This is a genomic window from Jatrophihabitans endophyticus, assembly GCF_900129455.1.
GTDB classification, from domain to species: Bacteria; Actinomycetota; Actinomycetes; order Mycobacteriales; family Jatrophihabitantaceae; genus Jatrophihabitans; species Jatrophihabitans endophyticus.
The window spans coordinates 449848-507201 of sequence record NZ_FQVU01000002.1 but is presented as its reverse complement, the minus strand read 5'-3'; the positions used below and the strand labels follow the sequence as shown (position 1 = coordinate 507201).

The window sequence follows — 57354 nt, the reverse complement described above, 5'->3', positions numbered from 1 at the left end:
ACCATCCGGTACGGCGAAATGCTGCGGCTGCATCTGGACGCGACCACCCGCGACGTTCGCAACGTCGATTGGGTGGAGGAGATGCCGAAGTTCCTCTCCGACGCGCTCGGACACATCGAGGAACGCACCCGTACCGAGTCGGCGATCCTGCTGAGCATCACCGAGACCCGCGACACCGCGGACACCGAACAACGCAAGGAGCAAGCGGCCCGCCTGGTCGAACTGGTGCGGGAATGCCTGCGCCGCCACGCCCAGTTGCAACGAGGCCTCCAGGACGCCCGCGGCCGGTTCCGGGCCGAACAGGACCGGCAGACGTTCACTATCAATCCGGCCGCGGCCGTCGCCCTGGATCTGCACGGCCAACTCCTGGTCCCGACGCTGCGGCTGCCCGTCCAGGCGGCGTCCGCCGCCCTCGACGGCTACTTCCGCGCCTCCGTCGGCTTAGACGTACCCCTCGCGCCTCGCCTCATCGACCTCTACGACGGGCTCACCACGCCACCAGTGGAACGGGACATGCTTGGCGAGGAGATCACCGAACCGGAGCTGGAGGAGATCACCGAACCGGAACGGTTCAACGAGGCGACCTACGCCGCGCTCGACCGGCTGCTCGCTCTCGACCCGGACGCACCGCAGCGGCTGTCCGGACTGCTCGAGCAAGCCCGCGACACCCAGGAAAGGGCCGAGGACGTGGTCGACCTGCCGCTGCTGACCGTGGTGAGGGTCCTCGCCCTAGCCGCGCAGGAGATCGGCGCCGCCCGCAACAACCAGGAACGGCACGTAATGGTCGCCGTCGACGACGGCACTCCGCTCAACGACCCGGACTTCGTCGGGTCGGACCTGCTCGTCGCCCGCGCCGGGCTCCTCCCCGCCGCCCACACCCCCGACACCGACCCCAGCGCCGAACCCCGTGACGACGACGACGTGCAGGAAAGGACCGGCTGAGATGAGCACCGACACCCGCGACGCGGCACGGCTGATCGCCTTCGGGCTGCGCCCCAAGGTGCGCCCCGCCCGCGACGCCGAGTACGCCGCCCTCGTGCGCCGCTACCGCGGCGACGCGACGTTCGCCGACGCCGTCACGTCCGTCGCGTTCGGGATGGACCTCATCGTGCTCGACGTCGACGACAGCCACGGCCTTGTCGCCGCCGCGACGGAGGACTCCCCGTTCGCTGTCCGGATGGGCGACTACGCCCGCCGGACGGCCAGCGAAGGCCGCGCCGCCGAGCGGGTGCTGCACGCCCTGGCCCACCTCGGCGCGGCCGCGATGGCGTACCCGCGCCCAGCCGACCTTGCCAACCCCGCCTACGTCGGCCGGATCACCGTCAACGGCGTCGACGCGTTCGTCCGAGAGGCAGCCCGCCGCCTCGCCGAACTGGCCGCCGCGGACGGCGAGGAGCTCGATCCGCCGACCGACCAGCCCGACCTCGAAGTTGCCTGGCGGGTCTACCAGCGTCGCGCCGCCAGCCCGTCCTCCGGCGACGGGCGCCGCGTCGCCAGCTCGACCACTGGCATGGTCGGCAAGGCGCTCGCGTTCCTGGCCGACCACGGCATGCTCGCTCCGGCCGGCGACGAACGAGGCGGCACCTACCGCACCACGTCCCGGTACCGGGTGCAGGTCCTCGACGCCGGCGCCCGACTGTTCGGGGATCTGGTCCGCCTCGGCGTCCCCGCCATCACCGACGGCACCGGCACGCTCGTCACCCTCGTCTGGACCGACGACGCCGTGGCCGAACTGTGAGCCACCACCTCGAGCCCGTCGACCTGTCCGCCGTACCCTCTTCGACGCCCGTGAGGACAGCGCATGTATGAAATCAACCGTGCCCGGCTCGTCGGCATCGGTCCCCGCGGCGCCCGGTACGCCGACGTCACCCTCGACCTGTCCGGCATCGGCGCGCCGGTCGGGCAGGCGACCCTGCTCGGCCCGATCCTGCGGCGCCCGTCGCCGGTGTCGCTGCTGATGCTCGAGAACGGCGGCGGCAAAACCGTGCTGCTCAAGCTGTTGTTCTCAGTCGTTCTGCCCGGCCGACGCCGCACCGTCGGTGGCGCGTCACTGGACAAGTTCGTGTCCGACACCGACACCGGGCATGTGGCGCTGGAATGGATGAACGTCACCACCGGTGACCTCGTCGTCACCGGCAAGGTGTTCCAGCGCCGGAACAGGGTCCCCGCCGGCACCAACCCGCTCGTCGAAGCCTGGTACTCGTTCCGGCCCACCGACGGGATGCTCACCTTCGACACCCTCCCGGTCGCCGACACCGGCCGACGCCGCCGGCTGGAGGGCTACCGCGACGAGGTGCGCGAGATCGGCCAGGCCGACCCGTCGGTGCAGGTCGCCTGGATCGGCGAGGACCAGGGGCAGTGGGTCACGCACCTGCGCAGCCTCGGCCTCGAACCGGACCTGTTCGACATCCAACGCCGCATGAACGTCGACGAAGGCGACGCCGCCAACGCGTTCGCGTTCAAGTCCTCGGCCGAGTTCATCGAGTGGCTGCTCACGATCGTGTCCGAGCCGGAGGACTCCGTCGCGGTCGCCGACAACTTCGAAAAGTGGTCGGCCACCCTGGCCGAGCGCGACAGCATGCTGCTCGAACGCGACTTCCTCGACGGCGCGATCGCCGGCCTCGACGTGCTCGCCGGCGCACACCAGGAGGACGCCGACACCGCGGCCCGCGCCGCGGCGGCCCGCACGTCCGCCCAGCAGCTCGCTGCCGCGCTCGCTGCCCGGCACGTCCAGGAGACCCGCGCCGAGGAGACCCTGCAGGGCGAGCTCGCCGAAGCGGAGACGTTCCACGCTCCCCGCACCACCGAACGCGATCGCGCCACCCAGGTGATCCGCGAGGTCCGACGGCAGACGCTGCGGCTGCGGCAGCAGCAGACCGAAGCCGAAGCCGGCGAGGTCCGGGACCGGCTGGCCCGGCAACAGCTGGTCGCGGCCGGGTGGACCGTCGTCCCGAAACTGGCCGAGAGCGTCACGGCGCAGGCTCGCGCCGAGGAGGCCGCACAGCTGCTCGAGGCGGCCGACTCCGAGGCGGCGCCGACGCTGCGGCGGCGCGACCAGGCGGCCGCGCGGCTGCTCGCTGGCCTCGACGCCGCCGCCACGACCGCGCAGACCGACGCGACCGACGCCGAGACCCGTGCCGCCACGCGGACGGCTGACGCCGCTGACGCCGACGGCGAACGCAGCAGCGCGCTGGAGACCGCATCGCGGCTGGAGGAACGGGCCAAGCAGATGAAACGCGTGGTCGACGACGCGGCCGCCAAGGTCGCTGCGGCCGTCGCGAGCGGCCTGGCCCGCCCCGGCACCACCCCCCGGTCCGTCCCCGACGAGGCGGCAGCTGCGGGCGAGGTCAACGACGCCGCCCAACTGGAGCTCGCCGACCGCGAGCGAGCCGACGCCGACGCCGCCACCGCGCTGAAGGACGCCACGGACGAGGAACGACGGAAGCGGGACATCGCCCAAGCCGCGGTCGCCCGTCGCCACACCGCAGTCGACGCCGCTCACACAGCCGAGGAACACACGCGGCGCGTCGCGGCGCTGCCGGCGGTGCACCAGGCGGTCGGCGGCGACGAGCCGCTGCTGGTCACCGCGTTCGACGACCGGGTTGACGCGATCACGGCCGCGCTTCAGGACGACATGGACGCGCACACCGACGCGCTCGACGAGCTGCGCGGCCACCAGCGCGACGACCAGCGTGTCCTCGACGCGCTCGGCGACGGTGGGCTCCTTCCGCCCCGCAGCGAGGTCGAGCGGGCCCTGGGCAAGCTGACCGAGGCCGGGATCGCCGCGCACTCCGGGTGGCGGTACCTGTCCGGGGCGGCTGCACCCGGCGAGCGGCCGGAACTTGTCGCCGCCCACCCCGACCTCGCCGACGGGATCGTCGTCACCGACCCCAGCCAGCTGCCCGCCGCGCGCGAAGTGCTGCTTGAGGCACGGCTGCTGCCGGCCGCAGCCGTCACCATCGGCAGCGGCGCGGCGCTGCTGCAGCTCGTCACCGTTGCCGATGACCGGTTCGTCGTCGAGGCCAGCCCCGCCATGTACGACGAGCAGGCCGCCGCGGAGCGCCGCGACCAGATCCTGAGCGTCATGGCCGCCCGCAGCGAGAGCATCACCAGCACCACCCGGCAGGTCCAGGAACTCAGCGCCGCTCGCGCTACGATCGCGGCGTGGCGCGCGGACCACCCGGCCGGGCACCTGGCCGCGCTGCAGGCCACCGCCGCCGAGACCACCGCGGTCGCGGACGCGGCACAGGTCGCGCACGCCGCCGCCGCCCATCGGGTCACCGAAGCCGAGCAGGACCGGCAAACTGCGACCGAGCAGCTGGGCCGGGCCCGTGACGGAGAACGGGCCGCTGCGGACCGGGTCAAGGATCTCGCCATGCTCGCCGACGCCGTCCGGGCCGCCGAGCAGGTCGAAGCCGACCTGCCCGGCCTCCACGACGCCGCCGCCGCGGCCCGCCGCGCGGCCGAGGACGCCGAAACTCGGCGTGACCAGGCATTGGCCGAGGCCGAACAGCTCCGGGCCGACCGTAGCCGCCGCCGGGACGAGGCGGCACGGCTGCGGCACGCGATGGCCGGCGTGGAGACATCCACGCGGGCCGTGGACGTCCAACCGCCCACCGAGACGGTCGCCGAGCTCACCGCCGCCTACGACGCGGCCGCAGCGAACTACCGCGCCGCCGCGCCCGCGGAGGAGCTGAAGATTGCCGCGGACAAGGCCGCCGAGACGGCCCAGTCCCTCCATCGGGAACTGGCGATGCGGCCCGTCGATCATCTGCAGGCCGCGCGAGAATTGCTCGCCGGCCCGGACGGCGCCGCCCCGTCGCTGTGGGCCCGTGCGGCCGAACTCGCGCAGCAGCAGGTGCAGGCGTTGACCCGCCGCGTGGAGGAGGTCGCCGTCCGGGTCGGTGAGGCCCGGACGGCTTACGCCGACTCCGCTCCGGGTGACGGGAGCGGCAGCTGGATCAACCTGGCGCAAGAGTGGCGGCCGACATCGATCGCGCAAGGCGACGAGCTGCTCGCCCGCGCGACCGTCGTCCAACGGGCCGCGCAGGCTGCGCTGGACGAGGTGACCGGCCGCATCGAGACGCTCACGGTCCGGGTCGTCGACGCCGAACGCCGCGCGGCCGCGTTCGGCGGGACGTACCGACCGCTGGCTGCCGTCCTGCAGGCCAGCGGCAACGCGACCAGTACCGAGCCCGGAGACGTGCCGCCGTTCGCCGGGGTGGCCGCCGCTGCCGAGACCGCCGCCGAAACCGCCCGGGACCAGCTGCAGCAGACCACGCTGGCCAAGCAGTTGGCCCGCGACGCCGCCCGCCGCGCCCACGACGAACTCATCGAGTTCACCCGCTCGGAGAAGTACGAGCAGATGCGCAACCCGCTGCGGACGGCGCTGCTGGACTCGCCGGGCGACGTCGTCGCGGCCAACGCCGTCGACTGGTCCGGCCAGATGACGGCGCGGCGCACATCGCTGCAGGGCGAGCTCGAGGACGCGCTGCGGCACCGCGGCATCATCGCCCGGCAGCTGGCCACGCTGGTCGAGCAGGCGCTGAGGACCGTCGGGCAGGCGTCGCGGCTGTCGCGGCTGCCGGACACCCTCGGCGACTGGGCCGGGAAGGACTTCCTGCAGATCCGATACACGCACCCGGACGCGGCCACCATCGCCACCCGCGTCGGGGACCTGCTCGACAAGCTGGCCCGCGAACGGGACCCCGGGCAGGCCGCGCGGTCGTCGCGCCGGGACGGGTTCAACCTGCTGCTGGCCGGCGTGAAAGCCGCCGTCCCGAACGGGTTCCGGGTAACGGTCCTGAAACCGGACCAAGTGCTGCGCGACGAACGCGCCCCGGTCGAGGAGATGAACGACGTCTTCTCCGGCGGGCAGGAACTCACCGCGGCCATCCTGCTGTACTGCACCCTGGCGGCGTTGAAGGCCAACAACCGCGGCCGGCTGCGGTCACCGCACGCCGGCGTGCTGTTCCTGGACAACCCGATCGGGAAGGCGTCGGCCCGCTACCTGCTCGACATGCAGACCATGGTCGCCGCCGCCCTCAACGTCCAGCTGGTGTACACGACCGGCCTATTCGACGACCGGGCGCTGGCCTCGTTCCCGCTGTGGATCAGGATGCGGAACGACGCCGACCTGCGGGCCGGGCTGAAATACATCGAGGTTGCCGACGAGATGCGCCGCCGCCTGCCGGACCCATACGAGCCCGCCGGCGGCGGTGACACCCCCGGTTCCCGGCCCGGCACCGTCACCGCAGCCCGGGTTCACCTGCGCACGCGCGCAGCCAGCGGCAGCGCTCCGGACCGGAAACCGGCAGGCCGGTGACGGCCGCGGTGCCCGAGACCGGGACCCTCACCGGCCGCCAGGCGCGGCTGGCCGCGGCGCTCGAGGAGTGGCCGAACCGCACCGTGCGCCTAGAAGATCTGTGGCGGCTCGCAGCCCAAGCCGACCCGGCCTCGGTCGGCCGCGCAGAGCAGCGGGCGGTGCTAGCCGAGGATCTCCGTACGCTCGCTGCCGCCGGCCTATTGTCGTCCTCCCAGGCCCAGGACCGCACCGCCCGCCCCTGGCTTCCGCGGCAGGTGACGCTCCCGGCGCCGGACGCGACCCCGACCGCGGCCGCGATGGCCCGGGCGAAAGTGTGGCGCCCGGAACTGGCGTGGGCGGCGACCGCCCGCCTGACCGTGTCACAGGTGCATCGCCTGGCGTGCGTGAATGACTGGCTGCGTGACCGCAGCCGCGACACTGACCGGGTGCCGCTGCGGGAACGGTCCTTGGAGATCTTCGGGCACGAGAAGACCCTCGACCGATTGCTCGGCACCGGCCTGTTCGGCCCGGACCGGCTGACCCTCGCCCTGCTGCGCACGTTCCGCGCTCATCCGCCGCTCCCGGCGGTGCACACCGGGCCCGGCGGCGTCCTTCTCGTCGTCGAGAACTCCGATACCTTCACCACCCTGCTCGAGTGCGTGCGCCGCGAGCCGTTCGGCATCGGCTGGGTGGCATGGGGAGCGGGCGGCGCCTTCGAGGCGTCGGTCCGGACAGTTCCGGAACTACACCCCGCGGCGGACGAGGTCCGCTACTTCGGTGACCTCGACTTCGACGGGCTGCGTATCCCGGCCGCAGCCGCCCGGATCTCCGACCTCGAGCAGCTGCCGCCGGTCCGGCCGGCGCTGCGTCTGTACCGGCAACTTCTGAACAGCGGCGCTGAGCAGACCGCCGGACGCAGTGTCGAGGTAGCCGCAGCTGCCGATCTGACCCGCTGGCTCGCTGGGCCCGACGAAGCAGGCACCGATGTCGCAGACCGGGTTGCCGCCCTGTTGGCGTCGGGATGCCGAATGCCGCAGGAGGCGGTCGGGGTGCGTGCTCTGACCGGTGCCGGCTGGGCCGGTTGCTGACCGCTGAGATTCCGGCGACACACTCGGCGCTGATCGTCCATCAGGCAGCTTCGCGGTAGTCGTAGCAGTGGCGGGAGGGGGCGCCTTAAGGGAAGCTGCTGGGCTTAGGTCCGCGTCGCTTCGCATCGGAGACACCACGGGCTGGCGACTACGAGCCTTCGTGGGTTAGGCCGGAGGGGTACTCGCTCAACTTTGCGAGCCCCGCCAGAGTGCCGAGGAGGATGTCGGTGGCACGACCGTCGACCGACCGAACGCGCCCGTGCCGGTGTGATCGAGGCGCCCTTGGGGTGTGGGAGCCGCGCCGTGAGTGGGCTGACAGCTAACCGCGGCTCACGACCTCCAGCACCACGACCTGGGTCGGGCCGCTTCGGCTGAGCTCGGGACCCGCGCGGTCGGTGAATTCGACGATGTCGCCGACAACGAGGGTGTAGACGCGTGCGAGCACGTCTGTCGGTGTCGACCTGCCGACGCGGACGGGGGTCGCACCCGGGTCCGCCCAGGTGTTGTGGGAGAAGTGGCTGCCGTTCCAGTTCGAGATGGCAAATCGGATGGTTGCGTGGTGGTCCGCCGGCTGGATGCGCGACCCGTTGCCATGTCGCAGGTACCGCGACGCGAAGCGCGGCGTGGGGGGCGCCTCCGCGGTGGCGTGCACAGTCAGACTGGCGCCGGACGCAGTGGGCAGGTCTACCGCCGGAATCGCGGCACGGGTATCGGTCACGCCGTCGTCGTAGGAAGCTTCGCCGTAGTAGCTGTTGCTGCTGCGGACGGTGACGGTCGTCTGCTCGTCCGATGCGCACGCCACGCAACCGATTGCGACGGCCGATGCCGCAAAGACCGGTAGCCAACCGCGGGTCGCGAGGTGGCGTCGCATGGCGGCAGCCTAGCTGCGCGGAGTTCCCGGCCACGCCGCACACGGCAAGCGGCTACGTGCGCCCGTCGCGTTCGAAGGTCGGGGCAGCGAGGGTGCGGGTCAGTCGTCGGAGCGGACGGCGAGCACGGGGCAGACCGCGCCGGTCAGCACGCGTTGGGCCGTGCTGCCGAGCACGGCCTTCGCGACGGCGGACCGGCGCTTGATGCCGACGACGATCAGGTCGGCCGAGACCTCGTCGGCGATCTGCAGGATGGCCTCGGCCGGGCGGACGCCCTCCTCGGCGCCGACCGTGCGGACGGTGTGCGCGACCCCGCCGTCGGCGAGCAGCGCCGCGACCGAGTCCATGTGCTGCTCGTCGGCGGCGGTCGGCGTGGTGTAGCCGCTCGCCCCGATGACGTTGACGATGACGACGTCGGTCCCGCGCCAGGTCGCCTCCTGCGCCGCCTGCCTGACGGCCAAGAGACCCGTTGCATCCGGCACGTACCCCACGACGACGCTCATGGGACGAGCCTAGGCCCGCGACGGCGTCGTGGCTGCCCGAGGCACGGCGTGCCGACCCGGGCATGGGGTACTTTCTCGCCGAAACGACATGGATCGGGCCGTCGGCTCGTGCCCGGTCGGCACGAGCGGCCCGGAGGGAGAGCCGTGACGGAGACGGGCGGGTTGCCGAACCCGGCGATGGAACGACGGGCGCGGCGAGGCCGTCCGGTGTCACGGCGCGCATTCGTCGTCACCGTCGCGGTCCTCGGTGCCTGCATCGCGGCGCTCGCCGCGACGGTCGTCGTGCTGGCCGTGGCGGTGTGGAGCGATCCGGACACCGTCTATCGCAGCGTGCAGGGGCAGCGGCTCGCCACCGGCGACCTGCACGGGGCGATCGCGCACGCGGAGTCCGAGGGCGACGGTCGATGCTTCTTCCTCGGCCGGCGCGGTGCGTATCTCGACGCCGACGGCAACCGCAGCGTGACGCTCGAGAACTACCTTTACTGCGGCGCGGGGGCGAGCCGACACGTCTACGACGTCATCGACGACGGCACGGTGCGCACGCCCGACGAGCCGGTCGACGACGACGGCGGCGTGCGGTACCTGCAGGGCGAGACGCACTACCGCCCGTGACCGGCCGCGGCCCGGGTCGCAGGCTCAGCGCGCGCCGGGAGCCGCCTGCCCCGCGAGGGTGGCGACGGCGTAGGCGAGGCCGTGGGTGCTCTGCTCGAGCGCGCGCCGGTCGATCGCGGCCAGCGTGTCGCAGGCCTGGTGGTAGCACGAGGCGTAGAGCTGCCCTGCCCGGCCGCCGTAGACGGCGGCCTGTGCCGGCGTCTTGACGCCGAGCGCGCCGTCGAACAGACCGGCGATCGGGATGCCGGCCGCGAAGAACGGCTCCTGGTCCGAGCCGACGGCGTCCGAGCCGACCCGCTCGATCGGCAGGTCGCGGGCGGCGTAGTAGGCCTCGAACGGGGCTGACACGATGCCCGCGCCCGCCATGACGAAGCGGACGAAGTTGTCCGACGCGATCATCTCGGCGTTGACGTAGACGTCGATGTCGGCCCGCTGCTGCGCGTCGAGCTGCGCCACGTAGTGGTCCGACCCGACGTCGACGAGCTCCTCGGCGCCCCAGAGGACGAAGCGCACCCGGTTGCGCAGCCGGTCCTGGAACGGCGCGAGCGCCACCGCCGTCTCGAGCACCGCCGCCACGGCCGACCCGTTGTCGTTGATGCCCGGCCCCTCGTCGACGCTGTCGAGGTGGCCGCCGAACATGACCACGTGATGCGCCGAGCCGCCGCGCGTCTCGGCGATCACGGTGTGCGTGACGCCGCTGACGTCGTGACCGCGCCAGTCGAGGTCGACGCGGATCGGTCCGCGGGCGAGCGCCGCCCGCAACGCCGTCTCGTCGGTGTGCCGGATGGAGGCGAGCGGGATCGCCGGCGGCGTGCTGTCGAACCAGTGCAGCCGCAGGACGTTCTGCGGCCGCGGCGTGGGATAGGAGAGCAGCACCGCCGTGGCACCGAGGCCCGCCGCGACCGCGAGCTGGGCGGCGTAGCCGCACGACGCGCGCGGCTCGAGCACGACGGCGCCGCTGACGTCCTGCCCGGCGAAGTCGGCGGCCTGGCAGCCGGCCGTCGGGCCGTCGGCGGGGGCCACGAGCGGCGCGTTCGTGACCCGCCGTGCGGGCGACTCGTCCATGAGCAGGGAGGTGAGTCGTACGGTGCGGGCCCCGAGCTGCAGCCGCGTGCGCTCGGCGCTCACGTGGAACTTGGTGTACGGCACGGGCTGCAGCTGCACGCGGTAGCCGGCGGCCCGCAACCGGCGCACGGCGAAGTCCTGCGAGTCGCGGTACCCCCGCGTGCCCGTCGCCCGGTTGCCGTGGTCGCGCTGGGCGATCCGCTGCAACACGGCGAGATCGGCCACCGCAGCGGCCGTGCTCGTCCGCGACGCGACCAGGGCGCCGAAGCGATCGAGCGTCGGGCGACTGGCGGCGTGGGCCGGCGTGCCCGCGGCCAGCGTCAGGACCGACAGGGCCAGCGCGGCGACGCGGCCGGCGGTCCTGCGGTGCGGGTGCAGGGCGAACGTCATGGCGGAGCCCGTTTCGGATCGGAGGGGACGCGGGATGTCGGCGGCGACGGTCGGGGGCCCGCCGGCCCGAGCGGTGTCGGCCCGGCGGGTCCTGTCGGCCCGTAGGTTCGCTGCGGACCTTGGACCGTGCTCAGTGGACGTACGTCATGACGCTCACCTCCTCTCGCGTCCGGTGGGTGAGACGAGCACCGCGGCGGGGCCGCGCAGGGTCGCGTTCGCGGCCCAGGCGGGCGACTCGACGAGCGTGGCCGCCGGGAAACGACGCCCGAACCCGTCGAGCGCGGCCCGCAGCACCCGCAGGCCGAGGGCAGCCCCGACGCAGGCGTGCGCGCCGCGCCCGAAACCGAGGTGGTGGTTCGGCTCCCGGTCCAGGACGAGGCGGTCGGGCTCGGGGAACGCGGCCGGGTCGTGGTTCGCCGCGGCGAGCAGCAGGGTGACCACCTCGCCGGTGCGGATGGGGACGCCGGCGAGCTCGGTGTCCCGCACGCAGACCCGCGCGTCGCCCTGCACCGGGCTGACGTAGCGGACCAGCTCGGCCGCCGCGCGTTCCGACAACGGCACGGCCGACGGGAGCCGGTGCTCGGCGAGCAGGACCGTCGCAGCGCCGGCGAGCAACCGGCCGACGGACTCGAAGCCGGCGTGGGCGAACGCCCGCACCGTGTTCGCGACGACGACGGGGTCGGTGTCCCACTCGTCGAGTCCGGCCGCGAACGCGGCCACCAGGCCGGGGCGGTCAGGGTGGTCGAGCCACGTCGTGGCGAGGGCGGCGAGCTCCTCGCGTGCGGCGACGCCGGCGGCGAGGCGCTCGGGGGCGAGCCCGGCGTCCATCGAGTCGACGATCGCCGTCGACACCGGGACGAACCACGCGGCGTCCGGCGGCGTGACGCCGAGAACGTCCGCGATCACTTGCAGCGCCAGCGGTTGCGCGACGTCGCGGACGAAGTCGACGGTCGTGCCGGCGACGGCGCGGTCGAGGACGTCGTCGACCGCGGCCGCGATCGCCGTGTCGGCCGTGCGCAGGTCGTAGCGGCGCAGGGCGGCGAGGACCTGATGCCGGATCTCGGTGTGCTCGGGCGGGTCCAGGGTCTGGATGCTGAGCATCGACGGGGGAAGGGGCAGCCCCGCGCGGCGCCGGTCCGAGCCGAACGTCGTGACGTCCTGCAGCACGTCACGGCACACCGCGTAACTCGTGACGACCCAGCTGCTCGTGCCCTCGTCCCACGCGACCGGCGCGCTCGCCCGCCAGGACCGGTACCGGTCGTGCGGGTCGAGCAGGGCGTCGGGATCCAGCAGGCTCCGCAGTGGCGGGTCGAGCCGGGCCGAGGCCGCGGTCACTATCATGAGTCGAGGGAAGAACGCCAGGTTTGCCCGGTCAAGGGGCAGTTTCGGGTTCTTGGGCAGATATGTACGAACTTCGGGCTCTATCGTGATGCGGACTCGGTGCCCTCAGTCGTCGAGGGCCACGCCGTCGGCGTCGAGGTAGCGGACGCCGTCCTCGCCGAGGCGGCGGCGCATGGTCGTGACCGCGTCGGGGTTGGCGTCGACGAGGGCGAACCGGCGCCCCAGCTGCCGGGCGACCGCGCCGGTCGTCCCGCTGCCGGCGAAGAAGTCGAGCACGCGAGCGCCGGGTGCGGACGAGGCGGAGACGATCCGACGCAGGATGCCCTCGGGCTTCTGGTTCGGGTAGCCCGTCTTCTCCCGGCCGTTGGTCGGCACGATGGTGTGCCACCAGACGTCGGTGGGCAGCTTGCCGCGCGCCGCCTTCTCCGGCCCGACCAGGCCGGGTGCGAGGTAGGGGATCCGCTCGATCGCGTCCTGGTCGAAGTAGTGGCCCTTCGGCGTCTTGACGTAGACGAGGATGTTGTCGTGCTTGGCCGGCCAGCGGTCCCGGCCGCGGCCGCCGAAGTCGTAGGCCCACACGATCTCGTTGAGGAAGCAGTCGCGCCCGAAGATCGCGTCGAGCAGCACCTTGCAGTAGTGCACCTCGCGGTAGTCGACGTGCAGGTAGAGCGTGCCGTCCGGGCGCAGCAGCCGGTGCGCGTGCTCCAGCCGCGCGGCGAGGAAGTCCAGGTAGTCGTCGTGGACGTCGACGTAGCCGAGCCGGCCGAGCTCGACGGTGGTGTAGCGCCGGCCCTGGAATCCCGTCCGGTCGCCGGCGTCGTCGCGGACCGTGCGCAGCGTCCGGCGCTGCTGCACGGCGCCGGTGTTGAACGGCGGATCGATGTACACGAGCTGGACGGAGGCGTCGGGCAGCCGGGGGAGCACCACGGCGTTGTCCCCGGCGACGACGTAGTCGACGGCCGCCGCGAGGTCGATCACCGCGCGATTGTCCTGCGCCGTGGGCCCGTGGACGGCGGGGCGCGCCGTACCCGCGGGTAACCCGGTCCGCTCCGCGCCCACCCTTGACGGCCGGGGAACTAAACCGCTTTAGTGGTCGGATGGCGGGACGGGGCGAGCACGGCGGGGCCGCGCGGCGGGTCACGATCGCCGACGTCGCGCGCGAGGCCGGGGTATCGCCCGGCGCCGTCTCGTTCGCGCTGAACAACCGCCCGGGCGTGGCCGACGCGACCCGTCGCCGGGTGCTCGACGCCGCCGCGGAGCTGGGGTGGCGCCCGAACCACCGCGCCCGCGCGCTCTCGCACCAGTCCTCGTTCACGCTGGGCCTGGTCGTCGCGCGGCCGACCACGACCGTCGGCGCCGACCCGTTCTTCCCGGCGTTCGTCGCCGGGGTCACCGCCGCGCTGCAGCCGAGCGAGCAGTCGCTCACCTTCACCGTCGTGCCCGACCACGACGCCGAGATCGAGACGTACCGGCGTTTCGCCGCCGAGAAGCGCGTCGACGGCGTCTTCCTGACCGACCTGCGGGTCCACGATCCCCGCCCCGCGCTGATGGCCGAGCTGGGCCTGCCGGCCGTGACGCTCGGCCGGCCCGACCGCACGTCGAGCGCCGGCAGGGTCGGTGCGGTGTCGGTGGACGACAGCGCCGGGATGCGCGAGGTCGTGCGGACCCTCGTCGACGCCGGTCACCACCGGATCGCGCACGTCACCGGGCCGGCCGAGTTCCTGCACGTCCGCTCGCGTCGCGAGGCCTGGGAGGCCACACTCACCGCGGCGGGGCTCGCCGCCGACCTGCTCGTCCACACCGACTTCAGCGCGGGCGAGGGCGCGGGAGCGACCGACCGCCTGCTCTCGCGGCGCGTCCCGCCGACCGCGATCACCTACGCCAACGACGTGATGGCCATGGCCGGGCTCGCCGTCGCGCAACGCCGGGGACTCGCCGTCCCCACCGACCTGTCGATCACCGGGTTCGACGACGTCGAGCTCGCGCACTACGCGAACCCGCCGCTCACGACCGTCCGCACCGACGTCGCCGGGTGGGGCACCGCTGCCGCACATGCCCTGCTCGCCGCGGTCGCCGACGCCACGGCCCGCGACGTCGACCTGCCGCCGGCGCGGATGATCGCCCGCGCCTCCGTCGCCCCACCGACACCCGCACGTCCTAGGAAGGGAACGTCGTGATGCACCGCCGCACCGCAAAGTCCCTGTCGAGGGTGCGCACGGCCGCCGCGCTGGCCGTCGCGCTGCTCGCACTCGCCGCCTGCAGCATCGTCGACCCGGTGAACGCCGATCGGGCGCGCACGTCGCGCGGACCGATCGAGGTCTGGTACTCGAACAACGAGCAGGAGGTCGCCTGGGCCAAGCAGGTGGTCGCGTCCTGGAACCGCACGCATCCCGGGCAGCACGTCACCGGGCAGCAGGTGCCCACCGGCAAGTCGTCCGAGGCGGTCATCCAGGCCGGCATCATCGCCGGCACCGAGCCGTGCCTGATCTACAACACCTCGCCGGCGTCGGTTCCCGAGTTCCAGGCGATCGGCGGGCTGGTCCCGCTCGACCAGTTCCCGGGCGCCCGGCAGTACATCGAGAGCCGCAGCGGCGCGCAGGCGCAGCAGTACCGCAGCCCGGACGGCCGCTACTACCAGCTGCCGTGGAAGTCGAACCCTGTCATGATCTTCTACAACAAGAAGATCTTCGCCAAGGCCGGTCTCGACCCCGACCACCCGGACCTCGCGAGCTACTCGGGCTTTCTCGCAACAGCGCGCAAAATCGTGTCGTCACGGGCGGCCCGCTACGCGATCTACCCCAACGCGTCCAACGACTTCTTCCAGCCCTGGTACGACTTCTATCCCATGTACGCCGCCCAGAGCGGCGGCACCCAGCTGCTGAAGGACGACAAGGCGACCTTCGACGACGCCGCCGGGCGCGGGGTGGCCGAGTTCTGGCGCGCGCTGTACTCCCAACGGCTCGCCGGTGACGAGACGTACAGCGGTGACCCGTTCGCCGATGGCGTCTCCGCCATGGCGACGGTCGGGCCGTGGGCCATCGGGTCGTACAAGGGCAAGGTCGACTGGGGCGTCGTCCGCGTACCCACCCGCAGTGGCACACCGAGCGCCCACACCTTCAGCGACGCGAAGAACGTGGCGATGTACGCCTCCTGCAAGAACCGGGCCACGGCCTGGGACTTCCTGAAGTACTCGACCAGCTCGCAGCAGGACGGCACCTTCCTCGACGTCACCGGCCAGATCCCGCTGCGTCCGGACGTGACCACCCGCTACGCGGCCTACTTCGCGAAGAACCCGGCGTACCGCTCGTTCGCCGCCCTGGGGCCAGGGGTGATCGAGGTGCCCAACGTCCCGAACTCGGTGCAGATCTGGCAGCGGTTCCGCGACGGGTGGTCGCGCAGCGTCATCTTCGGGAAGGTGGCGGTACCCCGCTCGCTCACCGACACCGCCCACGACATCGACGGGCTGGTGGTGAAGAAGTGACCGCCCAGCTCACCACGCGTCGCCGTGCCCCGCGCCGGAACGCCGGTCGCAACCCGGTCGGCTACCTGTTCGTCGCGCCGTACGCCCTGTTCCTGCTGGCCCTGTTCGCCTATCCGGTGGGCCTCGCGGTGTACATGGCCTTCCACCGCTACAAGTTCACCGCGCCCGGCGTGGACGTGCCGCACCCCTTCGTCGGTCTGCAGAACTTCCGCGACGCCCTCGGCGACGACGCGGTGCAGCAGGCGTTCGTGAACATCGCGATCTTCCTGGTGATCAACGTCCCGCTCACGGTGGTGCTGTCCCTGGTACTCGCGACCGCGCTGAACGCCAAGCTGCGCGGCCGGACGTTCCTGCGGGTCGCGTACTACGCGCCCTACCTGACGGCCAGCGTCGCCATCGCCGGCATCTGGCTGTTCCTGTTCAACAGCAGCGGCCTCGTCAACAACGTGCTCGGCTCGGCCGCGCCCAGGCCGTCCTGGCTGGTCAACGGCACGTGGGCGATGCCGTCGGTCGCGGGGTTCGTGACGTGGAAGCAGCTCGGCTTCTACGTGCTGCTCTATCTCGCCGCACTGCAGAACGTGCCCAAGGAGCTGTACGAGGCGGCGTCGATGGACGGCGCGTCCGCGGTCAAGCAGTTCCTCGTCGTCACCGTGCCGGGCGTCCGGCACACGACCGGGCTGGTCACGCTGCTGGCGATCGTCACCGGCGCGAACCTGTTCACCGAGCCCTACCTGCTCACCGGCGGCGGTGGGCCCGACGGCGCGTCCGCGTCACCGGTGCTGCTGATGTACCAGCTCGGCATCGAGCAGAACCGCCCGGACGTCGCCGCCGCGATCGGCGTCGTCCTCGTGCTCGGCGTGCTCGCGATCGCCGGGGTGCAACGACTGCTGGACCGGGGCTGAGGAGGAACCGATGACACTCACCGTCGAGGACGTCGCCGACAACGCCGACGCCGCACCGAACCGCCCCACGGCCGAGCACCACGAGCCCGCGCACCGTCCGCAGTGGTGGCGCTACCTGCTGCTCGGCGCCGGCGCGCTCGTGTTCGTCTTCCCCTTCTACTACATGCTCGTCGGGTCGTTCGCCGATCACACCGACGGCTCCCTCAAGGGACTGATCCCGGGGGCGCAGGGCTTCACGTTCGCCAACTACACCGACATCAACCGGGCCATCGCCCTGGGCCGGTCGCTGCTCAACTCGCTGATCTTCACCGCCGGGGTGCTCGTCTGCACGCTGGTGTTCGGCACGATGGCGGGCTACGCCCTCGCCCGGCTGCGCTTCCGCGGCCGGGGAGTGCTCTTCGCGCTGCTGCTGCTGGTGCAGGCGATCCCGTTCCAGCTGCTCATCATCCCCATGTACGTGCTCGTCGCCCGCGACTACGGGCTCTCGGACAGCTACCTCGGCATGATCGCCCCCTACGCCATCAACTCGGTCGCGGTCTTCGTGTTCCGTCAGTACTTCCTGCAGCTGCCCGAGGAGCTGTTCGAGGCCGCCCGCATCGATGGCGCGACCGAGTGGCGGATCCTGTGGAGCATCGCGATCCCGATGGTGCGTCCCGCCCTGCTCACCGGCGCGCTGCTGACCTTCATCGGGCCGTGGAACGAGTTCCTGTGGCCCTTCCTCGTCACCAAGAAGCAGACGATGCAGCCGCTCGCGGTGTCGCTGTCGAACTACATCACCGCCACGTCGGCCGCCGCGGACAACCCGTTCGGCACCATCCTCGCCGGCGCGTGCGTCCTCGCCGTGCCCGTGCTCGTCCTGTTCGTCGTGTTCCAACGCTGGTTCGTCAACACCGGCATCGGTTCCGGAGTGAAAGGCTGATCGTGACCGCCCACCGCACCACTGCCACCACCCTCGACGCCCTGCGGCTCACCCGCCTCGGGACCGTGATGACCCCGGCCCCGGACGAGCCGGCCGAGGTCGAGGGCGTCCTCAACCCGGCGAGCGGTCGCGACGCCGACGGCCGGTTGTGGTTGCTGCCGCGGCTCGTGGCCGCCGGCAACGTGTCCCGCGTCGGCCTCGCCGAGGTGCAGGTCGCCGACGGCAGGCCGACCGGCGTGCGCCGCGCGGGCGTCGTGCTCGCCCCGGACGCGGGGTGGGAACGCGCCCACGACCACGGCGGCGTCGAGGATCCCCGCACGACGTGGATCCCCGCGCTCGGCGTCCACGTGATGACCTACGTGGCCTACGGCCCGCTCGGTCCCAAGCCCGCCCTCGCGTCCTCGCGCGACCTGCGGACGTGGACGCGGCACGGCCCGCTGCACTTCGGCTACCAGGCCGACCTCGACACCGACCTCAACCTGTTCCCGAACAAGGACTGCGTCTTCTTCCCCGAGCCGGTCACCGGCCCGGACGGGCGTCCGTCGTTCGCGATGCTGCACCGGCCGATGTGGGACCTGTCGTGGATCCGGCCGGGAGAGGGGACCTACCTGCCGGCCGGTGTGGGCGACGACCGTCCCGGCATCTGGATCTCCTACGCCGCCGTCGAGGACGTCGGCACCGACCCGGGCGCGCTGACCCGGCTGTCGCACCACCTGCTCGTGGCGATGCCCGAGTACGACTACGAGGCGTTGAAGATCGGCGCCGGCCCACCGCCGCTGCTGGTGGACGACGGCTGGCTGGTCATCCACCACGGCGTCACCGGCGAGCTCGTCGAGGGCTGGGACCAGCAGCAGCGCGTCCGCTACTGCGCCGGCGCGATGCTGCTCGACCGCGACGACCCCACCCGGGTGCTGGCGCGGACGGCCGAGCCGCTGCTCGAGCCCGAGACCGGACAGGAGACGTCGGGCACGGTGCCCAACGTCGTCTTCCCCACCGCGATCGAGGAGATCGACGGCACGCACTACGTCTTCTACGGCATGGCCGACTCCGCGATCGGCGTCGCGCGCCTCGAGTTCGGGACCGCGTCGTGAGGGCGCTGCTCGCGGTCGCGACCTCGGTGCTGTCGCTCGCGGTGGCCGTGCCGGCGACCGCGGCCCCGTCGGCGTCGTCGGCCCCGTCGGCGTCGCAGCAGCCGCTGACCAACCTCGCCCACCTGGACTTCCTCACCCAGACCGTGACGCCGCCGGCGCAGGCCGGCCACAGCACCTACGCGCCGGCCCGGCCGCTGCGCGAGCTCTGGGTGTACGCCGAGCACCGTGACGACGGCAGCTACGAGCGCGTCGGCGGCGGGCCGCACCACGCCGAGACGGACACCTACGACCAGGGCGCGTACGACTCCGACGACATCGCCCGGGCGGCGGTCGTGTACCTGCGGCACTGGCGCCAGTTCGGCGACGCGCACAGCCGCGAGTACGCCTTCGACCTGCTGCGCGGACTGACCTACCTGCAGACCGCCACGGGCCCGAACGCCGGCAACGTCGTGCTGTGGATGCAGCCCGACGGCACGCTCAACGCGAGTGCCCTGCCCCGCGAGGAGCCCGACCCGTCGGACTCGGCGAACTCCTACTGGCTCGCCCGCACGATCTGGGCCCTCGGCGAGGGCTATCGGGCCTTCGTGCACCAGGACCCGGCTTTCGCGCGCTTCCTGCGGGCGCGGCTCGGGCTCGCGCTCGACGCCCTCGAGCGGGATTCGCTGTCGCGCTACGGGACCTATCACCGGGTCGACGGCGTCCGCACGCCTGCGTGGTTGATCGCCGACGGCGCCGACGCCTCCGGCGAGGCCGTGCTCGGCCTGGCCGCCTACGTGCGGGCCGGCGGACGTGACGGCGTGCGCGCGCTGCGGCGGCTGAGCGACGGCATCGCTCAGCTCGGCACCGCACCCTCGCAGCGCTGGCCGTACGGCGCGATCCTGCCCTCGGCGCTGTCGCGGTCGAGCTGGCACGCCTGGGGTGGTCTCGCCCCCGCCGGCCTCGCCCGCGCGTCGGCCGCGCTCGACCGACGGGCCCTGGCCCGCGTCGCGGTGGCCGACGCCGCGGCGTTCTCGCCCGCGCTGCTGACCCGCTACGGCGCGGTCAACGGGCTGCTCCCGGCACCGGTCGACCGCAGCACCATCGCCTACGGCGTCGACTCCCGCGTGCAGTCGTCGCTGGCCGCCGCGACGGTGTCCGGCTCGCGCGGCCTGCGGCAGCTCGCCGGCGTCTGGGCCGGCTGGTACTTCGGGCAGAACGCCGCCGCCTCGCCGACGTACGACCCGGGCACCGGCGTGACGTACGACGGCATCGCCGCCGACGGCACCGTGAACCGCAACTCCGGCGCCGAGTCCACGATCCACGGCCTGCTGTCGATGCTCGCGCTCGACGCCGCACCGGACGTCGCCCGGCTGGCCCGGGCCTCGGGAGCGGCGGCCACGCGCGACGGCACCACCGTGGTCGAGGCGGAGGATGCTGCCGTCACCGGCGCCGCGGCCCCGACCGACGCACCGGCGGGCACGGCCGAGTCGTCCTGGAGCGGCCAGCTGCTCGCGGTCTCCGGCGCCGCGACGGCGCGGTGGACGTTGCCGGCGGGGAGTGGACCCCGCTTCGTGGAGGCGGTCGTGGACCGCACCCCGGGCCCGGGCGCGCGGGCGACCGTGACCGCCGGCGGGACGCGGGTGGGCCGCTTCGCGACCGGCGGCGGGTCGCCGCAGGGCGACTCGCCCGCCCCCGGTCGGCTGGTCCCGCTGCCGGTCGGCACCGTCGGTGCCGGCGCGGCCACGCTCACGGCCCGGTTCACCGGTGGCGCCGGCCGCGTGGACGCGCTCCTGGTGACCCCGGTGGTCAGCGAGCTCCGCACCGGGACGGTCCGCGTGGAGCGGTGCAACGCGGTGCGGCCGTGCCACGTGGCCACGGGGACGGGCCGGGTGAGCGTGTACGACGCGTCCGGTCGGACGGTGCGGACGACAGCCGGCACGACCGTCCGCATCCCCGCGCGGGGCTTCGCCGTCGTCGTCGGCCGGTGACGACGACGACGGACCCGCCGCGGGACCGTCGGCTCAGACGAAGCGCTGCTTCGGCGTCGAGCGCGCCACGACATCCGGGTCGGACGTCACGACGTCGCCGAGCACCTCGTCGATGCGGGACAGCGCCTCGGCCGGCAGCGTCACGCCGGCGGCCTTGACGTTCTCGCCGACCTGCTCCGGGCGCGACGCGCCGACGAGCGCGGTCGCGACGTTGTCGTTCTGCAGCACCCAGGCGACGGCGAGCGCTGCCATCGACAGGCCGAGGTCGGCCGCGATGGGCTTGAGCTCCTGCACCCGGGTCAGGACGTCGTCGTTCATCCAGCGCTTGATCATGTCGGCGCCGCCGGACTGGTCGGTCGCGCGGGAGCCCTCGGGCGGCTGTGCGCCCGGCTCGTACTTGCCGGTCAGCACGCCCTGCGCGATCGGCGACCACACCACCTGCCCGATGCCCAGCTCGCGAGAGGTCGGGACGACCTCGTCCTCGATGACGCGCCAGAGCATCGAGTACTGCGGCTGGTTGGACACCAGCGGGACGCCGAGGTCGCGGGCGAGGATCGCCGCGGCGCGGATCTGCGCCGCCGACCACTCGCTGACGCCGATGTAAAGCGCCTTGCCGGCGCGCACGACGTCGGCGAACGCCTGCATCGTCTCCTCGAGCGGGGTGAACCGGTCGTAGCGGTGCGCCTGGTACAGGTCGACGTAGTCCATCTGCAGCCGCCGCAGCGACGCGTCGATCCCCTCGCGGATGTGCTTGCGCGACAGGCCGGTGTCGTTCTTGCCCTTCGGGTCCGGCCCGACCGGGAAGAACACCTTGGTGAAGATCTCCAGCGACTCGCGCCGCTCGCCCTTCAGGGCCTCGCCGAGAACCGTCTCGGCCTTGCCGTTCGCGTAGGCGTCGGCGGTGTCGAACGTGGTGATGCCGCTGTCGAGCGCGGCGCGGACGCACTGCGTCGCGACGTCGTTCTCGATCTGGGAGCCGTGGGTGAGCCAGTTGCCGTAGGTGATCTCGGAGATCTGCAGACCGGAGTTGCCGAGGTGACGGAAGTCCATGTCGTCATCGTGCCCCGGTCCCGGGAAGCCGAAGCACGAGCCGGTGGTTCACCCCTACACACGCACGCAACCCATCGGACGGAGCCCGGCGATGACCTCCCCGCACCTCGGACCACTCGGAACCTGGGGCCACGAGTCGCTGTTCGACCCACAGCTCGCCCGCGACCTGGAGAGCTACGGCTACAGCGCGATCTGGCTGGGCGGCTCGCCGGCGGCCGACCTGGCCGCGGTCGAGCCGCTGCTCGCGGCCACCGAGAACCTCGTCGTCGCCACCGGCATTGTCAACATCTGGTCGGCGGACGCGAGGGCGGTGGCGGCGTCGCACCGGCGTATCACCGCGGCGTTCCCCGGGCGGTTCCTGCTCGGGATCGGCGTCGGCCATCCGGAGGCGACGTCGGACTACCGACGGCCGTACGGCTCACTGGTCGACTACCTCGACGTGCTCGACGACGAGGGCGTGCCCGCGGAGGAGCGCGTGCTGGCCGCGCTCGGGCCCAAGGTGCTGCGCCTCGCGCGTGATCGCAGTGCCGGCGCGCACCCCTATCTCGTGCCACCGGAGCACACCCGGCAGGCACGCGAGATCCTCGGCGCGGACCGGGTGCTCGCACCCGAGCAGAAGGTCGTGCTCGACACCGACGCGACGGCGGCCCGCGAGCTGGGCCGGGGCGCGGTCGACGACCCGTACCTGCACCTGTCCAACTACGTGAGCAACCTGAAGCGGCTCGGTTGGGCCGACGCCGACATCGCCGATCGCGGCAGCGACGCGCTGATCGACGCGCTCGTCGGCCACGGTGACGCGGCCGCGGTGGCGCAGCGGCTGCAGGGGCACCGCGCGGCGGGGGCGGACCAGGTGCTCGTGCAACTGCTCACGCCCGAGGGTGCCGACCGGCGTGCCGGTTACGCCGCGATCGCCGACGCGTTCGGCCGCTGAACCGGCGGCGGGGCCCGGCACCGCATGACATCGACCGTCGGCGTCGAATCCTGCGTGGACCAAAGGCTCGTCGCCGAAACGATCTCACCGGCGCGATCCGGGCCTTTCGCCCTGGTTGGCGTCCGGTAAACCTGCGAGCCTGGACGGATTGTCCTGCTGTCATCGGCCCGTGAGGAAACGACCACCATGCGTCCGCGCACCCTGGCATCGGAGCCCGTCGCGGGCCCGCTCGCCTCGGCTGCGTCGCTCGCGACGGTGGTCGACCACCTGCCGGCCATCGTGGCGCTGTTCGACATGGACCTGCGCAACCGATTCACCAACTGGGCGCACGTCCCGTGGTTCGGCCTGCAGCCCCGTGATCTCGTCGGCTGCTCGCCGGCCGACATCGTCGGCGCCGCGACCTTCGCCGAGTCCCGCCCCTACTACGACGCCGTGCGCGAGGGCGAGCCGCAGACCTTCGAACGGATCATGACGCTGCCCACCGGGCTGCGCCGGCACGCGATCGTGCACTACGAGCCGTACCGCATCGACGGGGAGATCCGTGGCGTCGTCACCATGGCCACCGACGTCACCGGCCGGGCGCGGGCGGAGTTCGCCCGGCAGGAGCTCGCTGCGCGGGCCACCGCGATCGGCGAGCGCGAGCGCGACGCGATGGCCAAGCAGCGCAACGCCACGGAGCGGCTCAACCAGATGGCGAGCGAGCTGGCCCGGGTGGCGCGGCGTCACCCCGAGCACGCGGACGCCGTCGAGGACGCCGCGCGCACCATGGCGACGGCTGCGCAGCGGTTGCGCACGCTCGCCCAGCACCGGCCGGGGCCGGGCCGGCCGCCAGGCCCCGAGCGGGTCGTGCGCGAGCAGGTGGAGGCCGGCGCCGCCGCCCTCGGGTTCCTGCCGACGCTGCTGGTGATGGGGCGGCTCGACGCGCTCGACGAGGCGCTCGCCGATCTCGTCGGCGAGGTACTCGAGACCACCCTGGACAACATCGGCCGCCACGCCGACGCGACCCGCGTCGACGTCACCGTCGGGGTCGAGCACGGCGACGTCGTGGTGGTCGTGGCCGACGACGGCGGCGGTGTCGTGCGCCCGCAGGCGGGCAGCAGCCTCGACCGGCTGCGCACGATCGCCACCGGTCGCGGCGGCCGCTGCTCCTGGGTGATCAACTCCGACGACGGCACCACCGTCGAGTGGCGGGTGCCGCTGCACCCGGACCTTCCCCAGGCCGGCCCCGCGAACGCCGCCGTGGTCACCCCGGTGGACGACACCCAGCGACCCCCCGAGGGGTACCGCGCCGCGGCATCGCCGTCCCTGGACGAACGCGAGATGCGCGCGCTGCTGGAGCACCTGCCGATCGGCCTCGCGGTGTGGGACCGCGACCTGCGCAACCAGTACGCGAACCGCATCGCCGCGCGGTGGTTCGGGCTGCCCGAGCCGGAGCAGATGCTGGGGCAGCTCTACGGCGACATCGCCACGCCCGAGGCGCAGGCCCGTGCCCTCCCGCTCGCCCGCAGCGCGCTCGCCGGGTCGCACGTGGTCATGGAACGCCCGTTCGACACCGCGCCGGGTCAGCCCCGTCACATCCGCTCCGAGTTCGTGCCGCGGGTCGTCGGCGGGTCGGTCGTCGGCATCTACGTGCAGGTCACCGACATCGGCGAGCGGGTGCGTGCCGAGTCCGCCGTCCGCGAGGAGACCGCACGGGCCCTCGCCCTGCGTGAGCGTCACGCCGCCGAGGAGGAGGTGCACCACCTGGCGATCCAGGAGGTGTTCGCCGCCGCGTTGCGGGTCGACGCGCTGCGCCCCATGCATCCCGGCGCCGCCCGCGAGCTCGACGAGGCACTCGCCCCGCTCGACAGTGCCGTGGCCGACCTGCGCGAGTCGGTCGTCACGAGCGAGGCCGTCGCGTCGGGTGAGGCCCTGGGCCGCTGAGCAACTCGACAGCCCGGGTCGGGACGATCTCCGTTACCGTCGCTCGACGCATCGGCACCAATCGGGAGACACGCACGTGGCATGTCACGGCGAGGCGGACGACCTCGTGACCGGCTCGGTCGATCTCGGCGACGTCGTCGCCGACAGCAGCATCGGACTGCTCGGCCTCGACGCCGCCGGGACGATCTCGGTGCTCAACCGGCACCTCGCCGAGCTGGTCGCTCGCCCGGCCGCGGAACTCGTCGGTCGATCGCCGCACGACGTGTTCCACGGTGCCGACCACGGGCCGAGCGGGTGTCCGTTCCGGCAGGCGAGGGAGCTCGCCGCCCCGATCGAGGTCGAGGGTGACAGCTTCGCGACCGCCGGGGGCGAGCTGGTGCCCGTCACCTGGATCGCGGCACCACTGCGTGGCGGCGCCGGGACGTCGATCGTGGTCCGGGACGACTCGGCGCAGCGGGTTCGGGGCGTCGTCGACGCCGCCGTCCGCGAGCAGGGGCGCGCCGACCTCGCCGAGGCGCGGCAGTCGGTGTCGGACCTCGAGTGGCTCGCCGAGCTGACGCAGAGCATGTCCTCGTCCCTGGACGAGGCCGAGGTGCTGCTGCGGCTCGCCCGGATCCTCGCCGGCCGGCTGGCCGAGGTCGTGATCGTCGACCTGCACACCGGCGGCGGCGCGATGCGACGGGTCGGCGGGGCGGTGGCGCCGGGCGTGGAGCTCGACCTCGACGCGATCCTCGGCCAGGACCACATCGGCCGCGTCGTGCCGGCCGCCTCGGCGTCGTCGGGCACGATGCTGCAGGGCGCCGTCGTGCGCCTCGACGGTGCCGAGCTCGACGACCCCGCCGTGCTGGGCGACAGCTCCCGTGCCCTCATGTGCGCCCTCGGCGCGTCATCGGTGCTCGTCGTCCCGCTGGTGACCCGGGAGCGGGCGGTCGGTGCCTTCGCGCTCGTCCGCCGGACAGGGGTCACGCCGTTCGACGGCGCCGACGCCACGCTGGTCGAGGACATCGCCCGCCGGGCCGCGCTCGCCGTCGACAACGCCCGGCTCTACCGCGAGCAGCGCGATGTCGCGCTGCAGCTGCAGCACGCGCTGCTGCCGTCGGCGTCGGCGGATCTCGTGGTGGACACCGCGGTGCGCTATCTGCCCTCCCGGGCGAGGTACCGAGTCGGTGGGGACTGGTACGACCGCTTCGCGTGCCCCAGCACACCCGGTCGCACGGTGTTGGTCGTCGGCGACGTCGCCGGTCACGACCTGCCGGCTGCCGCGACGATGGCGGCGGTCCGCAACCTGCTCCGCGGGATCGCGGTGGCCACGGACAAGTCGTGCGCGGGCGTGATCGAGGCCCTGGACGGCAATCTCGCCGCACTCTCGGTCGTCGGCACAGCGAGCGTCGTCCTCATGACCGTCGACGCCGAGCCCGAGGGTGACTGGACGCTCACGTGGACCAACGCCGGCCACCCGCCGCCGCTGCTGCTGCTGCCCGACGGCGGCGTCGAGCTCCTCGACGAGGTGCACGGCCCGATCCTCGGCACCCGCTCGTCCCCCCGGCGCGGCGAGTCGACGCGCCGCGTGCCGGGCGGCAGCGCGGTCGTCCTCTACACCGACGGTCTGATCGAGACCCGCGGCGAGAGCATCGATGTCGGCCTCACCCGGTTGCGGCAGAGCGCGACGGCCGTCTCGGGCCTGCGCGACCGTCCCGAGGAGCTGCTGGACGAGCTGCTGCGACGCAATCATCCGACGGACGAAGACGACACCGCCGTGCTGGTCTGTTCCCTGCCCGTCTCTCGTTAGCGTGGGCGGCAGCCGGGGCACCTCCTCGGCGAGGGCACGACGGGCCCGGCCACGGACGGCCGAAAGACCGCGGCCCTCCTGCTGCTCCCTGACCGATCCTGCGGGGGACGGATCAGTGTCGGCATGGGGGACCTGTTGTGGCGGGAGCCGCGCGACAGGCCCCCACCTCTCAGGACGCGCGGGTGCGCGTCACCGTCCGGGCGACGGACACCGACGCCACGAAGGCGGGCGACGGCTGCGCGACCAGCCGGATGCGCACCGAGTAGCCCGGCCGGAAGCCCGTCACCGTCACCGCGCCGCCGCCGCGGGTACGCGCGACGGTGCGGAACGTGTGCCAGCCGCCGCGGGCTCCGGTCCGCCGGTACTGCAGGCGGACCGGCTGACCGGTCACGCCGTCGGCGCCACGCGCGCGGGTGAGGCGGCCGGTGACGGCGAGCGCGGCGCCGGGGCGGACCCGGCGCGGGGCGGCGGTGATCGCCAGGGCCGTCGCGACGGGCGTCGTGGCGGTCACCGGCCGGGTCGCCGACGACGTGGTCCCGCGGCCGAGGGAGTTCGTCGCGGTGACGGTGAACGAGTACGACGTCGACGGCGTGAGACCGGTGAGCACACAGGACGTGGCGGCGGTGCGGCACCCGCCACCCGGCGAGCCGACCACCCGGTAGGACGTGACGGTCGACCCGCCGCCGTCCGCCGGGGCCGTCCACCGCACGGTGGCGGTGGTGCCGGCGACGGTCGCGCTCGCGCGACCCGGGACGCCCGGCACCGTCGCGGCAGGAGTCACCGAGGTGCTGGCGGCCGACTTCGGCCCGGTGCCGGCGGCGTTCACCGCGGCCACCCGGAAGGTGTAGCTGCGTGCCTTCGCCAGGCCGGCGACGTCCGCCGTCGTCGTGTCGCCGACGCGGACGGCGGGCTGCGCGGTCGAGCCCACGTACGGGGTGACGACGTAGCCGCCGACGGCGGCGCCGCCGTCGGCCGCCGGCCGCGTCCAGGTGACCGTGGCCGTGGTGCCGACCAGGGTCGCGGTGCCGATCGCCGGGGCGGACGGCGCGACCGCGGGCACGGTGACGGCGTTGCTGGCGGCCGAGTCCGCGCCGGTGCCGACGGCGTTCACCGCGGCGACGGTGAAGGTGTAGCTGCGTCCCCGGGCCAGTCCCGGGATCGTCGCGGTGGTGACGCCCCGTGCCGTCACCGGCGTGAGGGCGACGCCGGCGAGCCACGGCGTGACGACGTAGCGTCCGATCGCGGCGCCCCCGGTGCTCGACGGCGCGCTCCAGGTGACGGTCACGCTCGGTGCCGACGTCGACGTCAGGGTGGCGCGCGCGACCCGCGGCGCGCCCGGGACGGTCGGCGCCGGTCCCTCGGCCCCGAGCACGGTCAGCGTCGGCACGCTCGACACCGCCGCGGCGAGGGTCGCGGCGGTGTAGCGGGTGGCATGGCCGGCGACGTCGGTGACGGTGAGGCCGGTGATCCGCCAGTCGCCGCCCGGCGTGCGGGCGTCGAGCGTGAACCGGGCGGCGAACGTCCCGGTGGCCGGATCGCCGTCGACGAGGTCGTCGGTCGAGAAGGAGGCGTCGACGGTGGCGTCGCCGCTGGGGCTGGCGAGCGTCACCGTGCCGTCGGCAAGGCCGGCGGGCACCGCGTCCGGGTCGGTGAGGGCGACCAGCAGTGTGCCGTCGGCGGCGTCGGTGCGGGCGTCGAGCGAGGGCTGCGCGAACGCGAGGCCGGTGACGATCGGCGCCGCGGTGTCCGCCGCGGCGCTGCTGACCGTGAACGAGGCGTGCGCGCCCAGATCCGCGGTCGCCACGGTGGTCGTGTTGCCGGCGAGGTCGGTCAGGACCACGCTCGCGACCGTCCAGGTGCCGGTGGTGAGCTCGGCGTAGACCGGAACGGTGAGCGTGCCGCTGCGCGACGTGCCCGACCGCGCCTGCGCGCCGTCGTAGGAGACGGGCGCGGTCTGGGCGTCGTCCAGGGTGCCGTTGGGACGGCGCAGCGTGACGGTGGCGGCGGCGAGCCCGGAGCCCTGGTCGGTGAAGCCGACTCGTGCGTACACGTATCCCGAGCGCTGGTAGGCGGTCGAGACCGTGGCCGGCCCGACGGTGAACGACGTCAGTGCCGGGGCGACGGTGTCGTCGTCGGTGCGGACGGTCACCGCCAGGGCGGGCACGGCGGTGTCGTCGTAGTCGCGGGCGTTGAACTGACCGTCGACGAGGCTGACCCCGCTGAGCTGCCAGCGACCGGGCGCGCTGCGCGCCGGGAAGGTGACCGCGACGTCCCACGTGCCGTCGGTGCCGGTGCCCGCTGCCGGCGGCCCGGACAGGTAGCCGTCCGCGGTCGCGTCGCCGTCGGGCGAGGTGAAGGTGACCGAGCCGCCGGTGACCCCGGACAGGTCGTCGCTCGCTCGCAGGTGCACGGTGGCGTCGACGGGGCCCGCCGTGGTGTCGAGCGTCGCGACGTCGGGATCGAGACTCGCGCCGAGCAGCACCGGCGCCGCGGTGTCGACGGTCCGGGTCACGGTGACGCCGGTGCCGAGCGCCCCGACCGTGAGCTGGTTGCCGGCGTCGTCGGTGGCGCTCAGCCCGGTCGCGGGCCAGGAGCCGGCGGCGTCGAAGGTCGAGAAGGACGCGACACCGGTCCAGGTACCCGCGCGGGCGGTCCCGGCGCTGCGTTCGAGCGTGACGTCGGACGTCGTGCCGTCCGGCGCGGTGAGGGTGACGGTCGCGTCGACCACGCCGGACAGGTCGTCGGTGAGGCGGGCGGTGACCGTCGCCTGCGCGTCGCCGGCGGTGACGTCGACGGTGGCGGGGGCGATGCCGACGGCCCCGACCAGCGCGGGGGCGGTGGTGTCGGTCGCAGCGGCCGCGGCGACCGGCGACGCGGTGGTGACCACGAGCGCGGCGACCGCCGCGAGGACGGTGCCGGCGATGGCTGGACGGATCATGCTGGGCTGCTCCCGGGTCGGCGCGATGCGACCCCCGCCACCCCAGCTAACGTGAATCTTACATGCGCCGTCCGGGTGCGGGAAGGGGCTCAGCCCAGTCCCGCGTCGTGGACCACGATGGCCACCTGCACCCGGTTCGCGGCGGCCAGCTTGGCCAGCAGTCGCGAGACGTGGGCCTTGACGGTGGCCTCGCTCATGTACAGCGAGGCCGCGATCTCGGCGTTCGACGCCCCGCGGCCCACCGCGACCGCGACCTCGTGCTCGCGCCCGGTGAGCGTCGCCAGCCGGGCGCGGGCGGCGGAGCGCCGGTCGTCGGCTGCGGACCCGCCGCCGCCCGTGCCGTCGGTGGGACTGTCGGGGGTTGCGTCGCCGCTCGGGTCGTCGCTCGTGTCGCCGCTCGTGTCGCCGGTGACGTGCCCGATGAGGGTGCGGGTGACCGCGGGCGAGAGCATCGCCTCGCCGGCGTGCACGAGCCGCACCGCGCCGACGATCTCCTCCGGCGCGGTGTCCTTCAGCAGGAAACCGCCGGCCCCGGCCCGCAGCGCCCGCAGCACGGAGTCGTCGGCGTGGAAGGTGGTGAGCACGATGACCTGCGGCGGGTCGGGCGCCGCCCGCACCGTCCGGGTGGCCGTGATGCCGTCGACGCCGGGCATCCGGATGTCCATGAGCACGACGTCGGGGTGGTGCTCCGCGACCGCCCCGACCGCGGCGGCGCCGTCGCCGGCCTCCCCGACCACCTCGAGATCCGCGGCCGAGGACAGGATCATGCGCAGCCCGGCGCGGACCAGCGGGTCGTCGTCGACCAGCAGCACGCGTACGCGGGATCGTTCCGTCCCGTCGGTCAGCGCCATGTCAGCCTCGCGTCCACGACGAACTCGCCGGCCCCGGTCGGGCCGTGCTCGAGCGTGCCGCCGGTGAGGTTGACGCGCTCGCGCAACCCGAGCAGGCCGGTGCCCGAACCGGGCAGCGAGGTCTCGGGGGCGAGCGGCAAGCGGTTGCGTACCTGGACCCGCAACCCGGCGCCCGGAGCGCCGGCCACGCGCACGGTGGTGGCGGTGCCGGTCGCGTGCTTCGCCACGTTGGTCAAGGCCTCCTGCACGATGCGGTACGCGTCGCGGCCCAGGGTGCCAGGTGGTTCGGCGGCCGCGGCGACGTCCATGACGAACTCGATCCGAGCGCCCGCGCGACGCGTGTCGGCGACCAGGCGCGCGATGTCGTGCAGGGTCGGCTGCGGGGCCGCGGCCGCGGGTGCGCCCGGGGCGGTGTCGACGGTGCCGTCGGGGCTCTCGCGCAGCACGCCGATCACGCCGCGCAGCTCCTCCAGCGCCTGGTGCGCCGTCTCCCGGAGCAACCCGGCCGTCTGTGCGACCTGCTCGGGCGGCAGGTCCGGGCGCAGCTGCAGGCCCCCGGCGTGCAGCGCGAGCATCGAGATGCGGTGGGCGAGCACGTCGTGCATCTCGCGCGCGATCCGGGTGCGTTCGGCCGTACGGGCCTGCTCGGCGAGCATCCGCTGCTCGGCCTCGGCGCGTTCGGCCCGCTCCCGCAGCGTCCACACCAGCTGCCGGCGGGCCCGCACGAACATCCCCCACGCCGTCACGACGGCCACGAAGCCGACGCTGAACAGCATCATGACCCAGAAGGACGTCGTGGACGGCCGTACGAGCGTGAAGACCGCCGACGCCCCGAGATTCACCACGACGAGCAGCAGCGCCACCGTCGTGCGCCGGTGCACGGCGACGCCGAAGAGCCCGACGACGCTCGCGGGCGCCGAGGTCACCGACACCGTCGACAGCAGCGCCGTCAGCACGCCCACGCCGACGGGCCAACGCCGCCGGCCCCACAGCGCGACGCAGGCGACCCCGCCCAGCAGCAGGTCCACCGTGCCGAGGACCGGCGAGAGCGAGTGCACCGCGTCGTCCTCGTTGGCCGCGAAGGCGAGCAGGCCGGTGCCCGCGGCGAGCAGGAAGAGCAGAGTGTCCACGACCCGGTCGCGCCACGTCCGCCGGGTCCGGGTCGCGCGCGACGGGTCCTCCGGCGGCAGCAGGGTCGCCGGCACCAGGTGCGGGTACGCCAGCCCCGAACGCAGCCGACCGGTGTCGCTCACCCCGCCAGCCTAGGGACCCGGCGCGGCCACGACGCCCTACGAAAGTCGACGGCCGGCCGCGACGAAAGGTGCAGCCCGCCGCAGCAGAGGCAGCCGTCCGGCCGATGTGACGCCGGGGCCCGGCACGGCAGCGTTGCCGGCATGATCACAGCGGAACACCTCACCAGGTCCTACGGCGCGACCCCGGTCGTCTCGGACGTCTCCTTTGCGTGCGCACCCGGGACGATCACCGGCTTCCTCGGCCCCAACGGCGCCGGGAAGTCCACGACGTTGCGGATGATCACCGGACTCACCCGCCCGGACCGGGGCAGTGCGACGGTCGCCGGCACGTCGTTCGCCCGATTGCCCAACCCAGCGCGGGTCGTCGGCACCCTGCTCGACCCGACCGCGATGCACTCCGGTCGGTCGGGACGCGCGACGCTCGCGATCACCGCGCGCACCGCGGGCGTCCCCCTGGCCCGGGTCGGCGAGGCGCTCGAGCTCGTCGGCCTCGCCGGCCCGGCGGCCGAGAAGCGGGTCGGCCAGTACTCCCTCGGCATGCGGCAGCGCCTCGGCATCGCGCAGGCGCTGCTCGCCGAGCCGCAGGCGCTCATCCTCGACGAGCCGGCCAACGGGCTCGACCCGGAAGGCATCGCGTGGATGCGCCGGCTGCTGCGCGACTTCGCCGACCGCGGCGGCACCGTGCTGCTGTCGAGCCACCTCCTGCACGAGGTGCAGGCCACCGTCGACCATCTCGTCGTGATCGCCGGGGGGCGCGTCGCCGCCGCCGGCGCGATGCAGGACCTGCTCGCGACCTCCGGCGTCGTCGTCCGCGCCGTGGACGCGGGCGCGACCGCGACCCTGGAACGGGCGCTCGTCGGCACCGGCGCGCAGGTCACGCGCGCCGACGACGGCGCGCTGACCGTCGACACCGCCACGGGGATCGACGCCCCGACCGTCGGCCGGCTCGCGCTGCAGCACGGCATCGCCCTCGGCGAGCTGCGCAGCAGCGACGCCACCGGGCTGGAGGAGCTCTTCTTCAGCCTCACCACCGCCACCACCGCGTCCGAGGAGGCCGCATGACCGCCACGTCCGCCCCCACCGACTCCCGACCGGCCGCGGCGCCGATGCCGCCGGCGAGCGCGCCCATCCCGTTCGCCCGCCTGCTGCGCGTCGAGTGGGGCAAGGCCACCGACACCCGCTCCGCGCGCTGGCTGCTCGGGATCACCGCGCTGGCCACCGCCCTGCTCATGCTCGTCCCGCTCATCGACCGGCAGGGCAACGACCAGACCTTCGCCGCCTACCTGCAGTTCGCCGCGTTCGGGATCGGCACGCTGCTGCCGGTGGTGTCCATCCTGACGCTGACCACGGAGTGGACGCAGCGCACGGTGCTCACGACGTTCGTGCAGGTGCCGCGGCGGTCGCGGGTCATCTCGGCCAAGGTGGTGGTGTCGGTGCTGATCGCGTTCGCCGCGATCGCCTACGGCGTGGTCGTCACCACCGTCGCGCTGTCGATCGCCGCGGCCACCGGACGCGACGTCGGCCTCGGGCTGGGCGCCGCGGACCTCGTCGGGTACGCGCTGTTCGTGCTGGTCAACATCGGCATGGGCGTCGCGTTCGGGGCCCTGCTGCACAACACGGCGGCGGCGGTCGTCCTCTTCTACGTCCTGCCGACGGCCTTCGGCATCCTCGGCGACGCGGTCGCGCCCGTCGGGCGCTGGCTCGACACCAACACCACCTTCAACTGGCTCGTCGAGGGCGATTTCGGGGGCCACGTCCCCAACATCCTGGTCTCGGTGCTCGTGTGGCTCGTGGTGCCGCTCGCCCTGGGCCTGGTGCGCACAGCCCGGCGTGAGATCACGTAACCGGCCAGTCGACGACCGCGGCGTAGGCGCGCCGGCGCTCCCACCCGGTGAGCGCGGTGAGCGCCCGCGCCGCGGTCCGCGTCCCGACGCCGTCGGCGAGCAGCGCCTCGACGGCCGCCCGGACGGTGGGATCGAGCGCGTCGGCCGCGGGCACCGGGTGCAGGCAGCAGTGGACGCGCTCGGCCCCGGCCAGGTCGGGGATCGAATCGGGCGCGGCCGGCCGGGGCCGGCCGAAGTCCTGCGCCACGGTGGCCTCGCCGCTGCCGCGGACATCGCGTGCCCGGTGCAACAACTCGGGCAGCTCGGCGCGTCCTACGGACACGACGAGGCGGTGCGAGGCCGGCGTCGTACGCAATGCGGCGACGGCGGCCGGGCCGTCCCCGGCCAGGGTGAGGAGGGCCGATGAGGGACAGGCGGCGGCCACGGCGTGCCGCGGCGGCAGACCGACCGTGTCGACCTCGACGCCGGCCGGCCGTTCCCGCAGCGACGTGCCGGGCAGGTCGGCGGTGGCGACCACGACCGTCCGGCCCCCGGCGGCGCCACGCGCCGGACCCACCAGACGTCGCGCCCCGGCGTCCTCGACGATGAGCTGGTCGGCGCGGGCGAGCTCCGCGGCGAGCGCCGGTCCGGGGTGCGTGGCGAGCGGGTCGGCCGCGCAGAGCACGAGGAGGGGCTGCGCGGCCGGCCGTTCGGCGACGTCGACGGTGACGAGCGTGTCGGGGTCGCGCAGGCGTGCGACGAGCTCGGCCGGCAGGTCGGCCGCCGCGGCGGTCGCGTCGGTGGCGAACGTGCCCGGCAGGCGCAGGGGGCCGCGCCGGATCACGATCGGACCGGCCGGATCCCATGCGGGGTTGGCGACGGCGTCGAGGTCGAAGCGATGGCCGCCGGCGGTGAGGCGGATGCGGACCGCTCCGGCCAGCGGCGCGACGGGCTCGGCCTCGGCGGCCACGGCCACGATGCAGGTGCCGCGCTCGGTCAGCTCGGCGCCCGGACTGAGCTCGAGGGTCTTGCCGTGGGTCGCCCGGACGGCCGGGTGGCCGCGTCCGGTGAACCGCATGCCCGCAGCGTAGGGGTTGGCCCCGTGCCGGCGCGGCTCACGACCCCTGACGACCGCGCTCGCCCGGGGCCAACGCCTAGGGTGAGCCGGTGCGGCAGGTCATCGGCAAGGCGACCCGCGACCTCGACGCCGCCGCCTTCGCCGCGCTGCGCGAGCCGTACCGGGAACTCGTCGTCGATCTCGGCACCGGCGACGGCAAGCACGTGCTGGCCGTCGCGCGCTCGCGGCCCGACGCGCTCGTCGTCGGCCTCGACGCCGGCCCCGACGCCATGCGTCGCACCGCCCACCGGGCCGCCGCCCGGCCGGCCAAGGGCGGCGTGCCCAACGCGGTGTTCGTGTGGGCGGCGGTGGAGCAGCTGCCGGGCGAGCTCCACGCCGTCGACGAGGTGCACTGCCTCATGCCGTGGGGCAGCCTGCTGCGGGCGCTCGTCACGCCCGAGCCGGTCGTCCTGCGCGGCGTCGCGGCCAGCTGTCGCCCCGGCGCGCCGTTCCTCGTCACCCTCAACCTGCACGCCTGGCGGCCGCCGGTGGCCGACGTGGGCGGCACCCCCGAGCCGACCCCGGCGAGTGTCGACGACGTGCTCGCCCCGGGCTACGCCGCCGCGGGCTGGATGCTGTCGGCCGCCGACTACCTGGACGACGCGCAGCTCACCGGCCTGGGGACGTCCTGGACGAAACGGCTCGGCTCGACCCGCGAGGAGCTCGCCGTCCTCGGGCTGCGCGGCACCATCGGTCAGGACGGGAACTGACGGCAGTACTCGTAGAGCGCCATGGCCGTGGCGGTGGCGACGTTGTAGCTGTAGGGCAGACCCCACACCGGGATCTCGATCGTGTCGTCGAGCAGGGCGAGCTCGGCCTCGCTCAACCCCGCGCGCTCGTTGCCGATCACCAGCGCCGTCCGCCGCGTGAAGGCGTAGTGGTGCAGGTCGGCCGAGTTCGTCGTCTGCTCCAGGCCGACGAGACGGTAGCCGTCGGCGCGCAGGGTCTTCAGCACCGGCGGCAGGGAGTTGCGGACCTCGAGGCCGACCGAGTCCGCGCCGTCGCGGGCGATCGTGCGGTCGAGCCGCGCGTGCCCGCACACGATCATGCGCTCGACGCCGCAGCAGCCCGCCGTCCGCGCGATCGTCGACAGGTTGACGTTGCTGCGCATCGGCGCGCAGGCCACGACGAGCTCGCGGGGGGCCGCCAGCGGCGTCGGCGGTCGGTGCCGCACCTGTTCGAACACCCGGACACGGTAGCGAGCGCGGGACACGTCACGGAGCGCGACGGATCGGCGCGGTGTCAGGGCGCTGCTGTCGGACAGCAGCGCCCTGACGGTTGCCCCGCGGGACGGGCTCAGCGGCCGGGGATCGGGTCGTGCTGGTCGAACTGCATGTTCTCGGCGACCTTGCGCGCGATGGCGGCGATTCGCTCGCTGGTCACCTTGTCGGTCAGCCGTTGCACGCTCGGGCCGGCGTAGGCGATCGTGCCGTCCCCGCGGTCGAAGGCGACGATGGTGACGTGGTTGCCGCGGAACTGCCGCCCCTCGTGTCCGTCGACGGTGACCTTCGTGTAGTCGCCCCGCCCGCCGCCGGTGGCCTGCATGCGCGTGGGCAGGGACCCCTTCAGGGTCCAGATCACGACGTCGACGTCCGACCCGTCGACCGAGACGGTCCAGTCCCGCTGCTCGAAACCGGGATTGTTGAAGGTCTGCTCGCCCTGCTGCCGGGCCGGGCCGGGGAGCCAGCCCGCGTCGATCGAGGAGTAGTCGCGCGCGCTGGTCACGATCGACCTGGTCGGGCCCCCGGACCCGGACAGCGACGCCGCGGAGCTGCTCGCCGGGCGGTGGTCCGCCGACGTGGAGGCGCCTGCCGAGGCGGAGGACGCGGCCGGGGCGGAGGACGCGGCGGGGGCGGAGGTCGCGGCGGGGGCGCCGCCGACCGCGACGGACGGGTCGTGCTGCGGGTCCGCGGGCCCGCTGATCGCGGCGACACCGACGGCGAGGGCGGTCACGGCCGCGGCGGCGGCGAGGGCAGTGACTGCGCGGGTCGTGGCGACCCGGCGACGGCGGGCGATGCGCTGGTGGACGTCGTCCAGCACCGAGGCCGCGTCAGGTGCCCTGTCGGCCTCGTGGGCGAAGGCGTCGTCGAGCGAACGGTCGTCGATCATGAGTGCTCCTTGATGGATGAGGTGACGGCGAAATCGGGGTGAGGGTCTGCGCGGAGAGTGGCGAGCGCGCGGGACGCGTAGCCGCGGACCGTGACCGGCGAGCAGCCGAGGACCTCGGCGATCTCGTTGTCGGTCAGCCGCTCGAAGTAGCGCAGGACGAGCACGCTGCGCTGACGGCGAGGCAGGCCGCGCAGCCGCTGCAGTGCGTCGTCCCGCTCGGCGATCGCGCCCGCGTGATCGCCGGTGGGCGGCCCCTCGGGGAGTTCGTCGAACGGGAGGACGACGTGACGGACCGCCCAGCTGCGACGCCAGGAGAGGAACGCCCGGGTCACCATCGTCCGCACGTAGGCACGTTGGTTGTCGGCTGCACTCACCAACGACCACCGGCGGAACGCCTTGACCATTACGTCCTGCACCAGGTCCCGGGCCAGGTCGGGATCGCCGGTGAGCACGGTGGCGTAGCGCAGCAGACCATCCAGCTCGCGCCGGGCGAAGGTGTCGAACTCGGTCATGACCACGTCTCTAAGACGCACCCCCGGCCCGATGTGTGGTCACGTCCGGCCACCGATTTTCCTCGCGCGGGACGACGCCCGGCTCGCGGCGGACGGCTCGGTGCGGCCGGCGGCGCTACCGTCCAGGGGTGACCGAACCCGGCCTGGCGCTGAAGTCCGCGGCCGGCCGCGGGGTGCTCGCCGCGACCATCCTCGGCAGCGGGATGGCCATGCTCGACGGCACCGTCGTCAACGTCGCGCTGCCGCGGATCGGTGGTGACCTCGACGCGGGGCTGACCGCGCTGCAGTGGACGGTCAACGCGTACACGCTGACGCTCGCCGGGTTCCTGCTGCTCGGCGGGTCCCTCGGCGACCATCTCGGCCGACGGCGGATCTACGTGGTCGGGGTCGTGTGGTTCACCGTCGCCTCGATCGGCTGCGCGGTGGCGCCGACCGCCGGCCTGCTGATCGCCATGCGACTGCTGCAGGGCGTCGGCGCGGCGCTGCTGACCCCCGGGTCGCTCGCCATCATCGAGTCGGTGTTCCGGCGCGACGACCGCGCCGCGGCGGTGGGCTCGTGGTCCGGGCTCGGTGGCGTCGCGACCGCGGTGGGGCCGGTCGTGGGCGGCGTGCTCGTCGGGGTCGCGCCGTGGGGCTGGCGGCTCGTCTTCCTGCTCAACGTGCCGCTCGCCGCGGCCGTCGTCTGGCTGGCGGTGCGCTACGTCCCCGAGCTCCGCGACGACGACGCCGAACCGCACTACGACGTCCCCGGCGTGGTGCTCGCCGCGGCCGGCCTCGCGCTCACCGTCCTCGCGCTGACCGACGGACCCACCCGGGGCTGGCCGGTCGGGATCATCGTCCTGCTGATCGTCGGTGTGGTCCTGCTCGCCGCGTTCGTGGTGGTCGAGGCGCGCAGCCGGCACCCGATGATGCCGTTGTCGCTGTTCGCGGACCGGCAGTTCGTCGCGGCCAATGCCGTCACCTTCGTCATGTACGCCGCGCTGGGCGGCTCGCTGTTCCTGATCCCGGTGCAGCTGCAACGGGTGTCGGGCTTCACGCCGGTGGCGGCGGGGAGCGCCCTGCTGCCGATGACGTTCGTGATGCTGCTGCTGTCGAGCCGGGCCGGCCGGCTGGCGGCGCGCATCGGCGCCCGCGGGCCGATGACGGTCGGCCCGATCGTGGCCGGGCTCGGCCTGGTCCTGCTCGTCCGCGTGGGGGAGCACGCCTCCTACGCGACCGACGTGCTGCCGGCGGTCGTGGTGTTCGCGCTCGGCCTCTCGGCGACGGTCGCGCCGCTGACCGCGACGGCGCTCGCGGCCGCCCCACCGCGACAGGTCGGGGTCGCCTCGGCGGTCAACAACGACATCGCCCGCGTCGCCGGTCTGCTCGCCGTGGCCGTGCTGCCGGGCCTCGCCGGCATCACCCCGGCCGCGTACGACCGGCCGGCCGAGCTGTCGGCCGGTTTCCACCACGCCGTCGTCGTGGCGGGGGTGCTGTGCGCCGTCGGTGGAGTGCTGTCCTTCGTCCTGCTGGCCCGGGCCGGTGTGCCCGGGCCGCCACCGGCCGGGACGCCGGCCGGGACGGAGCCCAGCCGGGACGCCGCCCGCTGCCCGCTCGACGCCCCACACCATCACTGACGCCGCCGCCCTCCGCGCCAGGGCACCGGTCGCTACGTCCTCTGGACGAGCACGCCGACGACCCCGAAGGTCGCCAAGGGCGACGTGGGCGCGCTGACCGTTCGCTGATCCGCCCGCGCGTTCCCGTACAGCTAGCGGCGACGCGCCCGGCGCGCATCGCGCCGGGCCCGCGACCGTTCCCGGGCCGCGGCCTCGGCCACCGCGGCGTCCGCCAGCGTCGGAGCCGTGCCGCCGTGCGCGCCGGGGAGCCACCAGTGGTCGTCGGCGTCGCGCGGCACGTCGGGGTACCCGGCCATGGCGTCGTCCAGCAGGCCCTGCATGCGGCGCCGGAGCTCGGCGTCCACCGCCGCCCGGTCGGCGTCGCGGGCCGGGTGCAACGGCGCGCCGACGAAGACGCGGATGGTCTTGCCACGGCGCAGGCTGCGCCGGCCGTCCACGGTGAAGGTCCGCTGCGGGGCCCACAGCACGACCGGCACCAGCGGGACCTGCTCCCACGTCGCGAGCGTGGCGGCGCCGAGCTTGAAGGACTTGAGGGTGAACGACCGGCTGATCGTCGCCTCGGGGAAGACCCCGACGAGCTCACCGGCGGCGAGTCGGCGCGCGGCCACCCGGTACGCCGCGGCGCCGCTGTCCCGGTCGACGGGGATGTGGCGCATCCGGCGCATGAGCGGGCCGGAGACCGGGTTCTCGAAGGTCGACTGCTTGGCCATGAAGCGCACGAGCCGTGCCCGGCCGGACGCGACCAGGCCGACGAAGGTGAAGTCCAGGTAGCTGAGGTGGTTGCACGCCAGCACCGCCGGGCCGGCCGCGGGCAGGTGCTCGACGCCGCGCAGCTCGAAACGCAGGCCGAGCAGTCCGAACACGCCCCGGAAGATGCCGATGACCACCCGATAGGTGCGGTCCCGTCCGCGAAGGCGCGCCCGTACCGAGGTGATCACGACCCCAGCCTGCCCTGCCGGCGGCTCCGGCAAGCCTGCGGGAGGCCCGCCGCGCCGGTGGCCGTGCTCGCCGCGACCGGGCGATCGGCTCAGGCGGGCTGGGACAGCGACAGCGCGAAGTCGCCGGCTGGGTCGGTCCACCAGTGGGTGAGGCGCAGCCCGGCGACGGCGAGCTCGGCCTCGACCCGCTCGCGGCGGAACTTCGACGAGATCTCGGTGCGGATCTCCTCGTCGCGGGCGAGGTGCACGTCGAGGTCGAGCGCGTCGATGCGGACGCTCTGCTCCCATCGGGAGCGCAGCCGCATCTCGATGCGTTCCTCGTCGGCGTCCCACCGGGCGACGTGGTCGAACGCGTCGGGGTCGAAGCGTCCCCCCAGGTCGCGGTTGATCACCGAGAGGACGTTCTTGTCGAACTGGGCGGTCACTCCCTCGGCGTCGTCGTACGCGGCGACGAGGCGATCGGTGTCCTTCACCAGGTCGGTGCCGAGCAGCAGCGCGTCGCCGTCGACGAGGGTGTGTCGCACGTCAGCGAGGAACCTCTCGCGTTGCGCCGGATCGAGATTGCCCACGGTCGAGCCCAGGAACGCGACGAGTCGGGCGGGATGCCGTGGCAGCAGCCCGAGGTGCTGCTCGAAGTCGCCGACGATCGGCTCGATCTCGAGCTGCGGGTACTCCTCGGCGACCGCGGCGCTCGCGTCCTTGAGGACGGCCGGATCGACGTCGAAGGGCACGAAGTGGGTGAGGGTGCCGGCACCCTGCAGGGCCCGCAGCAGGAGGCGCGTCTTCTCCGACGTGCCGCTGCCGAGCTCGACGAGCGCCTGCGCGCCGGTGGCCGCCGCGATGTCGCTGGCGTGCGCTTCGAGCGCGGCCCGTTCGGCGCGGAAGGGGTAGTACTCGGGCAGCCGGGTGATGCGGTCGAACAGATCGCTGCCGTGCGCGTCGTAGAAGTACTTCGGCGGCAGCGTCTTCGGATCCGCGGTCAGCCCGGCGCGGACGTCGCGCGCCAACTGCGCGTTCAGCGCTCCCGGATCGAGATGGATCGCCGTGTCGTTGACCGGCACGTCAGGCCTCCAGGTCGGTCACGGTGACGCCGGATCGCGTCACCTCGATCAGGTGGTGGTCGGGGACGTCGACCCAGCCGGGATCGTCGTCCCAGGGCTCGCTCGCGACGGCGACTCCGGCGTCGGTCTCGAGGTAGCTCAGCTCGTCGCCCCACGTCACCCCGACGATCTTCTCGCCGTCGGTCATGAGCACGTTGAGGAACGACCCGGAATCTTTTTGCGCGATATCGCGTAAAATCGAGACGAGGGCGGGCGGTCCCTGCGCGAACACGTGCGCCGCCAGGACGGCCGAGTCGCACACCGACTCGGCGTCGAGCGTCGCGGGGAGGGCGGCGCGGGACACCTTGCCGTTGTGCGACAACAGCCAGCGCCCGTCGGTGAACGGGGCGGCGGCGGTCTCGTCGATCGGCATGCCCACCGTGGCCGAGCGCACCGCCGCGAGCACGGCGTGCGATGCGAGCACCGGCGCGACCGAGGCGAAGGACGCGTCGTTCCACAGCGGCCGTGCCGAGCGCCAGCGCCGCACCGTGCCGTCGGCGTCGTAGAAGCCGACGCCCCAGCCGTCGGCGTTGAGCAGGCCACGCTTCTGCCGCCGCGGCGCGTAGGCCTGGGTCTGCAGCCCCGCAGGCGGGTCCAGCACGAGCGACGCGAGATCCCGCGGCGTCCCGAGCCACGCCAGGTGACGACACACGGTTCAGGCGTCCCAGGCGAGGCGGAAGCCGGTGAAGATCTGGCGGCGGATCGGGAGGTCCCAGTTGCGGAAGGACGGGCGGATCGTGTTGCCGCCGACGGCCCACGAGCCGCCGCGCAGCACGCGGAAGTCCCCACCGAAGAACGGCGCGCTGTACTGGCGGTAGAGCATCGGCGTGAACCCCGGCCAGGCCTCGAAGCCGGAGGACGTCCACTCCCACACGTCGCCGATCAGCTGCTCGACGCCGTAGGCGGACGCGCCGTCGGGGTACGCGCCGACGGGCGCCGGCCGCAGCGACCCGCCGCCGAGATTGGCCAGCGCCGGCGTCGGGTCGGCCGCACCCCACGGCCAGCGGCGTCGCCGCCCCAGCTCGGGATCCCAGACGCAGGCCTTCTCCCACTCCTGCTCGCTGGGCAGTCGGGCGCCGGCCCACGCCGCGTACGCCTCGGCCTCGAAGAAGCAGACGTGCTGCACGGGCTCGTCGGGGACGAGAGCCTCGACGCTGCCGAACCGGCGACGCGAGCCGTCGCCCAGCCAGAACTGGGGAGCGGTCAGGCCGGCCTCCTGCCGGTGCGCCCAGCCCCGCGCGGACCACCAGCGCGGCTCGTCGTACCCGCCGGCGTCGACGAAGCGCTGGTACTCGGCGTTGGTGACCGGAACCCTGGCGATGCGGAACGCCGCGAGGTCGACGACGTGCGCGGGCCGCTCGTTGTCGAGCGACCACGGCTCCTCGGTGCCGTCGACACCCAGGACGAACTCGCCGGCGGGCACCAGCACCGAGCCGTCCGGCACCGTCCGTCCTGTCGGCAGTGGGGCGCCCGCGCCCAGGATCGGTGTGCCGTCGCGCAGCTGATGGGTGGCGAGCATCGTCTCGTTGTGCATCTGCTCGTGCTGCTCGACCATGACGTAGGGGAAGAGGTCCTCGCCCGACGGGTCGGGCAGCCGGTCGAGGCCGTCGAGGATCCGGTTGCGGACGTCGGCGAGGTAGGTGCGGGCCTCGGCCGGCGACAGCAGCGGCAGCGTCGCCCGTGTCGCACGCGGGTTCTCGAACGCGTCGTACAGGCGCTCGACCTGGCACGAGAGCAGGCCCTGGGCAGCGGACTCACCGCCACGCAGGAGCCAGAGGTCCTCCTGCTGTCCGATGTGGGCGAGGTCCCAGACGAGCGGGCTCATCAGCGGGCTGTGCTGGGTCGTCAGCTCGTGGTCGTCGAACTCGGTCAGGGTCAGGGTGCGGGCCCGCGCGGTCTGCAGACCGTTCGCGGCGATGTCACGCATGGGCTTCCTCCTCCAGCAGGCGCAGCGGGCCGACCCGGTCGGCGCGCTCGCGCAGCTCGTCGCTCGGCGTCCGCCCCGCGGCCACGAGGTCGGCGAGCGCGGTCAGTTCGGGGCGCAGTTCGTCCGGGCAGTGCACGAGTGCCACGTCGACGCAGCCGCGCACCGCGGCCGCGATCGCGGGATCGCGCAGGCCGTCGCGGGCGGCGGCCTCCCACGCCCCGACGACGGGCCGGGTCAGTTCGGCCGCGGCCGCCGCCGCGTCGGGGTCGTCGAGCAGGACGGCGGTCAGCGTGGCGAGTGCCGGCCACCACCGGTCGGGCAGCGCGTCCAGGCAGCGGATCTCGACGTACCCCCGCGGCCGGACGGGCGGGAACAGCGTCGTCAGGTGGTAGTCGAGATCGGCGAGGGTGGGTCGCCGTTCGATCGGTGCCCGGCCCTGCAGCCAGTCCCGGAACGGCACCCGCTGCCGTACCGGGTGCACGTCGTCGCCGCCGTCGGCGGGGCGCACCAGCATGACCGGTGCGTCGAGCGCGTACGACGCCCACGCCTGCGCCGGCTCGCTGCCGGGGGTGATCGGGTCGCTGCGGCCGTGGTCGATGCCGTGCCAGATCTGTTGGCGCATCGAGTGCCAGCCCGAGGACTCGCCGGCGAGGTAGGGCGACCCCGCCGAGGCGGCCACGAGGACCGGACCCAGCGCGGCGACGAGGGACAGCCGCTGCGCCCATTCGGCCTCCGGGCCGGCGTCGAGGTTGACCTGCAGGGCGGCCGTGCCGGTCATCATCGCCCGGCCGGGGTCGGCGCAGTCGACGGCCGCGAAGTGCTGCTCCATGGCGACGTAGCGGCCGCTGGGATTGACCCGCCGGACGGGACGGGCGGGGTCGGTGCCCAGCGGCGCGGCACCGAAGCCGGCGCGGGCCAGCCCGTCGCGCAGCACCTGCCGGTCGGCGCGCAGGGCGGCGACCGACGAGGCCACGTCGTCGGTGGGGGGCGTCGACAGCTCGATCTGCCCGCCGGGCTCCAGCGTCACCCGGCTGCCCGAGGGCATCGCCGGCAACGACCCGGCGACCGCGACGACCTCGTCCCACTCCGGCCGACGCCCCGGTCGGCGCAGGTCGATCAGATGGCATTCGAGCTCGAGCCCGACGCGGCCGCCCGCGGACGGGGTCAGCGCCGCGGCGACGATGTGGTCGCGGGCGGCCGCGAGCGCGTCGGCGGGGTCGATGAGTGGGTCGTCGCGCAGGGTCGACGACGCGGTGTGAGCGGTCATCCGCCCCCTCCAGGTCCGGACCGGTCGCTGCTGCAGCGACCGCGGGTCGGTGCGGGGGCGGCCGCAGTTTCGACCGTCCTCGTGCCTTGCTCCTCCAGTGTTGCTCACGCCTCTGACAACGCCAAACACCGGGCCGCCACGGGGCCCTCGCTACCCTGCCGCCATGACCGCAGCCCGGCCGGGGACGGCCGCCGCCATCGCCGCCGCCGTGCGCGCGGGCACCTATTCGGCGCGGGAGGCGGTCGAGCTCGCGCTGCGCCGGATCGAGGAGGTCGACGGCGGGATCGAGGCCTACCGCGAGGTGCGGGTGTTCGCCGCGCTGCGCGAGGCCGACCTCGTGGACGCGCGACCCGACCGCGACCGGCTCGCGCTGGCCGGCGTCCCGGTCGCGGTGAAGGACAACGTGCCGGTGACGGGCGAGGCGTTGCGCAACGGCTCGGCGGCGACGGACGACACGCCCCGCACGAGCGACCACGAGGTCGTGCGCCGGCTGCGCGCCGCCGGGGCCGTGGTCGTCGGGCTGACGAACACCCCCGAGCTGTGCGTCTTCGGCACCACCGACTCGGCTGCCGCCGTCACGCGCAATCCGTGGAACCGGCGGGTGAGCCCGGGCGGGTCGTCCGGGGGCGCCGCCGCCGCGGTGGCCGCCGCCACGGTGCCGGTCGCGCACGGCAACGACGGCATGGGCTCCATCCGCATCCCGGCGGCGTGCTGCGGCCTGGTGGGGCTGAAGCCGGGGAGCGGTGTCGTCCCGGCCGACCTCGGCAACGGGTCGTGGTTCGGCATGGCCGAGAACGGCCCGCTCGCGACGACGGTGCAGGACGCCGCCCTGACCTTCGCCGTGATGGCCGACCGTCCGGTCGCCCCGCTCGCCGACCCCGCGCCGCTCCGGGTGGCGGTCTCGGTGCGCGCTCCCGTCGTCGGCACCCCGGTGCATCCGGACTGGGTGGCCGCGGCCCGCACGACCGGCGACGCGCTGGCCGCGGCGGGCCACCGGGTCCGCACCGCCGAGGTGCCCTACCCGGCGAGGCTGGTGCTCTCGCAGGCCGTCCGGTGGACGGCGGGGACGGAGCTGGACGCCCGGCTCGTGGCCGACCGGTCACGCCTGCAGGTGCGGACCGCGCGCCACGCCGCGCTCGGCCGCGCGGCGTTGCGTCTCGGCCTGCCGCGGGAGCAGGGCCGGACGTCCTGGCGCAGCCGGGCCGAGCGGTTCTTCACCGACCACGACGTGCTGGTGACGCCCGCGCTCGCCCAGTCCCCGCCGCGGGCCCGCGCGTGGAGCGAACGGGGCTGGCTGGCCAACGTCTGGTCGAACGCGCGCTACGCCCCGTTCGCCGCGCCGTGGAACCTGGCGGGGTGGCCGGCGTTGACGCTGCCCACCGGCGAACCCGGCCCCACCGGCACGCCGCTGGCCGTGCAGCTCGTGTGCCCGCCGGGCGGGGAGGACACGCTGCTGGCCCTGGCCGCCCAGCTCGAGCGCGCCCGGCCCTGGCGGCGGACGGTCGACGACCTCGGCTGACCCCGCGGGGGCGCGTCAGGACTGCGTCGGGGAATCGGTGTGGCCGGCCCGTGCGGCGATGACCCCGGCCTGGAACCGGCTCGTCGCCCCGACCTGCGCCATGTAGTCGGCGATGTGCCGCCGGCAGGTCCGCACCGAGATCGCCAGCCGGCGCGAGATCGCCTCGTCCTTCTCGCCCTCGGCCATCAACCGCAGGATCGCCGCCCGGGTCTGGTCGAGCTCGGTGTCGTCGTGCTGGCGGTTGATGACGTCCTCGAGCGGCGACGCCTCGGACCACAGCTGCTCGAAGGTGGCGACGACCCATGCGATCACGTTGCGCTCGCGCACGACCGCGAGCCCGTGCCGGCCGGGGTCGTCGGTGGGGATGGGCAGCAGCGCGACCGACCGGTCGACGACGAGGCTGCGACCGGGGACCGACGGCGCGAACCGGATGGTGGCGCCGTTCTGCGCCAGCTCGTTCAGGTAGGAGCGCGTGGCCCGGTCGCGCAGCGCCGTGTGCTGGTACAGCGCCCGGGTCTTGATGCCGCGGCGCGCCGAGTACACGTTCGCGACGCGGGTCCGGCCGTCCATGCGCGTGGCGGGCAGCCGCCCGGGGGCGACGGAGAGCAGCTCGTGCTCGCAGCGGTCCGCGTAGTGCATGAGGATGTTCGCGATCGCGCTCTGGTCGCTGATCACGTCGACGACGCCCTCGTGCACCGCGCTGGTGAAGGCCGAGTTCCATTGCGGGACGAGGCGCCGGATCGTGTCGCGACGCTGCTCGACCGCCGCCCGGCGCGCGCCGAGCTCGAGGTCCTCGGCGCCGAGCACGGTGGCCTCGGCCAGCATGGGGCTGACCCCGGTGAGACGGTCGCCGTCGCCGTGGCGGAGCAGGCCGAGCTCGACGAGACGCGCGACCGACTTGTCGATGTCGTCCGAGGTGACCGCCAACGATGCGGCGATGTCGGGGACCCCGCGACCCGGCTCCTCGAGCACCGCGCGGTACAGGGCGACGTCGGATTCGGTCAGTTCACCGAATTCGCCCATATGTACCGTCCGTCATTAGGTGCCAGGCAGCTACCTGCCACTGCCAGGGTTTGAAAGCCCGCTCGTCTGCCTGAATCCTATTGTCAAGAACTCGTTTGGTGGCAGGGATCAACTCAAAGTCACCAGCCGGGAAAATTGGATCTAACGTGACAAATAGGGACCTCATGCGCAGCGTCATCGCCAAGTTCGCCGCCGTCGCGGCGCTGGCCGTCGGCCTCGTCGCCGGCGGCGCGGGTGTCGCCACGGCCGCACCCGCCGACGCGAGCGCGACCACGTCGGTCAGCACGTCGGTCACCACCACGGTCGGCACACCGGCCACCACGGCGCACGTCTCCGTCGGGGTCCGCCGCCCCGGCGACTGGTGGTGGTGACGGCACCGCGCCATCGCACGTCGAGGCCGTAGTCCTGGCGGCCCTCGACAGCATCGACACCGATCCCGCCCTCCACAGCAGTGGTCACGCCCCGTCGGGCGCGGCCAGGAGGGCGGGATCGGTGTCTGTCCGCCCGCGGGGCCGGGTCGGCCGTCCGGTGATCTGGGAGGATCGCGCGGTGACTGCACCCGATGCCGCGCCCGCCGTCCCCGGCGGCCTCACGCACGTCCACAGCGGCAAGGTCCGTGACCTCTACCGGACCGAGGACGGCCGGCTGATCATGCTCGCGAGCGACCGCATATCGGCCTTCGACTTCGTCCTCGGCACCACGATCCCCGACAAGGGTCGCATCCTGACCGCGATGTCGGTGTGGTGGTTCGAGCAGCTCGCCGACGTCGTCGCGAACCACGTGCTCAGTCTCGACGACGCCGCTATCCCCGCGTCCTGGCGCGGGCGGGCGCTCGTGTGCCGGCAGCTGGAGATGCTGCCGGTCGAGGCGGTCGCGCGCGGCTACCTGACCGGGTCGGGGCTCCTCGACTACCGCGAGACCGGCGCCGTGTGCGGCGTGGCGCTGCCGGCCGGGCTCGTCGACGGCGACCGACTGCCCCGGCCGATCTTCACCCCGGCGACCAAGGCCGCGCTGGGCGAGCACGACGAGAACGTGTCGTTCGCCGCTGTCGCGGGTGTGGTCGGCGAGCCGACGGCAGCGGCGCTGCGCGAGGTGACGCTGCGCATCTACGACGTCGCGGCGGGCATCGCCCGCGAGCGCGGCATCGTCCTCGCCGACACCAAGTTCGAGTTCGGCCGCGTGCCCGGCAGCGACGATCTCGTCCTGGGCGACGAGGTGCTCACGCCGGACTCCTCGCGGTTCTGGCCCGCCGACGACTGGACGCCGGGCCGTCCGCAGCCCAGCTTCGACAAGCAGTACGTCCGCAACTGGCTGCTCGGTCCCGAGTCGGGTTGGGACCGCGCCTCCGGTGACGCCCCGCCGCCCCTCCCCGACGAGGTCGTGGCCGCGACGCGCGAGCGCTACGTCGAGGCGTACGAGCGCTTGACGGGCCTGCGCTTCGCCGACTGGCCCTAGCCATCCCTGCCGGCGCGGCGTCGAGTGGGCTTGCCCATGCGAGCGCAGTGCCGAGTGGGCTTGGCCCCACGCCGACGCGTTGGCGACGATCAGCTGACCGCGCCCGCATGGGGCCAGGCGCGGATCGTGGGTCGTCGGCCCGGACCGCAGAGCTACGGTGCGCGTCCGGCGGGTGTGGTCGCGCGAGGTCGTGTACAAAGTCCCGGTGTCCGAGCGTAGCGGGACCGGCGGACGGGCCGGGGTCACGAGGACGGTGTCGTTCGGATTCGGGGTGGGCCTGTTGCTCGCCGGCACCGTGGTGCTGGTCGTGGGCGGCTGGGGTGTGGCCGACGATCTCGTCTCCCCGTCGCCGGGCCGTGGGTCGGCGCAGGCCCTGATCGTGTTGACGTGGCTCGCGATCGCAGCGTTGCTCGGCTGTGTCGTGCTCGCACATCGGGGTGTGGCAGGTTCGCGCCGCTGGCTGGCACCGACCGTCCTGCTGGTGGTCTGCACGACCTTGACCGCCCTGCTGGCCCTGGGGGCGGCGGTCGTGGGTGCCCTCGGACTGCGGTCACAGCACGACCTGGGATTCCCGGGCGCGCAGACACTCCTGGTCGCGGTCGGTGGCCTGGCCACCGGCATCGGTGCCCTGCTGCTGTTCGCGGGGTTCCCGCCCCGCCTGGGTCGTCCCCGCCCGTTCGCCGTCGTCGGCGGAGCCGTCGGCGTCGCGCTCGTGGCGGCGACCAGCGTTCCGTTGTCGTCGAGCGCGAGCGGGTGGACGGTCGACGCGACGACCGCTGCCTCCACCACCGCGCCGGCGGCGCCGTCGGCGGTGGCCAGGCAGGCGTGGGCCTTCACCGTGCACGGGCAGGTCCAGGAGGTCGTGGCGGCCGGCACCGGCGTGGCCGTGCTGACCGCACGCGGCGTCACCGCCGTCGACGGGAGGACGGGCAAGGAACGCTGGCACTACGAACGGTCGGGCGCGCAGGCCGTCCGGCTCGCCGCCACGCCCGACCGCACCGTCGTGCTCGTCGGCTTCGACCTCGGCGGCGGCGTCCAGCGGCTGTTCGGGCTCGATGCCGTGTCCGGACGGGTGCGGTTCGCGTTGCGGACGAAGGGCAACGACGGCCTGCTCGGCCCGTCGAGGCTGCAGGTCACCGACACGACGCTGCTCGGTTCGAACGGTGCCCAGGGCTCCGACGACGAGGGATACGAGGCCCGTTCGTTGCGCACCGGGAGGCGCAGCTGGACCTATCGCGCACCGTCGGGCTGCGTGCTGCACCAGGGGCTGAACAGTGCGCGGGCGCTGCCGGCGGGCCTTGTGGTCTTCCTGCTCTGCGGGGCCGGCGAAGGCCCGGCGAACGCCACCGTGCAGTTGCTCGACGGGGCGACCGGCCACGTGCGGTGGCACCACACGACCCGGTTGCCGAGCCGCTTGGACCTCGTCACCACCGTCTCGAGCGGGGGTGACCTGGTCTACGCGGCCTACGTCGAGGGCGCGCACTCCCGCAGCGTCCTGCTCGACACGGCGACGGGAGCCGTCGTCCGGGGCTTCGCAGTCGATTCGACGACCGCCCCGATCGTCGCGCACGACGCGACCACCGGGGCCGGGCGCGGATTGCGCGACATCCGTACGAGACGGGTTCTGCTTCCCCCCGGGCCACCGGCGAACTGTGCCTCCGCCGAGCTCGGCGCGGTGCTGGCCCGTTCGGTCGTCTGCGCGGAGCGCGCGCCCACCGCCGGCGCCGACGAGAAGGGCATCGTGCAGGTGCGCACCGCCGACTACGGCAGCGCCCGCTTCCAGCACACGATCACCGTCCGCCTCGGTGGCCCGTTCCCGAAGCGGACCTCCGTGACCGAGCCGGCACGGCTGGTCGCGGCGCCGGGCGCGGTGGTGCTGGCCGACACCGCATCGGTGGGCGCGAACGGGACGTCGGTCGTCGTCGGGCTGCGCTGAGGGCTCGGCGCGCGTCGGGACTCAGTCGACGTACGACCAGCGGACGTCGACGCCGGACGTGCCGAGCTTGTCGTTGATCGCGTCGACCAGCTCGGTCAGCCCGGCCTCGTCGGTGACGGGCGGGTACGGCGATCCGTCGCCGCGCCCGAGCTCGCCCAGCAGCCAGTCGGCGGCCTGCTGATGACTGTCGGTCGTGGCGGCGACGGATTCGGCATCCTCGAGGTCGATGACGACCTGGATCGTTCGGTGCGGGGACGGTGTGGTCATGCCGCCATCCGACCACGGCGCAGGGGCAGGTGTCCTGCGCTGATATGGTTGACGAGTCAACCTAAGGGAGCACGGCATGAAGTTGCTGGTCATCATCGCGAGCACACGTCCCGGCCGGATCGGCAAGCCGATCGGCGACTGGTTCGCCGATCGCGCGTCGCAGCACGGCGGCTTCGAGGTCGAGGTCGCCGACCTGGCCGAGATCGCGCTGCCGCTGCACGACGAGCCGGCCCACCCGATGACCGGCAAGTACGAGCATCAGCACACGAAGGACTGGAGTGCGCGGGTCGACGCCGCCGACGCGGTGGTGATGGTGACGCCGGAGTACAACTACGCGTTCAACGCGGCGCTGAAGAACGCGATCGACTACCTCAACCGCGAGTGGCGCTACAAGCCCGTGGGCTTCGTCAGCTACGGCGGCGTCTCCGGCGGCATGCGGGCGGTGCAGATGCTCAAGCAGGTCGTCACCGCGGTGCGCATGGTGCCCGTCGGCGACACCGTGCTGATCCCGATGGCGCGCACGATGCTCGGCGACGGGGGATTCGAGCCCACCGACGTCGTCGCGCAGTCCGCCGATGTGATGCTCGACGAACTGGTCAAGCTCGCGGAACCGCTGGCCGGCGTCCGCGCCGCGAGCTGACCCGACCCGCTTTTGGCGGCAGAGCGCACTATGGTGCGCTCAGCCGCCAAAAGCGTGATCGGTGGGTGGCCTAGGGTGTCACCGAGCAGTCGTCGGAACAGGAGTCGCCGTGGCCCGCGTGGTCGTTGATGTCGTGCTGAAGCCCGAGATCCTGGACCCGCAGGGTCAGGCCATCCTCGGCGCGCTCGGCCGCCTCGGCGTGACGGGCGTGACCGGCGTCCGTCAGGGCAAGCACTTCGAGCTCGAGGTCGAGGACGCGCTCGACGGCGACGCGCTCGCGCGGATCGCCGACACGCTGCTCGCGAACCCCGTCATCGAGAACTACTCGATCCGGCGGGTCTGAGACACCGCCCCTCCGCTCAGGCGAGGAACCCGAGTTCGGCAGGCACGGTGTCGAGCACGGCGTGGGGGTCGCTCGCCAGGACCCGGTGGACGAGCTCGCCGTACACGGCCCGGAAGTCGACCGAGGACTTGAGATTGCCGTCGTCGAGGTCGGTCAGCGACGGCTGTTCGCCGTAGAACCCGCCGCGCACCGGGGCGCCCGCGACGAACACGGGCCCGGCCGTTCCGTGGTCGGTGCCGTCGCCGCCGTTCGCGACGACCCGGCGCCCGAACTCGGAGTAGACGGCCACGACCACCCGACGGCCGCGCTCGTCGGCAGCCATGTCGGTCACGAACCCGGCGACCGCCTCGTCGAGGGTGCTCAGCAACTTCTCCTGCGTCCCCTTCTCGTCCGCGTGCGTGTCGAAGCCACCGAGGCTCACGAGATACACCCGGGTGGGGACGCCGGCCCTGACGCACCGCCCGACGAAGGTGAGCTGGTCGGCCAGGGCGTTCGAGGACTGGCCGCTGTGCCCGGCCTTCCTGCTCGCGCCGCCGCCCTGCCCCGACCCCTGACGCGGCGCGGACGGCCCGAGCGCGGTCGCGAACGTCGTCGCGACCGTCCGCTCGTTGCGGTACGAGGTTCGGACGGCGGCCCGCGCCGGCTTCTCGCCCGACGCCGGTACCGCGAGCTGGGTGACCGCAGGCGCGAAGGCGGCCCGTAGCCGGGCCTGATCGGCGTCGAGCGCCGCAGCGGTGCACCGGGCCCCGACCGCCGCCGGGGCGAGCACCGAGCCGACGTTGACCGCTCGGACGGGGTCGTCACCCGTCGCGTCCAGCCATCGTCCGATCCATCCGGTGGGGACGGGGGTCGTCGGCGACGCGGTCTGCCAGATGTCCATCGAGCGGAAGTGGCTGAAGTCGGGCCGGGGGTACCCGACGCCGCGGACGATCGCGAGACGGCGCTCGGCCCAGAGGCCGGCCATACCCTTCAGCGCCGGGTTGAGGCCGAGGCCGTCGCCGAGACGGTGCACGGCCGACTCCGCGTACGCGAGGTCGGGACGGCCGTCCTGATAGGCCTTGTCGCCGTAGGGCACCACGGTGTTCAGGCCGTCGTTGCCGCCGTACAGGGTCACCAGGACGAGGACGTTCGCGTCCCCGGCCAGCGGCGTCTCGGCCGCCCGCAGCTGCAACGTCCGATGATCGAGGGCGGCCGCTCCGGCAGCGAGGCCGGCGGCACCGGTGACGCCGGAGGCGAGCAGGAAGCGGCGGCGGGTCACGGTGTCCATCGATGTTCTCCCAGGCGTCGGAACGGCTCTCAGTGGACGAGGTACTCGGGGCTGTTGAGCGCGACCGCGGCGAGCTGGCGGACGTCCCCCGCCGTTCCCCGCAACACCGCCAACGTCCGGTCGGACCACGTGGCGATCCCCAGGCGATAGGCGATGGCCTCCACCCGCGCGGTCGGGGAACCGGTCAGGTCGTCGAGATCGGCGTGCTGCACGAGGCGTCCGGCCGCCCGGAACCGCAGGTCGGCCGCCGCGGTCGACAGCCACACCGCTCCGCTCGGCCATCCGCCGACGCTCGGTGGGAAGAACGGCAACTGGCCGAGGGCGTCGAGGGTCGCGGTGGTCTGCCGCAGCTCCGCGTCGGAGTCGGCGGTGACCCCGAGTGCCCGCATCGCACCGATCAGCCACTCGACCGGCCCCACCACGAAGGTGTCGCGCGCGTCGTCGAACGCGTGATCGGTGAACATCGCGACGAGGAGCTCCGCCAGGTCGCGGCGGGGACCGTACGCCGCGAGCAGCCGGTCCTGCGTGGCGTCGTCCGCTGCGCGATCGGAGACGAGACGTCCGAACAAGCGCGCCACGACGTAACGGGCGCAACCCGGACGGGCGAGGACGGCGTCGCAGAAGCCCTTCGCGTCGAAGTCGCCGGTGTGGCCGAACACCGTCTTGGCGCCGGTGTCGTGCAACGCCGGCCGCAGCGAGACCGTGCCGTCGTGCGGGTCGACCTTGTACCCGGTCAGCGCGCGCGCACCGTCGCGCACGTCGTGTTCGGTGTAACCGTCCGCGTGACCGAGCGTGAAGACCTCCATGAACTCACGCGACAGGTTCTCGTTGGGGCCCGTGACGGTGTTGCGGACGTTGTCGAGCCAGCGTTGCGTGGCCGCGTCCAGCAACATCGTGTACGCGAGCGTGTCGAACCGCGAGGTCGCGAGCCCGCGCTGCCGCTCGTTGTGCTGCAGCATCAGCGAGGCGATCTTGACCTTCTTCAGCGACGTCGCGAAGTGCGAGTGCCAGACGAAGGTCGCCTTCTCGCCGAACGGTTGCTCGACCGCGAGCATGCGCCGCAGCCACCATCCGGTGAGCTGAACGGATTCGTCGTGGCGGGCGGCGTTGCGCTGCTTCTTCTGCGCCGCCGACATGCCCCCTCCCGGTCGCGGCGACGCCACCGCCGGGAAGCGCGGCGGCGGTGTTCGGCGGGCTCCGGCGTCGGCCGTCGGGTCCGCCGCCACGATGCGCCGTACGTAGGCGGCACCGCCCTCCCGGAGCACGGCGTCCACGGTGCGACCGGATGCACCGAACCCGGTCCGCCGGACCAGTCGTGCCGCTGCGGCCCACTCGCTGTCCATGCCGGGATCGAACCCGCGTCGTGTTCGAGGGAGGTCAGGCCACCGTTCGGATCCGCTCCAGGACCGGTGGCACGGGTGGCCCGGTAACCTGTCGGAGTGTCAGCTCGCATCGGCGTGGTCACCTTCCCCGGCAGTCTGGACGATCGGGACGCCGCACGCGCGGTCCGCGCGGCCGGCGGCGAGGCCGTCGCCCTGTGGCACGCCGACCCGTGGCTGCACGACGTCGACGCGGTGATCCTGCCCGGCGGCTTCTCCTACGGCGACTACCTGCGCTGCGGCGCCATCGCCCGCTTCTCGCCGGTCATGGCCTCGGTCATCGACGGCGCGCACAACGGGATGCCCGTCCTCGGCATCTGCAACGGCTTCCAGGTCCTGTGCGAGGCGCACCTGCTGCCCGGCGCGCTGGTCCGCAACGACCACCAGCGCTTCGTCTGCCGCGACCAGACGCTGCGGGTCGAGAACACCCGCACCCGCTGGACGTCGGACTACCGCGAGGGCCAGGAGATCGTCGTCCCCATCAAGAACGCCGAGGGCGGTTACGTGGCCGACGCGGCGACGTTGGACGCCCTCGAGGCCGAGGGGCGCGTGGTCGCGCGCTACGTGGACGGCAACCCGAACGGCAGCCAGCGCCACATCGCCGGCATCAGCAACGAGGCCGGCAACGTCGTCGGGCTGATGCCGCACCCCGAGCACGCCATCGACGCCCTGACCGGGCCGGGCACCGACGGGCTCGGCTTCTTCCGCTCCCTGCTCGGGGTGCCGGCATGAGCCCGCGCGTGGACCTCGACACCGTCGAGGTCGCGGGGGAGACGCCCGATCGGGCCCAGCCGTTCAAGGAACTCGGCATGGCCGCCGACGAGTACGCGCGGGTGCGCGAGATCCTCGGCCGGCGCCCCACGAGCTCCGAGCTCGCGATCTACTCGGTGATGTGGAGCGAGCACTGCTCCTACAAGTCCTCGATCGTGCATCTGCGCCAGTTCCGCGACAAGGCGCCCGCGACCGACGCCCTGCTCGTCGGCATGGGCGAGAACGCCGGCGTCGTCGACGTCGGCGACGGCTGGGCGGTCACGTTCAAGATCGAGTCGCACAACCACCCGTCCTTCGTGGAGCCGTACCAGGGCGCGGCGACGGGCGTCGGCGGCATCGTCCGCGACATCCTGACGATGGGCGCGCGGCCCGTCGCCGTGATGGACAGCCTGCGCTTCGGCCCGCTGCAGGCCGCCGACACCGGCCGCGTGCTGCCCGGCGTCGTCGCCGGCGTGGGTGGGTACGGCAACTGCCTCGGGCTGCCCAACATCGGCGGCGAGATCGTCTTCGACGAGAGCTACATCGGCAACCCGCTCGTGAACGCGCTGTGCGCGGGGGTCATGCGGGCCGACGGCATCAAGCTGGCCAAGGCCGACGGGCCGGGCAACCACGTGGTGCTCTTCGGCGCGCGCACCGGCGGCGACGGCATCGGTGGGGCGTCGGTCCTCGCGAGCGCGACGTTCGAGGCCGAGGGCGAGACCAAGCGGCCCAGCGTCCAGGTCGGCGACCCGTTTGCCGAGAAGGTGCTCATCGAGTGCTGCCTGGAGATCTTCGCCGCCGACCTCGTCGTCGGCATCCAGGACCTCGGCGCCGCCGGCATCTCGTGCGCGACGACCGAGCTCGCCGCCGCCGGCACCGGCGGCATGGACGTCCGGCTCGACCTCGTCCCGCTGCGTGACTCGGGCCTCGCGCCCGAGGAGATCCTGATGAGCGAGTCGCAGGAACGCATGATGGCGGTGGTGACGCCCGAGAAGCTCGACGAGTTCCTCGCCGTGTGCGCCAAGTGGGACGTCCTGTCCACGGTCATCGGGACGGTCACCGACACCGGCCGGCTGCGGATGACGTGGCACGACGAGCTCATCGTCGACCTGCCCCCGACGACGGCCGCCAACGACGGCCCGGTCTACGAACGGCCGATCGAGCGGCCGCTCGACCAGGACGTGCTCGTCCAGCACGACGGCGCCTCGCTGCCCCGGCCGACGCGCGGGGACCAGTTGCGCGCGACCGTGCTGCGTCTCGCCGCGTCGCCGAACCTGGCCGACAAGTCGTGGGTCACCGACCAGTACGACCGCTACGTGCTCGGCAACACCGTGCTCGCCCAGCCCGAGGACGCGGGCATCGTGCGCATCGACGACTCCACTACCCGTGGCATCGCGATCGCCACCGACGGCAACGGCCGCTACGCGCGGCTCGACCCGTACGCCGGTGCGCAGCTCGCCCTGGCCGAGGCCTACCGCAACGTCGCGACGACGGGCGCCCGGCCACTCGCGGTCACCAACTGCCTGAACTTCGGCTCGCCCGAGGACCCCGGCGTCATGTGGCAGTTCAGCGAGGCGGTGCGCGGTCTCGCCGACGGGTGCCAGGCGCTCGGGGTGCCGGTCACCGGCGGCAACGTCAGCTTCTACAACCAGACCGGGTCCACGCCGATCCTGCCGACCCCGGTCATCGGTGTCCTGGGGGTCATCGACGACGTCGCCCGCCGCGTCCCGCAGGGGTTGCGTGCCGACGGCGCGCAGCTCTACCTGCTCGGCGACACCCGCGACGAGTTCGGGGGCTCGGAGTGGGCGTACGCGGTCCACGGCTTCCTCGGCGGCCGGCCGCCCCAGGTCGACCTCGACCGCGAGCGCCGGCTGGCCGACGTCCTCGTCACGGCCGCGCGGGAATCGCTGCTCGAGTCCGCACACGACCTCGCCGACGGCGGGCTGGCGCAGGCCCTCGTCGAGGGCTGCCTGCGCGGCAACGCCGGGGCCCGGGTCACGCTGCCCGACGCCGACCCGTTCGTGACGCTGTTCAGCGAGTCGGCCGGTCGCGTGCTCGTCAGCGTCACCCGGGCGAACGAGGAGCGCTTCGCGCAGCTGTGCCAGGAGCACGGGCTGCCGAGCAGCCGGCTCGGACGGGTCGACATCCTCGAGGCCGATCTCGCCGTCGACGGACAGTTCCGGATCCCGCTGCGCGAGCTGCGCGCGGCGTGGGGCGACACCATCCGTCGACGCTTCGAGCCGTGATCGCACGATGAGCCCGCGGCTGGCCGCGGCGCTCGCCGAGTACGGCGCGCAGGCGGCGGCGCTCGCCGACTGGGTCGCCGCGTTGCCGACGCCGGACCTCGAGCGGGCCGGCATCCTGCCCGGCTGGACGGTGCGGGTGCTCGTCGGGCACGTCGCGAGCAGCAAGGAGGGATTGGTCCACCACCTCGACACCCGCGGCGAGGGCCGGGCCGTGCCCGCGGCGTCCTACGTGCAGGCGTACGCGCCCGCGGCCGCCGACATCGCGGCGGCCAGCGTCGCCACGACCGGTGCGGACGGTCGCGACGAGCTGGTGGCGCGGTTGCGGGCGCCGCTGCCGACCACCGAGATCGCGGACGCGACCGTGCTCGCCGGCCCGCGGGGACCGATCACCGCGCTCGACTTCGCCCGGACCCGCGTCCTGGACCTCGTCGTCCACTGCGACGACGCGTCCCGGTCGCTGCCCGGGCACGATCCCGTCCCGCTGCTGCGCCCGGCCCTCGCCACGACCGTCCGCGTCCTGGCCGAGATCCTGGCCGCGCAGGCTCCGGGCCGCTCGGTGGAGCTGCGAGTGCCGCCGTTCGTCGCGGTGCAGGCCGTGCCGGGACCGCGGCACACGCGGGGCACGCCACCCAACGTCGTCGAGACCGACGCCGTCACCTGGCTGCGCCTCGCGACCGGGCGGCTCGACTTCGCCGCGGCCGTCGCCGCGGGCACCGTCCGTGCGACCGGTCCCCGCAGCGACCTGGCCGGCTTCCTGCCCGTCCTCGCCTGACGCGCCGCGCCACACCCGCGCCCGCGGCGCGCCGGCCCCGGCCGGGCCCTTACACTCGACGACGTGGCTCGTGGTGACGGC

The 57354-nt window shown here is 73.7% G+C and carries 50 protein-coding genes (2 of these 50 cut by a window edge); 28 read left to right on the top strand and 22 right to left on the bottom strand.

What is annotated here, in order from left to right:
- From BUE29_RS07775 to BUE29_RS07760, 4 genes are all read left to right on the top strand, one after another.
- Positions 1-942: the 3' portion of a hypothetical protein gene (locus BUE29_RS07775; RefSeq protein WP_143168055.1), read on the top strand. Its footprint begins 594 nt before the window's first position; 942 of the gene's 1536 nt are visible here — the last part of the coding sequence; its start codon lies off the left edge, out of view; its stop codon occupies positions 940-942.
- Position 943: 1 nt separating this feature from the next.
- Entirely contained in the window at positions 944-1738 is a 795-nt protein-coding gene (locus BUE29_RS07770) for a hypothetical protein (RefSeq protein ID WP_143168054.1), read from the top strand.
- Positions 1739-1801: 63 nt separating this feature from the next.
- Positions 1802-6325 carry a hypothetical protein gene (locus BUE29_RS07765; protein ID WP_073388264.1) on the top strand — a complete coding sequence of 1508 codons (4524 nt, stop codon included), beginning with the start codon at positions 1802-1804 and terminating at the stop codon, positions 6323-6325.
- Positions 6322-7392: a Wadjet anti-phage system protein JetD domain-containing protein gene (locus BUE29_RS07760; protein ID WP_084180830.1), complete on the top strand. Its 1071-nt coding sequence runs from the start codon at positions 6322-6324 to the stop codon at positions 7390-7392. Before BUE29_RS07765 ends, BUE29_RS07760 begins: the two co-directional genes overlap by 4 nt.
- Before the next feature lie 319 nt (positions 7393-7711).
- On the opposite strand, the gene BUE29_RS07755 is transcribed toward BUE29_RS07760, so the two are convergent.
- The gene (locus BUE29_RS07755; protein ID WP_143168053.1) at positions 7712-8263 is read right to left on the bottom strand and encodes a hypothetical protein; all 552 of its coding nucleotides are present in this window, start codon (positions 8261-8263) and stop codon (positions 7712-7714) included.
- Positions 8264-8362: 99 nt separating this feature from the next.
- On the bottom strand, positions 8363-8764 hold the full coding sequence (locus BUE29_RS07750; protein WP_073388260.1) for a universal stress protein: 402 nt from the start codon (positions 8762-8764) through the stop codon (positions 8363-8365).
- A gap of 207 nt (positions 8765-8971) precedes the next feature.
- Between BUE29_RS07750 and BUE29_RS07745 the strand changes: the two genes are divergently transcribed.
- Entirely contained in the window at positions 8972-9376 is a 405-nt protein-coding gene (locus tag BUE29_RS07745) for a hypothetical protein (protein ID WP_073388259.1), read from the top strand.
- Positions 9377-9400: 24 nt separating this feature from the next.
- Here BUE29_RS07745 and BUE29_RS07740 read toward each other — a convergent pair whose 3' ends face one another.
- The 3 genes from BUE29_RS07740 to BUE29_RS07730 all read right to left on the bottom strand — a co-directional run bounded on the left by BUE29_RS07740 (position 9401) and on the right by BUE29_RS07730 (position 13147).
- Positions 9401-10831: a M28 family peptidase gene (locus tag BUE29_RS07740; protein WP_073388257.1), complete on the bottom strand. Its 1431-nt coding sequence runs from the start codon at positions 10829-10831 to the stop codon at positions 9401-9403.
- 153 nt (positions 10832-10984) lie between these two features.
- Positions 10985-12172 (bottom strand): cytochrome P450, encoded by a 1188-nt coding sequence (locus BUE29_RS07735; RefSeq protein WP_073388255.1) that lies wholly within the window; start codon positions 12170-12172, stop codon positions 10985-10987.
- A gap of 105 nt (positions 12173-12277) precedes the next feature.
- Positions 12278-13147 (bottom strand): DNA-methyltransferase, encoded by an 870-nt coding sequence (locus tag BUE29_RS07730; RefSeq protein WP_073389521.1) that lies wholly within the window; start codon positions 13145-13147, stop codon positions 12278-12280.
- Between the two features lie 122 nt (positions 13148-13269).
- Between BUE29_RS07730 and BUE29_RS07725 the strand changes: the two genes are divergently transcribed.
- The 6 genes from BUE29_RS07725 (at position 13270) to BUE29_RS07700 (ending at position 20532) form a co-directional block, all read left to right on the top strand.
- Positions 13270-14349, top strand: a complete 1080-nt coding sequence (locus BUE29_RS07725) for a LacI family DNA-binding transcriptional regulator (RefSeq protein ID WP_073388253.1) — start codon at positions 13270-13272, stop codon at positions 14347-14349.
- Entirely contained in the window at positions 14349-15653 is a 1305-nt protein-coding gene (locus BUE29_RS07720; protein ID WP_073388251.1) for an extracellular solute-binding protein, read from the top strand. Before BUE29_RS07725 ends, BUE29_RS07720 begins: the two co-directional genes overlap by 1 nt.
- Positions 15650-16555: a carbohydrate ABC transporter permease gene (locus BUE29_RS07715; RefSeq protein WP_073388249.1), complete on the top strand. Its 906-nt coding sequence runs from the start codon at positions 15650-15652 to the stop codon at positions 16553-16555. The genes BUE29_RS07720 and BUE29_RS07715 overlap by 4 nt, the downstream gene beginning before the upstream one ends.
- A gap of 10 nt (positions 16556-16565) precedes the next feature.
- Complete coding sequence (locus tag BUE29_RS07710; RefSeq protein WP_084180829.1) at positions 16566-17474, top strand: carbohydrate ABC transporter permease; 909 nt, start codon at positions 16566-16568, stop codon at positions 17472-17474.
- Positions 17475-17542: 68 nt separating this feature from the next.
- Positions 17543-18565, top strand: coding sequence for a glycoside hydrolase family 130 protein (locus tag BUE29_RS07705; RefSeq protein ID WP_073389515.1), 1023 nt, complete (start codon positions 17543-17545; stop codon positions 18563-18565).
- Complete coding sequence (locus BUE29_RS07700) at positions 18562-20532, top strand: hypothetical protein (protein WP_073388247.1); 1971 nt, start codon at positions 18562-18564, stop codon at positions 20530-20532. The genes BUE29_RS07705 and BUE29_RS07700 overlap by 4 nt, the downstream gene beginning before the upstream one ends.
- A gap of 33 nt (positions 20533-20565) precedes the next feature.
- Here BUE29_RS07700 and BUE29_RS07695 read toward each other — a convergent pair whose 3' ends face one another.
- A complete protein-coding gene (locus tag BUE29_RS07695; RefSeq protein WP_073388245.1) occupies positions 20566-21582 on the bottom strand; it encodes an aldo/keto reductase family protein in 1017 nt (338 codons plus the stop codon).
- A gap of 91 nt (positions 21583-21673) precedes the next feature.
- On the opposite strand from BUE29_RS07695, the gene BUE29_RS07690 reads away from it, so the two are divergent.
- The 3 genes from BUE29_RS07690 (at position 21674) to BUE29_RS07680 (ending at position 26225) form a co-directional block, all read left to right on the top strand.
- Positions 21674-22513 carry an LLM class F420-dependent oxidoreductase gene (locus BUE29_RS07690; protein ID WP_073388243.1) on the top strand — a complete coding sequence of 280 codons (840 nt, stop codon included), beginning with the start codon at positions 21674-21676 and terminating at the stop codon, positions 22511-22513.
- A 186-nt stretch (positions 22514-22699) separates the two neighbouring features.
- Positions 22700-24436: a PAS domain-containing protein gene (locus tag BUE29_RS07685; protein WP_073388242.1), complete on the top strand. Its 1737-nt coding sequence runs from the start codon at positions 22700-22702 to the stop codon at positions 24434-24436.
- Positions 24437-24512: 76 nt separating this feature from the next.
- Positions 24513-26225, top strand: coding sequence for a SpoIIE family protein phosphatase (locus BUE29_RS07680; protein ID WP_073388241.1), 1713 nt, complete (start codon positions 24513-24515; stop codon positions 26223-26225).
- A 169-nt stretch (positions 26226-26394) separates the two neighbouring features.
- On the opposite strand, the gene BUE29_RS07675 is transcribed toward BUE29_RS07680, so the two are convergent.
- From BUE29_RS07675 to BUE29_RS07665, 3 genes are all read right to left on the bottom strand, one after another.
- Entirely contained in the window at positions 26395-29163 is a 2769-nt protein-coding gene (locus BUE29_RS07675; RefSeq protein ID WP_073388240.1) for a beta strand repeat-containing protein, read from the bottom strand.
- Positions 29164-29252: 89 nt separating this feature from the next.
- The gene (locus BUE29_RS07670) at positions 29253-30014 is read right to left on the bottom strand and encodes a response regulator (RefSeq protein WP_073388239.1); all 762 of its coding nucleotides are present in this window, start codon (positions 30012-30014) and stop codon (positions 29253-29255) included.
- Positions 30005-31267: a sensor histidine kinase gene (locus BUE29_RS07665; protein ID WP_200800095.1), complete on the bottom strand. Its 1263-nt coding sequence runs from the start codon at positions 31265-31267 to the stop codon at positions 30005-30007. Before BUE29_RS07665 ends, BUE29_RS07670 begins: the two co-directional genes overlap by 10 nt.
- Before the next feature lie 141 nt (positions 31268-31408).
- On the opposite strand from BUE29_RS07665, the gene BUE29_RS07660 reads away from it, so the two are divergent.
- Together BUE29_RS07660 and BUE29_RS07655 are read left to right on the top strand one after the other, a co-directional pair.
- Entirely contained in the window at positions 31409-32329 is a 921-nt protein-coding gene (locus BUE29_RS07660) for an ATP-binding cassette domain-containing protein (protein WP_073388238.1), read from the top strand.
- Positions 32326-33111, top strand: a complete 786-nt coding sequence (locus tag BUE29_RS07655) for a hypothetical protein (protein ID WP_073388237.1) — start codon at positions 32326-32328, stop codon at positions 33109-33111. The genes BUE29_RS07660 and BUE29_RS07655 overlap by 4 nt, the downstream gene beginning before the upstream one ends.
- Here the strand turns inward: BUE29_RS07655 and BUE29_RS07650 are convergent.
- Positions 33104-34168, bottom strand: a complete 1065-nt coding sequence (locus BUE29_RS07650; protein WP_073388236.1) for a DUF371 domain-containing protein — start codon at positions 34166-34168, stop codon at positions 33104-33106. The genes BUE29_RS07655 and BUE29_RS07650 overlap by 8 nt on opposite strands.
- An 89-nt stretch (positions 34169-34257) precedes the next feature.
- Between BUE29_RS07650 and BUE29_RS07645 the strand changes: the two genes are divergently transcribed.
- Positions 34258-34917, top strand: coding sequence for a methyltransferase domain-containing protein (locus BUE29_RS07645; RefSeq protein WP_073388235.1), 660 nt, complete (start codon positions 34258-34260; stop codon positions 34915-34917).
- On the opposite strand, the gene BUE29_RS07640 is transcribed toward BUE29_RS07645, so the two are convergent.
- From BUE29_RS07640 to BUE29_RS07630, 3 genes are all read right to left on the bottom strand, one after another.
- Positions 34902-35393 (bottom strand): TrmH family RNA methyltransferase, encoded by a 492-nt coding sequence (locus BUE29_RS07640; protein WP_073388234.1) that lies wholly within the window; start codon positions 35391-35393, stop codon positions 34902-34904. The genes BUE29_RS07645 and BUE29_RS07640 overlap by 16 nt on opposite strands.
- Before the next feature lie 110 nt (positions 35394-35503).
- A complete protein-coding gene (locus BUE29_RS21910; RefSeq protein ID WP_073388233.1) occupies positions 35504-36316 on the bottom strand; it encodes a hypothetical protein in 813 nt (270 codons plus the stop codon).
- Positions 36313-36828, bottom strand: a complete 516-nt coding sequence (locus tag BUE29_RS07630) for a SigE family RNA polymerase sigma factor (protein ID WP_073389509.1) — start codon at positions 36826-36828, stop codon at positions 36313-36315. Before BUE29_RS07630 ends, BUE29_RS21910 begins: the two co-directional genes overlap by 4 nt.
- 128 nt (positions 36829-36956) lie before the next feature.
- Here BUE29_RS07630 and BUE29_RS07625 point away from each other — a divergent pair, with 128 nt between their 5' ends.
- A complete protein-coding gene (locus tag BUE29_RS07625) occupies positions 36957-38444 on the top strand; it encodes an MFS transporter (protein ID WP_073388231.1) in 1488 nt (495 codons plus the stop codon).
- A gap of 131 nt (positions 38445-38575) precedes the next feature.
- On the opposite strand, the gene BUE29_RS07620 is transcribed toward BUE29_RS07625, so the two are convergent.
- The 5 genes from BUE29_RS07620 to egtA all read right to left on the bottom strand — a co-directional run bounded on the left by BUE29_RS07620 (position 38576) and on the right by egtA (position 43676).
- On the bottom strand, positions 38576-39382 hold the full coding sequence (locus BUE29_RS07620; protein ID WP_234971391.1) for a lysophospholipid acyltransferase family protein: 807 nt from the start codon (positions 39380-39382) through the stop codon (positions 38576-38578).
- Positions 39383-39471: 89 nt separating this feature from the next.
- Entirely contained in the window at positions 39472-40443 is a 972-nt protein-coding gene (gene egtD, locus BUE29_RS07615) for an L-histidine N(alpha)-methyltransferase (protein ID WP_084180826.1), read from the bottom strand.
- Position 40444: 1 nt separating this feature from the next.
- Positions 40445-41134, bottom strand: a complete 690-nt coding sequence (egtC, locus tag BUE29_RS07610) for an ergothioneine biosynthesis protein EgtC (RefSeq protein ID WP_073388227.1) — start codon at positions 41132-41134, stop codon at positions 40445-40447.
- A 3-nt stretch (positions 41135-41137) separates the two neighbouring features.
- Entirely contained in the window at positions 41138-42409 is a 1272-nt protein-coding gene (gene egtB, locus BUE29_RS07605; RefSeq protein WP_073388225.1) for an ergothioneine biosynthesis protein EgtB, read from the bottom strand.
- Positions 42402-43676 (bottom strand): ergothioneine biosynthesis glutamate--cysteine ligase EgtA, encoded by a 1275-nt coding sequence (gene egtA / locus BUE29_RS07600; protein WP_073388223.1) that lies wholly within the window; start codon positions 43674-43676, stop codon positions 42402-42404. The genes egtB and egtA overlap by 8 nt, the downstream gene beginning before the upstream one ends.
- A gap of 163 nt (positions 43677-43839) precedes the next feature.
- Between egtA and BUE29_RS07595 the strand changes: the two genes are divergently transcribed.
- Positions 43840-45195, top strand: coding sequence for an amidase (locus BUE29_RS07595; RefSeq protein ID WP_073388221.1), 1356 nt, complete (start codon positions 43840-43842; stop codon positions 45193-45195).
- A 15-nt stretch (positions 45196-45210) separates the two neighbouring features.
- On the opposite strand, the gene BUE29_RS07590 is transcribed toward BUE29_RS07595, so the two are convergent.
- Positions 45211-46218 (bottom strand): helix-turn-helix transcriptional regulator, encoded by a 1008-nt coding sequence (locus tag BUE29_RS07590; RefSeq protein ID WP_073388219.1) that lies wholly within the window; start codon positions 46216-46218, stop codon positions 45211-45213.
- A 164-nt stretch (positions 46219-46382) separates the two neighbouring features.
- Between BUE29_RS07590 and BUE29_RS07585 the strand changes: the two genes are divergently transcribed.
- From BUE29_RS07585 to BUE29_RS07575, 3 genes are all read left to right on the top strand, one after another.
- A complete protein-coding gene (locus BUE29_RS07585) occupies positions 46383-46589 on the top strand; it encodes a hypothetical protein (protein ID WP_073388208.1) in 207 nt (68 codons plus the stop codon).
- A 178-nt stretch (positions 46590-46767) separates the two neighbouring features.
- On the top strand, positions 46768-47673 hold the full coding sequence (locus BUE29_RS07580) for a phosphoribosylaminoimidazolesuccinocarboxamide synthase (RefSeq protein ID WP_073389503.1): 906 nt from the start codon (positions 46768-46770) through the stop codon (positions 47671-47673).
- Between the two features lie 205 nt (positions 47674-47878).
- A complete protein-coding gene (locus BUE29_RS07575; protein ID WP_159440844.1) occupies positions 47879-49609 on the top strand; it encodes an outer membrane protein assembly factor BamB family protein in 1731 nt (576 codons plus the stop codon).
- Positions 49610-49630: 21 nt separating this feature from the next.
- Here the strand turns inward: BUE29_RS07575 and BUE29_RS07570 are convergent, their stop codons facing one another.
- Positions 49631-49876 (bottom strand): hypothetical protein, encoded by a 246-nt coding sequence (locus tag BUE29_RS07570; protein ID WP_073388204.1) that lies wholly within the window; start codon positions 49874-49876, stop codon positions 49631-49633.
- A gap of 76 nt (positions 49877-49952) precedes the next feature.
- Between BUE29_RS07570 and BUE29_RS07565 the strand changes: the two genes are divergently transcribed.
- Both BUE29_RS07565 and purS read left to right on the top strand, forming a co-directional pair.
- Positions 49953-50516, top strand: a complete 564-nt coding sequence (locus BUE29_RS07565) for an NADPH-dependent FMN reductase (protein WP_073388202.1) — start codon at positions 49953-49955, stop codon at positions 50514-50516.
- Positions 50517-50625: 109 nt separating this feature from the next.
- Positions 50626-50859, top strand: coding sequence for a phosphoribosylformylglycinamidine synthase subunit PurS (purS, locus tag BUE29_RS07560; protein ID WP_073388200.1), 234 nt, complete (start codon positions 50626-50628; stop codon positions 50857-50859).
- Between the two features lie 16 nt (positions 50860-50875).
- Here purS and BUE29_RS07555 read toward each other — a convergent pair whose 3' ends face one another.
- Positions 50876-52126, bottom strand: coding sequence for a DUF1501 domain-containing protein (locus BUE29_RS07555; protein ID WP_073388198.1), 1251 nt, complete (start codon positions 52124-52126; stop codon positions 50876-50878).
- 29 nt (positions 52127-52155) lie between these two features.
- Entirely contained in the window at positions 52156-53469 is a 1314-nt protein-coding gene (locus BUE29_RS07550) for a DUF1800 domain-containing protein (RefSeq protein WP_073388196.1), read from the bottom strand.
- 96 nt (positions 53470-53565) lie between these two features.
- Between BUE29_RS07550 and purQ the strand changes: the two genes are divergently transcribed.
- From purQ to purF, 4 genes are all read left to right on the top strand, one after another.
- Positions 53566-54237, top strand: a complete 672-nt coding sequence (purQ, locus tag BUE29_RS07545) for a phosphoribosylformylglycinamidine synthase subunit PurQ (protein WP_073388194.1) — start codon at positions 53566-53568, stop codon at positions 54235-54237.
- The gene (purL, locus tag BUE29_RS07540; protein WP_200800094.1) at positions 54234-56501 is read left to right on the top strand and encodes a phosphoribosylformylglycinamidine synthase subunit PurL; all 2268 of its coding nucleotides are present in this window, start codon (positions 54234-54236) and stop codon (positions 56499-56501) included. Before purQ ends, purL begins: the two co-directional genes overlap by 4 nt.
- A 7-nt stretch (positions 56502-56508) precedes the next feature.
- On the top strand, positions 56509-57273 hold the full coding sequence (locus BUE29_RS07535; RefSeq protein WP_073388190.1) for a sterol carrier family protein: 765 nt from the start codon (positions 56509-56511) through the stop codon (positions 57271-57273).
- A gap of 63 nt (positions 57274-57336) precedes the next feature.
- Positions 57337-57354: the 5' portion of an amidophosphoribosyltransferase gene (purF, locus tag BUE29_RS07530; RefSeq protein ID WP_143168050.1), read on the top strand. 1518 nt of this gene lie beyond the right edge of the window; 18 of the gene's 1536 nt are visible here — the first part of the coding sequence; its start codon is at positions 57337-57339; its stop codon lies off the right edge, out of view.

Bases quoted from the DNA above. Each gene is read 5' to 3' on its own strand.
- BUE29_RS07710 (WP_084180829.1), top strand. From the start codon at position 16,566: ATGACACTCACCGTCGAGGACGTCGCCGACAACGCCGACGCCGCACCG.
- BUE29_RS07755 (WP_143168053.1), bottom strand. From the start codon at position 8,263: ATGCGACGCCACCTCGCGACCCGCGGTTGGCTACCGGTCTTTGCGGCA.
- egtB (WP_073388225.1), bottom strand. From the start codon at position 42,409: ATGCGTGACATCGCCGCGAACGGTCTGCAGACCGCGCGGGCCCGCACC.
- BUE29_RS07735 (WP_073388255.1), bottom strand. From the start codon at position 12,172: ATGATAGTGACCGCGGCCTCGGCCCGGCTCGACCCGCCACTGCGGAGC.
- BUE29_RS07670 (WP_073388239.1), bottom strand. From the start codon at position 30,014: ATGGCGCTGACCGACGGGACGGAACGATCCCGCGTACGCGTGCTGCTG.
- BUE29_RS07630 (WP_073389509.1), bottom strand. From the start codon at position 36,828: ATGACCGAGTTCGACACCTTCGCCCGGCGCGAGCTGGATGGTCTGCTG.
- BUE29_RS07595 (WP_073388221.1), top strand. From the start codon at position 43,840: ATGACCGCAGCCCGGCCGGGGACGGCCGCCGCCATCGCCGCCGCCGTG.
- BUE29_RS07675 (WP_073388240.1), bottom strand. From the start codon at position 29,163: ATGATCCGTCCAGCCATCGCCGGCACCGTCCTCGCGGCGGTCGCCGCG.
- BUE29_RS07550 (WP_073388196.1), bottom strand. From the start codon at position 53,469: ATGGACAGCGAGTGGGCCGCAGCGGCACGACTGGTCCGGCGGACCGGG.
- BUE29_RS21910 (WP_073388233.1), bottom strand. From the start codon at position 36,316: ATGATCGACGACCGTTCGCTCGACGACGCCTTCGCCCACGAGGCCGAC.
- BUE29_RS07720 (WP_073388251.1), top strand. From the start codon at position 14,349: ATGCACCGCCGCACCGCAAAGTCCCTGTCGAGGGTGCGCACGGCCGCC.
- BUE29_RS07590 (WP_073388219.1), bottom strand. From the start codon at position 46,218: ATGGGCGAATTCGGTGAACTGACCGAATCCGACGTCGCCCTGTACCGC.
- BUE29_RS07725 (WP_073388253.1), top strand. From the start codon at position 13,270: ATGGCGGGACGGGGCGAGCACGGCGGGGCCGCGCGGCGGGTCACGATC.
- BUE29_RS07535 (WP_073388190.1), top strand. From the start codon at position 56,509: ATGAGCCCGCGGCTGGCCGCGGCGCTCGCCGAGTACGGCGCGCAGGCG.
- BUE29_RS07695 (WP_073388245.1), bottom strand. From the start codon at position 21,582: ATGGACTTCCGTCACCTCGGCAACTCCGGTCTGCAGATCTCCGAGATC.
- BUE29_RS07685 (WP_073388242.1), top strand. From the start codon at position 22,700: ATGCGTCCGCGCACCCTGGCATCGGAGCCCGTCGCGGGCCCGCTCGCC.
- BUE29_RS07585 (WP_073388208.1), top strand. From the start codon at position 46,383: ATGCGCAGCGTCATCGCCAAGTTCGCCGCCGTCGCGGCGCTGGCCGTC.
- BUE29_RS07740 (WP_073388257.1), bottom strand. From the start codon at position 10,831: ATGACGTTCGCCCTGCACCCGCACCGCAGGACCGCCGGCCGCGTCGCC.
- BUE29_RS07570 (WP_073388204.1), bottom strand. From the start codon at position 49,876: ATGACCACACCGTCCCCGCACCGAACGATCCAGGTCGTCATCGACCTC.
- BUE29_RS07705 (WP_073389515.1), top strand. From the start codon at position 17,543: ATGACCCCGGCCCCGGACGAGCCGGCCGAGGTCGAGGGCGTCCTCAAC.
- BUE29_RS07750 (WP_073388260.1), bottom strand. From the start codon at position 8,764: ATGAGCGTCGTCGTGGGGTACGTGCCGGATGCAACGGGTCTCTTGGCC.
- BUE29_RS07650 (WP_073388236.1), bottom strand. From the start codon at position 34,168: ATGCGGTTCACCGGACGCGGCCACCCGGCCGTCCGGGCGACCCACGGC.
- BUE29_RS07660 (WP_073388238.1), top strand. From the start codon at position 31,409: ATGATCACAGCGGAACACCTCACCAGGTCCTACGGCGCGACCCCGGTC.
- purL (WP_200800094.1), top strand. From the start codon at position 54,234: ATGAGCCCGCGCGTGGACCTCGACACCGTCGAGGTCGCGGGGGAGACG.
- BUE29_RS07565 (WP_073388202.1), top strand. From the start codon at position 49,953: ATGAAGTTGCTGGTCATCATCGCGAGCACACGTCCCGGCCGGATCGGC.
- egtA (WP_073388223.1), bottom strand. From the start codon at position 43,676: ATGACCGCTCACACCGCGTCGTCGACCCTGCGCGACGACCCACTCATC.
- BUE29_RS07655 (WP_073388237.1), top strand. From the start codon at position 32,326: ATGACCGCCACGTCCGCCCCCACCGACTCCCGACCGGCCGCGGCGCCG.
- BUE29_RS07555 (WP_073388198.1), bottom strand. From the start codon at position 52,126: ATGGACACCGTGACCCGCCGCCGCTTCCTGCTCGCCTCCGGCGTCACC.
- BUE29_RS07690 (WP_073388243.1), top strand. From the start codon at position 21,674: ATGACCTCCCCGCACCTCGGACCACTCGGAACCTGGGGCCACGAGTCG.
- BUE29_RS07765 (WP_073388264.1), top strand. From the start codon at position 1,802: ATGTATGAAATCAACCGTGCCCGGCTCGTCGGCATCGGTCCCCGCGGC.
- BUE29_RS07770 (WP_143168054.1), top strand. From the start codon at position 944: ATGAGCACCGACACCCGCGACGCGGCACGGCTGATCGCCTTCGGGCTG.